A 57,671-nucleotide genomic window follows, 5' to 3' on the forward strand; every position below is an offset into this window, starting at 1 on the left:
CCTGGGATTAGGATTGGGCTCGCCTCCAAGGAGCATGAAGACGATCAGCAGGGCAGTAGCAAAGCCCGCTCCCTGCAGCATGCGGGAACGCAGCGGTCTGGGATGAACGGGCGTGTCGGCGGTGGAGCTTCTGGTTGTCATAGTCGTTCCCGGTTTATGTAAATATGATAAAGTTTAAAAGTACTTTGAATTTCAAAGTAAGTGGGTAAAAAAATAGACTACGGATTACGGTTGTCCAGAATCAGGCGCTCGAGTGCATCCAGATGATTCCTGAAAGCTTCCTTACCGGCGGGAGTAGCCTGGTAACGGGTGTTAGGCTTGCGCCCGACAAACTGTTTTTCTACCCGCAGGTAGGCTGCCTCTTCGAGTGCACGCAGGTGACTGGCCAGATTACCATCCGTCAGCTGCAGGGTCTCTTTCAGAAAATTAAAATCTACACTTTCCTCTACCATTAGTACCGACATGATACCGAGCCGTGCCCGGCTCTCAAAATCCTTGTTGATATCTTTCAGGTATTCCTTCACATTCTCCATATAGGGCATCCGTTGGGCTTACTCTCTACTTAATGTATTCAAAGTACTCAATTAAGTACCTGCTGGGGTGACCGTTCGTACTTGTAGTACATGACTGCTCCGTACACCAGATGAAGTACGCCAAAACCCAGTGCCCAGGCCAGAAAACCATAATCAACAATGAAGCAGGCTAGCAGGCCCAGTGCCAGTTCACAAAAGCCCAGAGACCGTATGTCGCGGTAGGTATACTTGCCGCAGTTGATGAGGCCCAGGCCGTAGAACACCAGCATGGATGGCGCGATCAGGGAGTAGTACTGGTGGTACAGTAGCACCAGACAGAACACACCGCCCGCCGCCAGCGGGATGCTTAAATTCACGACTACGCGCTGAGCTTGACTGTTCCAGACCGACTGCTTTACCTTGTGGGCATTCCGGGTGGTAAAGTAAACGGCCGTACTGATAGCCAGTATCAGCACCACCACAGCCACCGCCGCCAGAAACAAGCCCGTCTCCTGCTTGACCGGATCGTTGTACAAGTTCTGGTACGTTAAGCCCCGGCTACTCAGGTGCCACTGGATGGCAGCGACTCCCACCAGTGCTGACAGACCGGCACCTATACCGGATAGTCCGCTCAGGGAGATAAAGCGGGAGGAACGATCCATTATAGTACGGATCTCACGTAGGGCGGCGAGTTGTTCGTGTTGCTCTGTCATATCAAAGTACTTTGCGATACAAAGTTAAATTAATTTTTGAAATGTCAATAGCAGCGGACGGAAAAAATTACAGTTGCTCGTCTCCCATCTCACGCAGGATCTGGATGGTACGGCCGTCTTTCTCGCCGTTGAAGTAGCAGTCCAGTACCTGCTCAAATACCCGGTTGTCGTTGCTCACCTGCCCAAACAAGGTCATAGAGGATCGTAGCTTGAGGTCGTCCGGAGTACCCATAATGTCAAGGGCCGACTTGTTCCGGACCGACAGCAGGGCCTCGGATATCTCCCGGAGGCGACTGCCCAGTACGGGGTGGGAGAGGTAGGCAGCGGCCTCTCCCGATGATTTGATGGCGTAGTATCGGGATGTTTCGGTTTGTCCTAATCCAAGGATCTGCGGAAATATAAACCACATCCAGTGGCTCTGCTTCCGGCCATTGCGTATTTCCCGCAGGGCATCGTGATATACATTCTCCTGCGCTTCCAGAAAACGATTTAGGTCATACGTATCAGTCATGGTGTAGTAGGTTGGATATACGTATCCGGATGTAAATAAGTGTTCCTGACTGTAGATCCCAAAGGTACGGTTGAGACTCTTAGCGTAAGGCTACTTCCTTCTGATGCCAGGGCCTTTCCAGTACCAGCACCAGGGCGGTACCCAGGGTATAGGCCAGCATATCCAGCCACTCAAACTGGTGCCCCAGTACCAGTAGAGCCAGCCGATGGTGCTGTATCCCCAGCAGCTCTACCAGGTTGCCATATTGCAGGGACTCTACCAGGTACGCGAATACTAAAGACCCAACGGCCGCTGGCAGCACCGGTACATTGATTAAGCCCCTGACCACACAATACACCAGGATCACCACCAGGAAGTCTCCCCCGTAGGGCCGGATGATCGGGTCCTGCAGGTACCTGGCAATTAGGACTTCAATAATAAAAAGGGCAATGGCCCATAGGACATACGTCTTCCTGAACGTAAACATACAAGGACTCTCTAAAACTGGGAGGGTGGTACTATTTCAATACAGGGAGCCCAAGTAAATATAATTTCTTTGCTTTTCCGACTATGCGGCCCTTTTCCCAATGGTAGTCGTCGGAGTACAATCCGTCGAGCAGCGTGTCCAGATCTTCCAGCGTGTAGGTGCGGGCGTTGGATACCGCACCGTCCCAGGCAAAGAAGAGAGGGATAATGGGAATCAGGTACGTAAATACAATCTGCTGCCAGGTCAGAGGCCGGACCAGCGGCGTGATGAAGAAGGGGATCAGGAAGTTGAGCGGAAGCGCGATCCACCACAGCCAGATGGGAAAGCTGTTGTCGCTGATCTCGAATATACAGATCGGCTGCTTCTGCTCTTTGGCATCCCGCAGTATGCCCCTTGCTACTTCGGGCCGCATGTGGTGCATACTACCGACCATGGTACGTACCCCTTTCATAGCCGGATTGACGTCCGTGGCATCCACGGGCGTAGTCAGATACCTGATGGGCTGGTCTGGTTTGTTATTGATCTGTTGGGCCAGTTCGAGGTTGGGGTACAGGTCGCTGAGTGTCAGGGTTAGATTCTGTATCCGGTGTTTCTGTCGGATGGTATTCACTACCTCTATCATCGGTCCGCCACTACCCGAACAAAGGTCAACAATGGCCGGTGTAGGAGTATGCTTAAGCGCCCGGTAGATCAGTCCCGCCAGTTCGTCGCCCGATCCAAGCAGCCGGTGCATGACTACGATCAGTCGCGTGAGGCTGGTCCGAAGCCAATGGGGGAACCAGGCAAAATCTTCAAATTCAAAGAGGTGAATGCGCTTCATGGAGAGCTAAGGTAGTTTGTGTTCGTACGGCAAAGCTATGTAAATAGTCACTCTACTTTAGCAGTCGGAGGCGCATGAGTATTAAATATTTGTTTAATACAAAAATAACTAATCAAAAGGTACCATTTCCCTTGTTAAGGGCGATCCAAACGCCCTGATCACCAAAGCCGATCACATCGGCGCAGCGGTCGCCGGTCAGGTCCGTTACGAAGCGGGGGTGTTTGTCTACGTGCCAGCTCCCGGCATTGATACCAAAGTTCTTGATGACCCTGCGTACAGGATGAAAGGTACCATCGCCCTTGCTCAAAGCTACGTAGACCCCATCATTGCCAAAACCCACAATGTCGGCCGTTCTATCTCCAGTCAGATCTGCCAGGAAGCGGGGATGCCGGTCCACCCGCCAGCCCTGATTATAGCCAAAGTCATTAAGTACTAAGCGGGGCGGCTGGAAGTTGCCCTGGCCGGTGTTAACACAGGTCCATACGCCGTCATTACCGAAGCCTACTATATCCGCCCGTCCTTCACCCGTCAGGTCTGCCAGAATACGGGGATGTTGATTTACCCGCCAGCCCTGATTGTAGCCGAAGTTGCCGATGACGCGGCGGGCAGGCTGGAAGCTGCCATTGCCGTTGCCCGTAGCCAGCCACACGCCATCATCAAAGAACCCTACAATATCAGCCGGAAAGTCACCGGTAACTCGGGCCACAAAACGCGGATGTTTATCTACCCGCCATCCCTGATTATAACCAAAGTTCTGAAGTACCAGGTGGTGAGGTTGGAAGGTACCATTTGGGTTGCTGATCGCAATCCAAACCCCGTGGTTGCCAAAGCCAACGAAGTCATCCCGGAAGTCGCCGTTCAGGTCCACCATCAGGCGCGGATGCTTGTCTACCCGCCACCCCTGGTTGTAGCCAAAGTCGTTAAGTACCCGTCGGGCCGGCTGAAAGGTACCATCTCCATTACCCAGAGCTGTCCAGACGCCGTCGTTGCCAAAGCCTACTAGGTCGGCTCTCAAGTCACGGGTCAGGTTAGCCAGGAGCCTGAGGTGATGGTCTACGCGCCACCCTCCGGCCTGGTACCCAAAGTTAGCCAGTACGAACCGGGGCGGCTGAAAGCTGCCATCTCCATTATTCAGGGCTGTCCATACTCCGGCATTACCAAAGCCTACTATATCGGCACGTCGGTCGCCGGTCAGATCAACCAGGAATCGCGGGTGCTGGTCTACCCGCCAGCCCTGCTCATAGCCGAAATTATTAATGATAAACCGGGACGGATCGGTTTCCGATTCCTGCGTTACAGCGCACTGGCTGTTGCCGGATAGTGCGGCTACGCCGTTGAGGTAGCTACCCGCGTAGAACTCCTGCTCGGGCGTAAGTACCAACGGGGGCGGCGTGAGGCTGTCGGGTATATGGTCGGGGAGATGCGGGGCCAGTTCCGGGGGCAGGTATTTCGCCAGAAACATCGTCACGAAGTCGGCCGTAGCTTCATCCACCAGCTTACAGGTCCCGCGTGACGGATGGCAGGGCGTAGTACCTTCGCGCAGGTAGTCCCAGTGCATCCCGTTCTCAAAAATAATTCGGTGTTTGGGCGTGCGCAGCTTCTCCCACTGGCCATGGCCGAACATAGTGGTCAGGAAATCAGAGCCACCGTGGATAAACAGCATCGGGATGTTCAGGGCCTCAATGGGCTTGGTGCCACCCGCCTGGCTATCCCAGGAGCCCCACACCCCACTCAGCGACACGTAGGCGGTTAGGTTGTTCCGTAGGGCAAAGCGCCCGGAAAGGAGGGCGCCGTAGGAGTGGCCGATGATTCCCGTAGCCGGAGGGGCCATCAGTACCTCACGGAACTCCCAGGTCTGACGCATCCAGCTGAGGGTACTTACCAGGGCTGGTAGGGCCGGATGACTGGGCGTAGCCGGATCTGTATCGCTAGAGGGTACATCCAGCACAGCTACCACATAGCCAGCCCGGGCCAGCTGAGCCGGCAGGGTCAGCCATGCCTTATACTGCTCTACCGCGCCGGGACAACTACCGTGTACGAACAGGATCAGAGGATAGCGGCCACAGCCGGCAAGTACCTGCGCTGAGAATACCGAACCATCCAGACTCGGAAAAAAGACCCGTAGGTTGACAGGCGCTCCCTGAGCAGGGGTATAGTCGCGTATGCCGTAGAAAACCGGAGTGAGGGCATTGGGTTGCCACCCGATCGGGCAGCTCGGCGGTGGAGGAATGGGCCCCTTTCTTTTACGTGGGAGGTCCTTGATGGCCGAGTGATGATCTTTGTGGGACCTGTCTTCGGGATGGAGTGATTGATCAGTCATAGCTTTCCCCTGAGTAAGTGAATACAACGATCGAATGCATGATCCAACCAGGCCCTGAGCCAATCCTGCTGCTGAATAAGGAGGTCCGCTGTTAATATGGCTGCTAGTACTAATCTGCTTTATGTCAGTGGCCTGGGCGGTTGTGATTGTCTAATAAAGATACGGAGGTTTTGGATACGGAACCTAAGATTTTAGTGACCGGTACAGGGGGATTGGCTGATGGTAAGTTGCTGTTTTTCATAACTATTTTGCCTTTTCCGGCTTTACATGTATGTAGCCAGGTATGGCTACCAGGACAACCAACCATTTTAGAGATGATGCGGAAAAGAATTATAGATCAGGACCCGGGAAAAGCATCTGCTGCGGAGGGGAAGTGGCTGGATGTAAAAGACCTGGCTCAGGTAGAAGTGACTTCGGAGGATGAAGCCTTTCCTATCGAGGATGCATTTGAGACGTACGATGGTTCATCGGGCTGGCGGGCATCCGAGCCGGGCAAGCAGACCATCCGGGTTATCTTTGATGAACCACAGCGAATACATACGATACACCTCTACTTCCAGGAGGAGCAACACGCCCGGACTCAGGAGTTTCTGCTACGGTGGTCACCGGATGAGGGGCAATCCCTGCGGGAGATTGTACGGCAGCAGTACAACTTCAGTCCTGACTCCTCCACCGAGGAGCAGGAAACCTATACCGTCAACCTGGAAGAAGTAAAAGTAGTGGAGCTAACGATAAAACCTGATGTGGGTGGAGGAAGCGCCTGTGCGTCGGTTTTGAGATTTTGTATGGCTTAAAGTAGCTGGTACTTATTTGAAAATAATAGGTTTGAAGTTATTGTCTTGAGCATAAACGGCCTGTGTCCCCACAGGCCGTGGTAAGAAGCATTGAATCTATAAACTCATGTATCTTTCCCTAAGTCTACAAGCATTATTAAGGTCAAAATGAAGATCTAGTGCTAGTTTGAAAACCTCATCAGCAGTTGTACGCTTATCTAGTACTAATTTGGGTGATATAGATGAAGTTTTTAAGAAATCGAATAACTCTTCAGCAGCATCGTTCTTATAAGTATTAGAATCAACTATTTCCTTAGATTTAACTTTAACTTCGTATGGCAGTTTTGGACCATTGATGAAATAATCTAGATATTTGAAGAAGTTAGGATCTTCAAATATTGCTTCACCCTTTTTGCCATTCCGCTCGAAGCCTTGTTGTATTGACTTTTTAATTGCACCAACTGCGCCAACGTTGTACTCGGGATCAGTAAAAAACTTTACCCGATGGTCAGGTATTGCTTTTCGAAGAAGCAAGCTTTTCATCATTTGTTTTGATGCTTGTGCAGCTTTTTTATATTCTTCATTATTATTTGGAGGAGTAAAGTTATTGAGGTCGTCTAGCAATAATTCTTCCTCGTGTGTAAGAGTGATTGGCAGCATAAAATTCAATAGTATATTCAGTATAGTGTCAAATTTGAAACTGTGAGATTAACTTTTTAACAAAACTTTACAACGTAGTTGTATCCTTCACCTTCGCATCAAACACACCTGTAATCACCTGACCATTTCGCTTGATCTGTAAGAAGATGCGGTATTGGCCATCTTTGGGGAAGGAGTAGGGGAAGGTAATGCGGTTGGTGTGTGCTTCGCCGTTGTGGGTACTGCCTTTCATCTCCATACCCATTTCCTTCATCAGGTAGGCTTCGCGCTCGGCGGAGGGTAGGGTCTTGAGGCGGGACAGGTATCGGTCTATGCTGTCACGGAATACCTTCGGGTCGGGGCGTTTGTAGATGCGGGTGGTATCGGCTATGCGTCCTTTGAGCGACTGCTCGGCGGCCATGGCGTAGGTACCTACCGGATGCAGGTGAATGTACACCGAACCGTCGGAGCGGACTATGGCCGCGTGCCCAGGCATACCCAGGTACGGTTCCAGCTGGGCCGGTGTACCATCCGGATTGAATACCTCAAAGGCAAGCTGGTAGGGCTTACCGGCTTCGTAGGTGTTACCGGCCTTGCCTTCCCACACCACATAGGAGCCATCTTTCAACCTGGTGCGGGTACCTGGTGCACCACATACCACTACATTTTCGTCCAGCGGTACCTGCTTCGGATTATTCAGCGGATCGGTCACGACGTAGGTATCTTCTTCGTCGGTCTGTTTGAGCGTGGTGACGGTGGGGGATAGGGCGGGTATCTCTACCGTATCCACGATGGTTTCGGCAAAGCCCGAATTACGCACAATATCGGCGTAGACCAAGTACTTACCCGCCGGCAGCCTGGGTACATAGGCCTGGAAGGTAGTACTGTCGCGGCGCTCGGGGTGGAGGTGCGCGAAGGCATCCAGTCCGGGTGTACGTACCAGAAAGAGGTGCATCAGCTTGCCGTGGTCAGGTACGAGGGTACTCAGCATACTCCCCCGGCGCTTGGTGGCCCAGCCGGTAGTGTCGATCTGCAGGCTGAACAGCCGCTGGCCGTCTTCGTTGATAATGGTAGAGTGGCCCTGCAGGGGCTTGTAGATCCACTGCCGGTAGTCGGCCGCCCAGCTATCCCACCAACTGCTGCCTCCGTACAGGACCAGCGCACATACCGCCGTAGCAATACCCATATTCATCCAGCGCTTGCGTTTCTGCCGGGCCGTCAGTACCTGGCCGGGCTTCATGATGCCGTCGCTGACACTGGCCCCGATGGCGGTTACCATCAGCAGCACCAGGAAAAGCCCCAGCCCCGTCAGGAGCCAGCCCAGTCCAGCGGGCATATCACGCTCGGCGGTCGAGACGGCTACGATAGGTACCACCAGGTGGCCCTTCCCCTGCTTGCCATCCAGCTCGATCTGCACGCTGGATGAGCCCCATTCCATCAGCCATACAATACCCTGGTACTGCCCCGGCTGACCGGCTACGGGTACTATGTCATCGGGGGAGGGAGCGCCTTCGTCACCCGAGTGGAAGTAGATGGGGCGCGCCTGTACCGAAGTGATGCCTTCGCTTTCGGAAAATACAGTGATCTGAGCGGTACCGGGTATCACATCGGGCGGCTGCACATTGACCATGACTTTATAAGGGCCAGCCTGCCCCTGAAACAAGACTCCCGGACTACCTACGTGGGCCTGTGCGGCTACCGCACTTAGTACCCAAACTACTATGAAGAGGAGCTTTTTCATCGTTGTATCTTGTTCATCCAGTTGCCCCAGGCCAGTCCGATCCGGGATGATACGATACTAAGTACCAGTGCTATGCCGAGGCCCTGGAGCAGGTCCGGGGTAGACTGCAGCGACCACGGCCCAAACTTGTAGCGGTACTCCCAGTTGGGATCGTTGCCAAAGTACCAGTAGTGGCTGCCAAAGAACCAGTTGCGCGCATAGGGTGACTCCATCTGGAAGGCACCAAAGTACCATTGTACCACAAAGAAGATCGCAAAGAACGTGACTCCCATAACCAGGGCCAGCAGCCAGTCATTCATCTTTGGGTAGCGCATGAGCAGCCAGTCCATCGCCAGAGCAGGTACGATCAGCAGCAACGGAAACGCGAAGCCCTGGTAGTGATCAATGTGGTACAGGATAGGGCCCAGCTTGGGCTCCGCCGGGAACAGCGGGATGATCCATAGCGTGATGCACAGCATAGCCATGTACACTCCTGTGGAGGCCGTGATGGTCCAGCGGTTAGGGATGGCCCGTCCGAAGGCCAGCAGGAAGATCGGAAAGGCCGCGCAGGCAAACTGGTAGTAGCTGGAGTGATGGGAGTTCCATTTATCCATTTGCTCGGAGAGCAGCGTAAACCACATCGACAGCAGGAAACCCGCCGACAGCGCAAACATCCAGTAGATGCGTGTATCGCGATTGGCGCGTTCGTTGGCAGTAAAATGGGTGTAAAGCTTGGTCTGGTTGCGCAGGGCGAGTACCGTTACCATGGCCCCAAACTGTACGCCAATAATACCCAGCGCCAGTACGGTATGCGGGGGCGACAGGATGGTTACGTCGAGTCCGTAGGTATTGTGCCACCAGTCGTCAAAGGGGGCGGAGGTGAGCATGGCTATGGCTCCCCAGATACAGAATATAGCGCCGAGCGAACTGTAAAAGAAGCCCCAGATCCTGACGCTCTGGGATTTCTGAGTATCGCTGCCCGCGAAGGTAGTACGCAGTACCTGAAAACCCGAAAACAGTCCGGCTACCACGGCACCCACGTACACCAGGATGTGCGGAGGCGAAAACAGCCCGTCGCGCCCGATGCTCTGGTGCCAGCAGATATCCCAGATAATGCCCGTCATGACACAGAAAGAAGAGAAGACGACGGCATATACGTACGATGGAATCCCCAGGCGGCGCGTGGTGTCGGAGGCCACGGGCTGGGCAGGCACCCAGGCAGGGTTTAGTGATTGTTCCATGAAAATAAGGTGGCGTTTAGTGGAAGTGCATATAATCCTGCTAAGGACAACCCAAACTGAGTTATCCCCTATGGATTTTTGTAAAGATAGTATGAAAAGTAGAACTTTAGAAGGGGGAGGCGGAGCTATATGTTGATGTATTACATGTGCATTTTGTAATCTATAAACGCAACATATACCAAGAAGTACCTGATCTCCTAGGTACCTCTTGGTATGTATATCTATAAGTCCAATTTTAGATAAAGTAATCTACTACTTGATTACAGCAGCCTACAGTACTTTGTCTAAAACGGCCGCATGGCCTTGACAAAGCGATTTTTGAAGTAGTTGGAGTAGAGGTTGTCTTCGCGGACACCACGCGAGGTGGAGGCATGGATAAATATCACCTCCTGCCGTCCCCTGACCTCCGTAACGATACCTGCGTGTGATACGTAGCCTTCCTTACCAGCATCGGGTACAAAAAACAGCCAGTCGCCGGGGCGGATATCTTCTACGCGTACGATCTCTTTGCCAAACTCTGACTGCTGCCACGAAACACGGGGTACCTTAAAGCCCACCTGCGAATACACCGAGCAGATCAGGCCGGAGCAGTCGATGCCCCGCTTGTCGTTGCCGCCGGAGCGGTAGGGAGTACCGGTGTAGGTACGGGCTACCTTTACTACTTCGTGGACACGCTTGTCATACGGGCCGGCGGGGCGGCTGTAAGGTGGCGTTGTGGTAGTCGGTCTGGCTGGTCTGGCGGGGGCAGGCTTACGGGCCGTTGAGGCAGTAGCCGGACGTCGGGTGGTACTCGAAGTCGGAGTTTTGCGAAGGGTTTCGCAGGAGAAAAAAAGGAAAGATGCTAGCAGAACCGAAGGTACAGCAGTAAATCTTATCATTGGCGGCTAGGGTGGTTTGTTTCAAAAATAACGAACCCGGCGCCAAAAATTGTAACCTTTTATACATAAAAAAGGCTGCTCCGCTGAGCAGCCTCCTCTATTCAGGCTAATAAAACAAACGAAAAACTGGCTTTTATCGACGGCCTCCCTGACCGGGGTAGTACTCCATGGCTTTGGGGATCAGTCGGTTCAGGTTGCGGATACGGGTGGTTTCAGCCGGGTGAGTCGACAGGAACTCCGGTGGTCGCTGACCACTGGATGCCTGCGCCATTCGTTGCCAAAAAGCCACTGACTCACGCGGATCATACCCTGCTTTGGCCATAAAAATAAGTCCCAGGTGGTCTGCCTCCGACTCCTGATTACGGCTGTTGGGTAGTATATAGCCTATGGTAGCAGCCGCCGGGGCGGCCAGTCCGAACAGATTATTATAAATCTGCTGGGTCTGCTGTGGCTTATTGGACATGGCTACGCCCAGTCCTATCTGTCCGGCGGTGAGTACCCCCTGCGACAGGAGCCCCTGGCTCATACGCTCGGCACCGTGATTGGCAATCGCGTGGGCGATTTCGTGGCCCATTACCACGGCGATCCCTTCATCATTCTGGCAAATGGGTAGTATACCGGTATAGAACGCTACCTTTCCCCCGGGCATACAGAAAGCGTTGATTTGCGGGCTGTTAATTACGTTGTATTCCCACTGAAATCCCTCCACCAGTGATAACTGATTGTTGTCTCTCAGGTAGTCTTCCACGGCCCGCTGTATTTTTTGGCCGACCCGACGTACCGACTCTACATTGGGTCCTGTTCCTACTACCTGGCTTGTATCCAGTAGTTGGCGGTAGCTCTGAAAGCTCATGGGTAATAGCTCCTTACTACCGACTAGCATGAGTTGATTACGTCCGGTCAGTGGTACACGCTGGCAGCCTACAACAAACAGCAGGGAAGCCAAAGCAGCAAAAAAGATTCTTTTCATGTTTTTGAGTGATTATCTAAAAAAATTGGAATGATAATGGCCTAAGTAATCACAGATGGCAATTCTTTGTCAAGAAATGCAAAAATAATTATGCCACTCTAATCAATCGTAAGTAGCTTTGCCCATAGGTTTGATCTGGTAATTCTTACTCCGTTTAATCTAAAATCACTGCAATGAAAATTATTTGTGTAGGACGTAACTACGCTGAGCATATACAGGAACTGAACAACGAGCAACCCGATGCTCCCGTTATATTCATGAAGCCCGATACGGCACTTCTGCGACCCGGTGAAACATTTTACTACCCGGAGTTTTCGGAGGATGTGCACCATGAGGTGGAGGTGGTCGTGAAGATTAGCAAAATGGGCAAGTTCATTGAGGAGAAATTTGCTCATAAGTACTACGACGAGATTGGCGTAGGCATTGACTTTACCGCCCGCGACGTACAGTCGAAGCTTAAGGCCAAGGGACTGCCCTGGGAGCTGGCCAAAGCCTTCAATGGCTCCGCTCCGGTATCGGATTTTGTGTCCAAGTCTGACTATGCCGACCTGCAGGACCTCAACTTTAAGCTGGAAGTAAACGGAGAGACGCGTCAGCAGGGCAATACCTCCATGATGCTATACCGGATCGACTACCTGATCTCGTTTGTGTCGCAGTACTTTACCCTCAAGACCGGCGACCTCATCTTTACGGGTACTCCCAAGGGCGTAGCTGCCGTAAAGCCCGGTGACCGTCTGGTGGCTTCGATTGAAGGTAAGACCATGCTGGAGCTGGATGTAAAGTAGCTCCCGGCGTTATGAGTACGTATAGATCAATGATGTAAATAGTAGTCAGGAAAATATAACAGACTGGTTCGTGAGGAGAATTGCTTTTTTAGTTGCGTTAGTAAGTTTAGTGCCTTTGTCGTTGTTCGCTCAGAGTCCGAAGCAGTCCTACGCTAAGGATTATTTCATTTTTCCGATCATGCCCGGACAAGCCAATAGCCTGGCGGGGGTACTCGGTGACCTGCGAACCAACCACTACCACGGCGGGCTGGACATCCGTACCCAGCAGCGGGAGGGCCTGGCCGTTCATGCGGCGGCCGAAGGGTACGTGTACCGCGTAGCGGTGCAGGGTACCGGCTACGGCAATGTCATCTACCTGCGCCACCCCAATGGCCTCACCACCGTATACGGCCACCTGCAGAAGTTCGGCGGCAAACTCGGCGACTACGTACGGCAGGAGCAGTACAAAAAGCAAAGCTTTACGATTGATCTCTATCCCGAACCGGGACAGTTTACCTATAAGAAGGGGGAAGTGATGGCGCTGTCCGGCAATACCGGCGGCTCGGGTGGCCCGCACCTGCATTTCGAAATCCGGGATTCACAGAACAACTACCTCAATCCGCTGTTCTTCGGCTTCCGCGAGATTCGCGACAATACCCCGCCTACCTTCCTGAACCTGGCTTTACGCCCCATGACCATCGAGTCCCGGGTGAACGGCCGTTTTAACCGCCAGGCCTACAAACCCGTGAGGCAGAGCAACGGCAGCTACCGCATCCCCCAGACCATCCGGGCTACGGGCCAGGTCGGGCTGGAGCTGCACGCTTACGACCTGATGTCGGGTACGGGCTTCCGGTACGGGTTGCACTGCATTGAAGTAAAGCTGGACGGCAGGGAGGTATTTGTGTACAACATGGAGAAGTTCCCGAGCCTGTCTACCCGCGACTACAACAACCTCATCGACTACCGTACCGAACAGGAAACCGGAACCCGCTTCTATAAGCTCTACAACCCCGACGGCAATATATTCGATATCTTCAAGACTGATAACTACCAGGGCAAGCTCCAGATAAACGATACCCTGACGCATGAGGTAAGTATCAAGATATTTGACTCTTTCGAGAACTGGTCCCAGCTGTCGTTTTCCATCCGGGGTGAATCTACCGGGGAGGCCGTGCAGCCCGCCACCACCGAAACCAGCCCCCAGTACATACAGGCCGATGCTCAGGACAATATCCTGAAGGTAACGGCCCAGGGGTACCGCAGCCCGGAGCCTTTTGCCAACTACTATACCGAGCGTCGTCGGGTGCAGGAAGAGCCCGCCTACTTTGACAACGGTTCGGCCGTTTTCCTGACTGACCTGCGCAACTACCTGCCCGATTCGGTACAGGTTGGCGGGCGCATAACGCCCTTGTCGTACAAGGCCAGCATCGCCCCCGGTAAGGCGGCTACCTATGACTCGGACCGCTGGACCATCAAGTTTGACACGACCAGTCTGTTCGATACGCTGCACCTGGCCATCCGTCAGAACCTCAACACCCTTACAATCAACGAGCCGGTGATCCCCCTCCGCCACTACATACAGGTAACCTACCGCCCCGACGGGCCCGTCATCAATAAGGAGCGGACGCAGGTATACCGGTACAACCGGGGCGGCTACAGCTTTCTGGGAGGTACCTGGCAGGACGACCGCGTTACTTTCAGCACCCGCGAGCTGGGTACCTTTATCCTGCAGACGGATACTACTCCTCCCAGCGTAAATCTGGTAGAGCATAGCAGGAGACAGATCCGGGCCTACATCAGTGACGGCATGTCGGGCATCGATTCGTTCCGGGCGCTGGTCAACGGGGAATGGGTACTGATGAACTACGAGTACAAGACCCGCTATATCTGGTCCGAAAAACTGGACGAGAGCCAGCCGTTTGAAGGAGAGTTGGTATTGGAAGTGAAGGACAAAGCAGGAAATAGTACTATCTTGCGCACCGAAATCGCTGAACCAGTGGTAAGAAAAGCTCCAACCCGTAAAAGAAGAAGATAGCTATGGCACTTCAACAAGGTAGTCCGGCCCCGGCTTTCGAAGCCAAAGACCAGAATGGCAACACGGTCAAACTCTCTGACTTTGCCGGCAAAAAAATAGTCCTGTATTTCTATCCCAAAGACGACACCCCCGGCTGTACGGCCCAGGCCTGCAGCCTGCGTGATAACTACGAGGCCATGCTGTCGCGTGGATACGTAGTGCTGGGTGTAAGCGTAGACGACGAGAAGTCGCACCGTAAGTTTGCCGACAAGTATGAGCTGCCTTTTCCGCTGCTGGCCGATACCGAGCACCGGATGGTGGAAGACTACGGCGTGTGGGTAGAGAAAAGCAACTACGGCCGTACCTACATGGGGATAGCCCGTACCACCTTCGTCATTGATGAAAACGGTACCATTCAAGAGATCATCCAGAAGGTAGATACCAAGAACCACGCGACCCAGATCCTGGGAGAGTAATCATACGAGAACCATTACCTACCGCACACTCATACTAATTCCTATTTATTAACTTTCTTTTTTTGACGAAATGGAAATTGAACAATTAGAAAAAATAGCCTCACAGGTTCGTCGTGACATCGTCCGGATGGTTCACGGTTGTCAGTCAGGCCATCCCGGCGGATCGCTGGGTTGTACCGATCTACTGGTAGCCCTTTATTTTGAACGCATGCAACTCAAAGAAGAAGACGGTAAGGGAGTCTTCGATATGGATGGCACGGGCGAAGACCTTTTCTTCCTTTCTAATGGACATATCTCTCCGGTATGGTATAGTGTGCTGGCGCGTAAAGGATACTTCCCCGTTGAAGAACTGGCTACCTTCCGTAAGCTGGACTCCCGCCTGCAGGGACACCCCACTACGCACGAAGACCTCCCCGGTATCCGGATAGCTTCCGGTTCATTAGGACAGGGATTGTCCGTAGCCATCGGAGCGGCCATGGCTAAGAAACTCAACGGCGAAGACCGGTTTGTATACTGTCTGATGGGTGATGGTGAGCAACAGGAAGGTCAGGTATGGGAAGCGGCTACATTTGCCCCCCACCACATGGTTGATAACCTCATTGCCTTCATTGACCTGAATGGTCAGCAAATTGACGGTCCTACCGTGAAAGTAATGAACAACCGTGACCTGGGCGCCAAGTACGAGGCCTTCGGCTGGGAAGTACTGGAAATCACAGAAGGTAACGACATGGCGTCAATCATAAAAGGATTGACTGAAGCCAAAGGTAAAGCTGGTCAGGGCAAACCCGTGATGGTACTGCTGCATACAGGTATGGGATACGGCGTAGACTTCATGATGGGAAGCCACAAGTGGCACGGGGTAGCTCCTAACGACGAGCAACTGGCGGCGGCACTGGCCCAGCTGGAAGAGACCCTGGGTGACTATTAATCTATAATCAAACAGCTACCGGGGTACCTGGCCCCGTGGTAGTTGACTATACCTTACTATCCAATAGACTGTCTGTAATGAAAAAATATACATTTACCGAAAAGAAAGATACCCGTTCGGGATTCGGAGCCGGCATGCAGGTGCTGGGTCAGCAAAACCCCAATGTAGTAGCCCTCTGTGCCGACCTCGTAGGCTCCCTGAAACTGGATGCGTTCATCAAAGAAAACCCCGAGCGCTTTATCCAGTGTGGTATTTCCGAAGCTAACATGATCGGCGTGTCGGCGGGTCTGACCATCGGCGGCAAGATTCCCTTCGCTACTACCTTCGCTAACTTCGCGACGGGCCGCGTATACGACCAGATTCGTCAGAGCGTAGCTTACTCGGGCAAGAACGTAAAGATCTGCGCTTCGCACGCGGGTCTGACCCTGGGTGAAGACGGAGCTACCCATCAGATCCTGGAAGACCTGGGAATGATGAAGATGCTGCCCGGCATGACCGTGATCAACCCTTGTGACTATAACCAGACCAAAGCCGCTACCATCGCCATTGCCGAGCACGATGGTCCGGTATACCTGCGTTTTGGACGTCCGGTAGTACCTATCTTCACCGATCCAGACCAGAAGTTCGAAATCGGGAAGGCCTGGATGGTAAGCGAAGGTACCGACGTAAGTATCTTTGCCACCGGCCACCTGGTATGGGAAGCCATACAGGCGGGTGAGCAGCTGGAAGCCGAAGGCATCAGCGCCGAGATCATTAATATACATACGATTAAACCTTTGGACGAGGAAGCGATCCTACAGTCAGTAGCCAAGACCGGTTGTGCTGTGACAGCTGAGGAGCATAACCGTATTGGTGGGTTGGGTGACAGCGTAGCGCAGGTACTTATTAAAAACCAGCTGGTACCTCAGGAGTACGTAGCCGTTGACGATAGCTTCGGTGAGAGTGGTACCCCCGCCCAACTGATGAAGAAGTACGGTCTGTCGGCAGAAGACATCGTAGCGGCCGCCAAGCGGGCTATCGCACGTAAGTAGAAAGCAATGGTAGGTGGTGCATGCGAGTAGCGCGGCAGAGACCCGTCTTTTAAACAAGAGGTATGAAAACCGAGTTGGTATAATTTATATCCGGCGGTACCTGTGTCCAGTCCCGATCAGGATTGGACACAGGTACCGGCCCGTTATAGGTACCCGTTCCGATTCACCACCTACTAGTTACTTTCAACCAGATAGCTCAGCTTGCTGATAGAATGTCCGACGAAGAGTTATTAGAATTATATAGTAATCCGGAAACGCGCCGAAACGCGTTTAACCAGCTGGTGCGGAAGTACCAGCAAAAAGTATATTGGCTGGTACGGAAGATGGTCGTAGACCACGACGACGCCAACGACATTACCCAGGAAGTATTCATCAAAGCCTGGACGGCCCTCGAAAATTTCCGGGGCGATGCCAAACTCTACACCTGGCTGTATCGCATAGCCAGTAACGAAGCCATCAACTTTCTGAATAAAAAGCGCCGCCGCTTCTTTGTACCGATCCATGACGTAGAAGGCGAGCTGACCGAAAAGCTGGAGTCCGATCCGGTGGTGAGCGGCGACGAAGTGCAGTTGAAACTGCAGAAAGCTATTCTTAAACTTCCCGAAAAGCAGCGCCTGGTATTTAACCTTAAGTACTACGAAGACCTGCCCTACGAAGAGATTTCCGAGATCACGGGTACTTCAGTAGGGGCCCTTAAAGCCTCCTACCACTGGGCCGTGAAAAAAATAGAAGACTTTTTGAACGGTACCGATTAAACTTTTGGATACCTTATACTGTCTTACCTATACAGAAAGCAATTAAAGTAAAGTCATGAATAACAATCGGATACGACTGGAAGATCTGGAACGTAAAGTACCTTTCGAAGTACCGGAAGGCTACTTCGACCGACTGCCCTCAGAAATACAGGCCCGTATACCTGTACAACGGGAGCGCGCCAAGCCCTTAATCAGCTGGTCGTGGCAGCGTTCGGTGGGACTGGCAGCCGCGCTGAGTCTGCTTTTGGTACTTGTGTGGGTAACGTACCCGGAAACACAGGGACCTCTGGGACAGGAGCCGCTCAGCCAGGTAAGTGATGAAGCCATCATTCAGTACCTTGAAGAGCAGGATATCAGCTATTATGACCTGAGCGAGCACCAGGTAGTGCAGGGAGCCTTCGCGTCGGACTCTACCATTATGAACTACCTCGACGGAGTAGATGAAGAGGTGATCCGTCAGCAACTACTAGATAACGCACCCGTATTAGAGACCATTTAACCCACAACAACTAAATCGAAACAATGAAATCATCAAGCCTAAATACGATTTGGGGTCGATTCTTTCTGATAGGATTTGTACTGCTTGCTACTGCAACGGCTTCCTGGGCACAGCGCCATGACCGGGAGGAGATGCAGCGTATTCAGGATGCCAAGATAGCCATCATTACGAATCGTCTGAATCTGACGCCCGATCAGGCCACCGGATTCTGGCCTGTTTATAACGAGTACTCCCAGAAGCGCCGCGAGGTACACCGCCAGCAGCGGAAGATTATCGTGGAGAAACGGCAGTCCGGTACTACCGATGAGGCTGTACTGGCCAACCTCAAGGAAGTACAGGACCTGAAGCAGAGAGAACTGGATCTGGAAAAAGAGTACCAGTCCCGGTTTCTGAAAGTCATATCGGCTAATCAACTGGCCGAGCTATACAAGGCGGAGCGTACGTTCAATGACATGCTGCTCCAGCGCCTTAAAAAGAACGGTGAGGACTAACCGGCAGTACGTATAGATAATCCTACCACTTTACCCGGGTAGGAGCCGTCGGGGTCCGCTGCTGCAGATTACGCATCAGCTCCGGATAGCGGTAGTTTAACTTAAAGAATTCAAGGGAATCAACGACAACACGCTGCGGCAGTGTTGTCGTTTCCTGCTTTAGGACGGGTACCAGTATCTCGTGGTGTACAGAGGCCTGGTTGTCGGCGTTGGTAGACAGGCACAGGGCATGCATGCACTCAATATCCTCCTTCTCATTGCGCCCCACAAACATCATCATATTCATAGCAATGGGGGTTTCTTCGTTCAGCATGTTTATGCTGATCTGCAGGGTAGTGTTGAGTATATAGCTCGCCATGCCCGCATAGATGTTCTTGACAGATCGGATGGTTACCTTACCATCGGGTTGAATATTGAGTACATCTTTATAAACTACATTCCGGCTGCTGTCGAGCCAGAAGCGCTCGTACTTGCCTTTGAGGTGCCGGATATCCCTTTTTTCTTCAACGGAGTAGTCAATGGCTTCACCTTCAATCAGGTCATGAATATCGACAAAGGTAGGTAGTTCGTTTTCAAATGTTTCGAGCAGACTTCTTTTACGGGCTTTTTTCTTGAGCTGTTTTATCTTGGGGTTAAAGTCGATCTTGTTCATACGCTTTCTTACAGATAGAGGGAGTAAATAGTGAGTGTAAAGAATAGAAAGCAAAAAGCGTGCATATTTCGTTTACTGATTACTATTCTATAAATAAACATCCGTTAAGATTCCTTACAAGTTAAAGAATCTTTTTATTTGGAAAAAGCATCTAATCTAATCTTGAATTATTACTACTACTGACTATGACCTCCACCCAAACCATACCCTATACACCTACCTATCCCATTCGTGTGGTTACGGCTGGTAGCCTGTTTGACGGGCACGATGCCGCTATCAACATCATGCGTCGCCTGATGCAGGCCTCGGGGGTAGAGGTGATCCACCTGGGCCATAACCGATCGGTTCAGGAGATCGTGGAGACGGCTATTCAGGAAGATGCGCAGGGGATAGCTGTGACGAGCTACCAGGGCGGCCATATGGAGTTTTTTAAGTATATGTACGACTTGCTACGGGAGCGTGGTGCCGGCCACATCCGGCTCTTTGGTGGGGGAGGAGGCACCATACTACCATCCGAAATTGATGAGTTGCATGACTACGGCATCACGCGGATCTACTCACCCGACGATGGGCGCAGCATGGGCCTGCAGGGGATGATCAATGATCTGGTGCAGCAGTGCGACTTCCCGACCCGGCTGTGGGAGCTGAACGGTCAGCTCAAGAAGTTACCCGAGACCAAAGATACAAAGCTCATCGCCCGGCTGATTTCCGAAGCCGAAAATGGTACGCCGGAGTTCAAGGCGGTCAGTGCCAGCCTGCAGGCTATCGGGCAGCTACAGGCTCCCGTTATTGGTATCACCGGTACCGGTGGAGCCGGCAAATCGTCGCTGGTGGATGAGCTGATCCGTCGTTTTTTGTTAGATCACATTGACAAAACCGTAGCTATTATTTCCGTTGATCCGACCAAGCGCCGTTCGGGCGGTGCCCTGCTGGGGGATCGCATCCGGATGAACTCGCTGAATCCGGAGTTTCACGGAGGGAGGGTGTACATGCGTTCGCTGGCAACGCGCGGGGGCAACCGGAGCCTGAGCCGGCACGTACGCGATGCGATTGACGTATGCAGGCTGGCTCACTTTGACCTGATCCTGCTCGAGTCGTCGGGTATTGGTCAGTCGGATACCGAAATCACCGAGTACGCCGATATCTGCCTGTACGTGATGACGGCCGAATACGGAGCCGCTACGCAGCTGGAGAAGATCGATATGCTGGACTTTGCGGACCTGATCGCCATCAACAAATTTGACAAGCGGGGCTCGCTCGATGCGCTCCGTGACGTACGCAAGCAGTACCGCCGCAATCATAACCTCTGGGAGGCGGACGAAGAAAGTCTGCCTGTGTACGGTACCATAGCGGCCCAGTTCAACGACAGCGGCATGAATGCCCTCTACTATAAGCTGATGGAACTGGTAGCCCGGAAGACCGGGCAGACAGGCTGGCAGGAGGGAAATCTGGCGGCCACGGCTCCCTTGCCGCTGTCTACCTATTCCCGGAGCCAGGCTTCGATCATCTCTCCGGACCGCGTCAGGTACCTGGCCGAGATCGTAGAGAACGCCCGCCATTACCAGCAGTTTGTGGAGGAACAGACTACCCTGGCCCGGCAGCTGTATCAGCTGGACGGTACCCTGAAAATCCTGGAAGCAGCGGGTAAATCAAGTATACATGAGGAGTTGAGACAGATGCGTCAGGAGCTGGAAGGTCGACTGCACCACGAATGCCGCCGGCTGCTCCACGAGTGGCCCGCTATGGTTGATAAATACAAGCAGGATACCTACCAGTACCACGTGCGGGATAAGGTAATCGAGCAGGACCTGTACGTACAGACGCTCTCGAAGCTACGGGTACCTAAGGTAGCACTGCCCCGCTACAACGACTGGGGCGACCTGCTGCGCTGGCTACTTACCGAAAACGTACCGGGCGAATTCCCCTACACGGCCGGAGTATTTCCCCTGAAGCGGGCCAGCGAAGATCCTACCCGTATGTTTGCGGGTGAGGGCGGTCCGGAGCGTACCAACCGACGCTTCCATTACGTATCTAAAGAAATGCCCGCCAAGCGCCTGTCCACGGCCTTTGATTCGGTCACGCTCTATGGCGAAGATCCCGATCACCGCCCTGATATATACGGCAAGGTAGGTAACTCGGGTGTCAGTATATGTACTCTGGATGATGCCAAGAAACTATACAGCGGATTCAACCTGTGTGATCCGGCTACGTCGGTATCCATGACCATCAACGGACCTGCCCCCATGCTGCTGGGCTTCTTCCTGAATGCCGCCATTGATCAGCAGTGTGAGCTGTATATCAACGAGCGGGGAGGGAAGGAACAGGGCATTCAGGAAGGATGGCTCCGGCCCTTTGAAGTACCTGCATCGGCGCAGTACCGGGGAAGTATACCCGAAGGAAACAACGGGCTGGGACTGATGCTGCTGGGTACTACCGGCGACAAGGTACTACCGGTTGAGGTATATCAGAAGATTAAGGCCCATACGCTCCGGCAGGTACGGGGTACGGTACAGGCCGATATCCTCAAGGAAGACCAGGCTCAGAATACCTGCATATTCTCTACCGAATTTGCCCTGCGTATGATGGGCGACATCCAGGAGTACTTTATCCAGCAGCAGGTTCGCAATTTCTACTCGGTATCTATATCGGGTTACCACATAGCCGAGGCAGGAGCCAATCCTATTTCGCAGCTCGCCTTTACCCTATCCAACGGCTTTACCTTTGTGGAGTACTACTTGTCGCGGGGCATGCACATCGACGATTTTGCGCCTAATCTTTCCTTCTTCTTCTCCAATGGCATGGACCCCGAGTACACCGTACTGGGACGCGTAGCGCGGCGTATCTGGGCCAAAGCCATGAAGCACAAGTACAAGGGCAACGACCGCAGCCAGAAGCTCAAGTACCATATCCAGACCTCCGGGCGCAGTCTGCACGCGCAGGAGATTGCCTTTAATGATATACGTACTACCCTGCAGGCCCTGCTGGCTATCTATGACAACTGCAATTCCCTGCACACCAACGCCTACGACGAAGCCATCACTACACCTACGGAGGAGAGTGTGCGCCGGGCCATGGCCATTCAACTTATCATCAACAAGGAGTTTGGGCTAACTAAAAACGAGAATCCCCTGCAGGGCTCCTTCATCGTAGAGGAACTGACCGATCTGGTAGAGGAGGCTGTCTATCAGGAGTTCCTGAGCCTCAACGAGCGGGGAGGGGTACTGGGAGCCATGGAGCGGATGTACCAGCGCGGCAAGATCCAGGACGAATCCATGTACTACGAGATGCAGAAGCATACGGGCGCTCTCCCGATCATTGGAGTCAATACCTTCCTGGATCCGGCGGGATCGCCTACCATTATCCCACGTGAAGTGATACGGGCGTCGGAGGAAGAAAAACAGTATGCCGTGTCGTCGCGTAAGGCTTTTCAGGAGCGGAATAAGGAGGAGGCAGACGCGAAGCTGAAAGAGTTGCAACGCGTAGCTCTGGCTAACGGCAATGTGTTTGAAGGGCTGATGGAGGCTACCAAGGTATCTAGCCTGGGACAACTGTCTTCGGCCCTGTACCAGGTAGGAGGCCAATACCGGCGCAATATGTAATGGAGTTGTAGGAGGGTATAAAAAAGGGGGAGCCACAGCTACTAGCTGTGGCTCCCCCTTTTTTATACTCAAACTATTAATGAGCTCCTACCTTCGTAACCTCAGGTATGGCTATGGTCTTCACCGTAATGTTCTTGAGGGGCGCGGTGTGCTTCTTGAAGTTCTCAATAATCTCAAGTACATCGTAGTCGATCGCTACCGATTTGGAACCATCGATGATAATGGTTGAGTTCTCGGAAAGATCCTCCAGCGTATGGTTGATACTACCTTTGTTCAGGAAGGTTACTTCTTCCGAAAGAATCAGCTTAACCACATTGCCGTTGGATTGCTCCTCTTTAACGTAGTGGTGCGAATGCTCGTAGTTCTTACGGAGAATGAAGTAGATGGCCACTGCCATACCAATCGCGATTCCCTTGAGCAGGTCCGTACTGAGGATAGCAATCACTGTCACGATAAAAGGAACAAACTGGTTCCAGCCTAGCTTGTACATACCCTGGTACAGACTGAACTTGGATAGTTTGTAACCTACCACCAGCAGAATTGCCGCCAGCGAAGCCAACGGAATGTAGTTTAGGAGCGAAGGGATAAACATGGCCGAAAGTAACAGGATACAGCCATGGATAATCGTAGAGGCTTTTGTTCTACCCCCCGAGCCGATATTGGCTGAGCTCCGTACAATTACCTGTGTAATAGGCAGACCACCAATCAGACCTGACACCAGATTACCGATACCCTGGGCTTTCAGCTCACGGTTGGTAGGCGTAGTACGCTTGAAGGGGTCAAGCTTATCCGTAGCTTCCACGCACAGCAGGGTCTCGATACTGGCTACTATAGCCAGCGTAAAGGCTACTGTATATACCTGTGGATTAGTAAGTGCTGAGAAATCAGGGAACTTGAAGAAGCTCAGGAACTCGCTGGGACTGCTCGCTACCGGTAGCTGTACCAGGTGCTTTCCTTTAAGCGCCCACTCAGGCATGGAAGTCATGAAAAACAGGTTGATCAGGATACCAAGAATTACCACAAACAGGGCACCCGGTACAAACTTGAACAACTGGATACGTCTCATAAATGGCTGCTCAAACAGGATCAGAAGACCCAGTGAGATAGCCGAGATGATAATAGCCCCCATGCTGTTGTATCTGAGGGCATAGTAGATCTGGGTGAAGGTATTATGACCATCCATCTGGGCAAATGCTTCGTCCCCGATGAAGTCTTCGTCATAACCTAGTGCATGCGGGATTTCTTTCAGGATCAGCGTAATACCAATAGCCGCCAGCATACCTTTGATGACAGACGAAGGGAAGTAGTACCCAAATACACCCGCTTTCAGAAATCCGGCTATTAATTGAATAATACCGGCCAGACATACTGCTGTCAGGAAGGCCTCGAAACTACCCAGGGTACTGATCGCGTTCACAACGATTACAACCAGACCGGCAGCCGGACCCGAAACTCCCAGTGGAGATCCACTCAGTGAGCCCACTACTATACCCCCGATTATACCGGCAATAACCCCGGAAAACAATAGATCAGGGCGTCCGGTTGAGGCAAGTGCAATACCCAGACACAGGGGTAACGCAACAAGATAAACTACCAGACCGGCGGGTAAATCTGATTTGATGTTGGCAAAAAAGCCCTTATTATTATCTAACATATCGCTAGTCTTTTGAAAAAATAGTCTTGATTAATTTAGTTTAACACGCCAGTGTCAAACTTATACACGTTATCAATTTCACTGTTATCCCTGACGGTCACGTCCAGGTCTTTCAGATAGCCGTTGGCGATGTCATAGACCAGCCCGTGCAGGTGCAGGAACTGCCCACGGGCCCAGGCATTTTGTACGATGGATGTTTTGGACAGGTCATATACCTGCTCCTGTACGTTCAGTTCTACCAGGCGGTCGGTTTTGGCCTTCTGGTCGTCGATGGCATCCAGTTCTTCTTTGTGCAGGCGGTACACGTCCTTGATATTGCGCAGCCAGTTGTCAATAAGACCCACCTGCTTGTTACCAAGGGCTGCGGCTACTCCACCGCAACCATAGTGTCCGCATACAATGATATGTCTTACGCCCAGTACATTTACTGAGTAGTCAAGTACGCTCAGCATGTTCATATCCGTATGTACGACCATGTTGGCGATGTTACGGTGTACAAATATATCACCGGGCATGGTACCGGTTATTTCATTGGCAGGTACCCGACTATCCGAGCAACCAATCCATAGAAACTGGGGGCTTTGACCTTTGGCCAGCGTGCTGAAGAACTCAGGATTCTGACGGTTCATTTCTTCAACCCACTGCTTGTTTTGCTCAAAAAGTTTTTCGTATGCTAAAGCCATTGCTATTTCAATTACAGAGTGAATAACGAGTGTAGTTTATGATATAAGGAGGCAGGAGCCCTCATGGGAGGACACTGCTGTTGGAAACAATAAATTAGGGTAATGAAGCATTGGCAATAACTACCAGGAGCTACTTACGGTTTTAGTGGCGCAGGCAAAAATGAGAGCTCATGCTCTTGTTTATCAGCGCACTAGGTAATAATGAAGGGAATCTACACCAGTTCAGGTGGAGGGGAAAACTGATTGGAATGGATAGAGGCAATCAGTTTGGACTTAAAGTAGTAGGCAATCTGAATGAGGGCAGGTATAGAACTCTTATGAAAAACCATTTCAAAATTACTGAAATGCTTATCGAAGTAGTTATTACCCTTGACCTCCTCTTGTCCGTTTTCACATTCACCTGTGCATTCAATGGCGGTCTCTTCACCGACAAAAAAAGTATCTATCACATTGGTAGCCTTACCAATGAAGTAGATAGTTGCCAGTATGAAGAACAGTCGCTTAAGCAAGGGTGCGTGTGTTAGGGTTGATGGTTTTTCCTTAGTGTAACGTTTATAAACCTTTTAGTGGTTCATTCCTAAGCATAACCTTAGCTGTCTGGATGTGGCAATTCCCACAATCCTTAAATCGGGCATTTGCCAAAAATACTCAAAAGTATAGTGAAAAAGTAGTATTAATGTACATATTTCCCCTAAAAAATCAAAATTAGCCAACGATAAAAGGAAAAACCGGAGCGGCTGGTGCCTAAAAAAAGGGACAATTTATTGTCCCTTTTTTTCTGAAATCTTATCGCTTGTAGCCTCTTTCGTGGTTTTCGAGCCAGCGCCCAACTATAAATGCTGCCGCTAGCAGAACAACGAAGAATAATATGGTGAGTATGTCCGTCAACATATGTCTGAATAATTTAGATTTCCGGTAAGACTGCTGCAAAAATAAAGAGGGAAATGGATCTTCCCGAATCTTATTATAAAAAATTACAAAACTCCCTTGGTAGATGGTAGTACATCCAGTGCTTTCATGTCACGGCGTACGGCCATCTTGATGGCCTTGGCAAAGGCCTTAAAGATGGATTCGATCTTGTGGTGCTCGTTCTGGCCCTCCACCTTGATGTTCAGGTTGGACAGCGACGTATCCGTAAAGCTCTTGAAGAAGTGGTGGAACATTTCGGTAGGCATGTCGCCAATCTTCTCCCGCTTGAACTCCGCTTCCCACACCAGCCAGGGGCGGCCCGAGAAGTCGATAGCCACCTGAGCCAGGGCCTCATCCATCGGCAACAGGAAGCCATAGCGGTAGATACCCCGCTTATCGCCCAGGGCCTGGCGGTACGCCTCACCCAGAGCCAGTCCGGTATCTTCGATGGTATGGTGCTCGTCGATGTGCAGGTCTCCATCCACCCTGATCGTCAGGTCCGCGCCCGAGTGACGCGCCAGTTGGTCGAGCATGTGGTCAAAGAAGCCCAGTCCGGTATGGATGTCGGAGCGGCCGCTGCCGTCCAGGTTCAGCTCCACCTTTATTTTGGTCTCTTTGGTATTGCGCTCTACCGAAGCGGTACGGGCAGGTAGCTTCAGGTGTTCAAAGATCAGGTCCCAGTCGTCCGTTACGAGCGCAGTAGCCTGCTTCTGCTCGTCGGTCAGGCCTTCGGTAGGTACCTTGGGCGCGATCAGGATCGCTTTGGCCCCCAGGTTCACCGCCAGTTGCACATCCGTAAAGCGGTCGCCAATGACGTAGCTGTTGGCCAAGTCGTACTCTTCGCTAAAGTACTGCGTCAGCAGTCCGGTAGCGGGCTTGCGGGTAGGCGCGTTTTCGTGGGGGAACGAGCGGTCGATATGAACGGCTTCAAAATGGATATTTTCCCCTTCGAGCGTCCGCATCATCTTGTTGTGAGCGGGCCAGAAGGTATCTTCAGGGAATGAATCCGTACCCAATCCGTCCTGGTTGGTTACCATTACGAGCTCGAAGTCGGTTTCTTCGGCGATGCGACGCAGGTTGGACAGCGCTTTGGGCAGGTACTCGAGTTTTTCGAGGGAGTCAACCTGAAAATCGGTAGGAGGTTCGACGATGATCGTACCGTCGCGGTCAATGAATAATACTTTTTTCATGTAGGGGAACCGGTCAATGGCAGACGCCTCTGCATCTGTACGGCAAAGTTGGGGAATCGGGAGCGAAAAGCGAAAAGTGGGGAGGTAAAAGTGACGAGTTAATAGCGAAAAGTAGTGTATACTACCCCAGAGGGAACAGAATTTTGTAAGCCCCCGGGGTAGTATACTGGATAGTATAGTACGCTGCGGTTGGCTGGTGTAGTCAGGTACCTGGCCGGCGTCAGAAGCGGAAGTAAGCTACCGTAGCCGATAGGACAAATACCACCACCAGCATGGGCAGTACCTTGTATTCTTTTTTGTTGAGGTGTACAAAGAAGGCCCCCACCATAACCAGACTAAAACCAACCGCTGCCAGGGGTGTCAGGACAGGAAAGATGCCGGTTAGCTGCGGAAGGATAATGCCGATGATTCCCAGCAGTTCCAGTACCCCTATTACCCGTATAGGTACTACGGAGTCGCCGGGTTTTAGCTGTTGCTTCTCGATGAGCTGATTTTTGGTCGAAGTAAGTTTCATCACTACGGGCATGACGAAAAATGCCGCCAGTAGTCCCTGAAGTACCCAAAGTGTCGTTTCCATATCATTACTTTTTTAGGTATAAAAAAATTGTTTTGATGATGGGACAAACTTATTTACATTAGCTATACAAAATATAGTACTATCCTTGCGGATAGCACTATACATCAGGATAGTAAAAGGAAACAGCGATGGAAACAACAATAGACGTAGAGCATACCGTGGAGGCATGTACGCAGATGATAGTCCCCGTCAGAGATGCGCTTGATGTATTGAACGGACGGTGGAAGCTGCCCATACTGGTCTCACTGACCTTTGGGAAGAAGCGTTTCAAGCAGATAGCCCGGGAGGTACACGGCATTACCGATAAGATGCTGTCCAAAGAATTAAAAGACCTGGAGGTGAACCAGCTGGTCCGGAGGGATGTCTATGATACCTTTCCTCCAACGGTGGAGTACTCCATTACAGAGCACGGGCAGACCCTGGAAAGAGTAATCAATGAACTACGTATCTGGGGGATGGAACACCGGAGAAAGATAATCGGGAAGTAGGTAGTCCGGGAAAAGTTATAGGTACCTGCTGAGGCCATAAGGGAGGAGGCAGGGGAGTATCGTCATAGGGGTACAGCGACCGTTACGCCGCTGTCGCTAATCAGTACTTACCTGTCTCACCTATGCACATACACCCCCGCGCCATCATTCTGCTGCTAACCTTTGGGATATTTCTTGGTTCTATTGGTTGTACCCGAGTCTCCAATTCTACCATGACTACCCAAGCCGATGATCCCTGGCAGGAGTTTCCGGCCCTGCTGGCCCAGATAAAGAAACCTGAATTTCGTAAAAAAGACTACCCCATTACCCAGTTCGGCGCCGTAGGCGATGGAGCTACCGATTGTACCGACGCCTTCCGAAAAGCCATCGAAGCCTGCCACCGCGAAGGCGGAGGCCGGGTAGTGGTACCCGCCGGAAACTTCTACACCGGCCCTATTCACCTGAAGAGCAACGTAAACCTGCACGTGGTCAAAGAGGCTACAATTTCTTTCTCAACCCGCCCCGAAGACTATCTGCCGCTGGTATTTACCCGGTGGGAAGGGGTGGAGATGATGGGCTACTCGCCGCTGATTTATGCCTTCGAGCAAACCAATATAGCCATTACCGGCGAAGGTACCCTCGATGGCCGTGCCGATGCGACCAACTGGTGGCCCTGGAAAGGCAATGAGCGCTACGGGTTTAAGAAAGGACAGCCCAGTCAGGTAGATCCTGACAAGCGGGCGGCCCTTTTCGGAATGGCCGAGCGCGGGGTACCCGTTAAGGACCGGAAGTTTGGCACCGGGTCGTACCTGCGTCCACAGTTTGTACAGCCCTACCGCTGCCAGAACGTCCTGATCGAGGGCGTTACCTTTATCAACTCGCCCATGTGGATCCTGAACCCGGTGCTGTGTACCAACGTGACCATCGAGCGCGTAACCGTAACCAGCGACGGCCCCAACAACGACGGCTGCGACCCGGAGTCTTGCAAGAATGTACTGATCAAAGACTGCTACTTTAACACCGGCGATGACTGCATCGCCATCAAGTCAGGGCGCAACGCCGATGGTCGTCGTATCTATGTACCCAGCGAAAATATCATTGTTCAAAATTGCACCATGGCCAGTGGCCACGGTGGTGTGGTGATCGGCAGTGAAATATCAGGTGGTGTCCGCAACGTGTACGCCGAAGGTTGTAAGATGAACAGCCCCGAACTGGACCGGGTGCTCCGGATCAAGACCAACACAGCCCGCGGAGGCATCATTGAGAACATCTATATGCGTAATATTGAAGTAGGTCAGGTGAAGGAGCAGACCATCATTGCCACCATGTACTACGAGGATACCGGCAACCACATGCCTACTATCCGAAACATTGACGTACGCAATATGACCGTCAAAAAGGGAGGGAAGACGGGAGTTCGGCTGGAAGGGTACCCGGAGTCACCCATTCAGAATGTCCGCCTCACCAACGTAACCATCGAAGGCGTCGAACAGCCTTACCTGATTAACCACGCCACCGGCCTCCACACCACTAACGTCACCATCAACGGTGAGAAAGTGCAGCTGGCTGAGCAAGAAAAAAAGGTAGGTGAGTTGAACTAATTTTATACATATATCCTAACCAAAGCCTGTGTCTCCACAGGCCTTTTGCTTTGTATGTTGGCCTGATCAGGTCTGTGGAGACACAGACCAAGGGGGAGGAGGAAGGCGTCGAGCAGCTATACTATTTCAATTGCCCCTTCTATACCTCCTGGTTTTCAATAAAGTTAGATAGCTGCTTAGCATGAGCGAACACCATCCTCACCAAGCCCCTGAGGGGATATGTCTATTGAATATAGCCCTCAACTAGTACACTTGCTTATTACGTTATTTAATCAAGGGCGCGAATTTCTCCTTGTTTTAGCACAAACCTCTCCTTCTCTATTTCAGAAAGGTTATAGCTGATATAGATGACAACATCATCAGTGAATTGGTACTTGCCGTCAGGCCAAACTTTTTTTCTACTTATTGCTAACTGTACATCCTTGTTAACTTGCATGATCCTTAATGTGGAATCTGGCTCGTAGTATTCATATTTGCCTAAATGTTTTGGTTCTTTTAATGGTTCAAAGGATAAATGATATTTGTTTTCGATAAAAGTACGTATTGAGTCAATTTTATCAGCTTTATTTTTTAAGGTAATAAGTACCCCATATGGTTGGCTTCTCGGATCATTAACAGAAAACTTAAAGCGCCATGTAACTTCCGACTCAGGACTGGTTTTTGTTAAAAAAGCAGAAAGTGATTCTTTGAGATCTGTATGACTCGCTCGCAAATCACTTACGGTAATTGGAAATTGAATGTCATACCCAGCTAACGCTATCTGAAAGGGTTGTGGTTGATGGACACAGCCCCCAATAAGAGTCAGGATAAAAAAACAATAACTAATTCTTGAAGCCATACTTAAAATGTGGGCACTAAGGTATTGTTAAACATATAACGCATATGTCCATTTTTAACTTTGCTGAATACAGTAGAATCAAAGTTATCAATAAAACTATTGGAATTTGCCTTAACCAAGGCCTGTGTCTCCACAGGCCTTTAATATGGTATGTTAGTCATGTTTAGGTCTGTGCGGACACAGACCATGGTGGAAGGATATCTTCTTCTGAGTCAGTATCTCCGTTTTTGTACTTCTCTCCCAGTACTTCGAAATGGGGGCGGTGGTCTAGCTGGTACTTAGAGGCTGGCAGCCAGGTGGTGTAGATATACTGATAAATGCGGGTGTTGGTACTCAACCCTTTGTAATGAAACACATCATAAAGGCCGACGGGAAGCGTAAAGGTATCCATATCATCAGGCACGGCAGCAAAATCTGTTACCTCTACGGCCGTCCACTTATCAAACTCCTTAGCAGGACTGAAAGTCTTGAAGTAGTCGGGTCCATACACCTGCATAGAGTATAGCTCCGAACTTACCTGGCTTCGAACTTCCTTTCGCCGGGGCAGAAAGCTCCTCCAGAGTTCACCGGTGCGGTTATCGATCAGGGACATCCGTACTCTTTTACCTACTAATTTCTTCTCGGCTAAGGTTTCGATACGGGGTTCCATGCATGTGGTGGTCTGGGGAGTGGTCACGTACTGGTAATGAGTTTGGAATATCAGCTTGAGCCATATCTGATGCATACCTAAAAGATACAACACCTGGGCTAGGTACTATTTCTGGCGATTCGGAAACCCAGGTCGTCGATCCGGAACGAAATGGGGTGGCTTCGCCTTCTGGTGGTGGCCATTACACTGCGTTCTTCGTCATACCAGCCGCCGCCTCTGAATACCCGGTACGAGCCATAGACCTCTTCGTCATATATATCCGAGCACCACTCCCATACATTGCCCAGCATGTCATAGAGGCCCCAGGCGTTGGGTTGTTTCTGGCCTACATCCTGGGTTTGCTGACGGGAGTTGGCTTTGTACCAGGCAATCTGGTCCAGTTCACCGTAAGTAATGGCTCGGGTACCTGCCTGGCACGCATACTGCCATTCGGCTTCGGTGGGAAGCCGGAATCCGTTCGCGGTTGGGTCAAAGGTGATTTTGTCCTCGTTGGGCAGTGGAGTGTAGCAGGGGCTGAGTTCGGTGAGTTTAGATATTGTATTACAAAACACCACGGCATCCATCCAGCTGACCGTCTCTACAGGGCGCTGACCGCCTTTAAAACTACTGGGATTACCGTGGGTAATCTCCTGATACAGTTCCTGAGTAACCGGATACTTCGCCAGCAAAAAAGCATCTACCTGAGCCGTCCACTTCTTTTTGGTCCGGTCGTCTCTCATTTCTACGTTTCCCCCGGGTACCTCCACCATCAGATCTCTGATGGCCTGCCAATCCTTGGGGGGTAGATTCCTGGTTTTCAATAATATCGTCTTGATTTATTGGTGGTTGCGAGCAAGTTGGTCTGTCTCTGGCCGACAGGGATAGGTTGGATGTATACCAGTAGCCTGATCTATCCCGTAGCTACTTCTGGAGAGGTACCGATGCTTTATGCAGGATAACACATCTAAAAGTTGTGGCGTCTGAGAATATATTAATTGTCAAAAACTTACCCTTACATTCTCAAATATAGGCGGTCGAAATAATACAAGGGGATAGTACCGGAGTAACGGTGACGGTGCTCCATGAGTGGTGGAACAAGGGGATTTGCGATTGTTTTATTCCATTGCATTTTCAAAGAAAATGGAACAATCTGTTCCATTGATATTTACAGTATGGTTGTCGATCCATTGTAGGGCTGGTTCGTCACTCCACCTGCCTAAATAGAGGCGCCTTTTCCACTGGACTTGCCCGCCAAAGGTACGCATAACACTTACTTCGGTACTTCCTCCGGTTGCCCCTGCGTCATGTTTTTCAATTACCAGCAGAAACTTCCCATCAGGCGAAGGTAGGTTATGAGTTATGCTGGTTGCTCCGAAGCCTGTAAAGATCAGGGTAAGCAATAGAAATAAGATGCAAGGGGCTAATGATAGAATTGAAAAGAAGCGGACAGCCACCCTTGTGTATTTATTGTCTCGGTACTTTGAAACGGCAGGGATAATAAAAAGGAGTAATACCGTTAGTAGTATCAGACTAATCGTATCCCACAGCAGAAACAGGGAGGAGAAGGCGATACCCAGGATGCTAAGAACGTCGGATTTAGTGATGGTTTTGCTTTTAGAATAGTAGTGTCCGGCCAGGAGCGAGAACAGGAGTAGGATAATAGTATGGAGCCCGATAGCTACATCGGATAGCAGCGAAAAGCCCAATTGTCGGAATAGGATAGTAACCATCAGGATGGTGAGCAACCAAAGCGGCGCCTTTTTACTATTGATATTTAACATAATGAAAAAGTATCAGCTCGGAAACTACAAGAGCATAGTGGCTTCTGAAGGAAGTTAAGGCTTGCAGCGAGGAATAGTAGGGTACTGTATGATAGTTAAATACCTTATTGTAATGAGAAATTAACCGGAAGATTAAACTTTACCTGTACAGCTTTTTGGTCCCTTGCTCCGGGTTTCCATTGGGGCATAGACTTAACTACTCTCAAGGCTTCCTTTGAAAAAGCATCATGTGGAGATTCACGTATAGCTATATCCTGTAGGGAGCCATCGGTTTCGACAACAAAGGTTACTACGACTCTGCCCATGATATTTTTCTTTCCAAGCGATTTCGGGTACTTGATATTTGCCGATAAGTAGTTGTACATTGCGGAAATACCTCCGGGAAATTCCGGCTTTTCTACAATACTCTCACTGCCGTCCTCCTTGTAGTACCTTTCTTCTAGCAGGCTACCCATATTGTTGTACTTTCTGTAAATATCGATCTGACCATTTTCGTAGTAAACAATCGCTTCATTAATCGGTCGGCCAGCCATAAATGTCATTTTAGACTCCAATCGTCCGCTCGGATAGTACTCTTCAAAAATACCATGTGGTTTCTTAAGACCTTCTTCAAGAAATCGGCCTTCCTTGTAGACCTGCCCATTTTTGTAGTAGTCAATGACATGCCAGTATTCATTACCGTAGTTGTAAACTACTCTTTTGTACTCGGCCCTCGAACTGTCTGTTATTTGCGTCCAGTCACCGTCATAAAAGCAATAAAGAGTATCGGTTTGGCAGAGACCTTTGAATGAAATGCAAAGAAGGCAACAAAAGCATAGGGTAATGATTTGATTCATGCTACTGATCTAAGAAGGGGAGGGGTAGAAATAGAAAATTAATGTTTTTTTCTTCTCGTAAGAGGACTTCTACTCCCTGTCAGAGCAATGACTGTGCCAATAGGACTTCCGTTAGCGAATGGATAACGTAGTGGTAGTGCTATCTCTTTTTATTAGAGACTAGGGCTTTGCTGTTGTAGTCCAGCGCCAGGTTAACCCAGTATTCAAATTCCAATCTTGATCGGATGGCCTCCTCATCCACCAGGACCCACCCCTTCATAGGTCGGCCGGTAAGATCCATAGGTCGGCAGCCATTCCTTTCCAAGGCCTCTTCGTACAAGGCAGGGTCAATCCGGCACAGCAGACTATCCTGGATCACGCCGACACACATTTTCTGCTGGTACATGAAGGCAATTCCACCCATCATTTCCTTTTCCTCCAAACCTGCCAGATCGACTAGCTGTTCACGTATTCTATCGGCAATGATCTCATTGTAGGGCATGGGAGGCTAGTATAAGTATATTTAGATTTTATTTGTTGCGTCGCAGAGGCTAGTTGATTACGTCCTCGCCGGGCCGCGCCTAATTACAAATCAGGGCGAGCGGGGCTAAACTTGATTATTTTCACTAGTTTGCTGTACTTCTTTTGCTAAACCAGTTTTAACTCTTCTATTTTCAATGATATCTAATGTAAGCATAGGAGCATCCAGAACGCTTTTAATAATACTCCCACGAATATTATCTTTTTTTATAGTGCATGTAATATTTTCGCATAAAGTATTTGCTAATAAAAAACGGTTAGTTCTTTCAAGACATATATGGAAGGCAGAAAACTGACGTGCTGTTTTGTTATATAAATAGAAATTGATTGCTGAAATTACCTGTATTAGGCTACCTGATATATAGCCAAGTCTAGAGTAATTTGAAGTTGATTCTGACCTTATATCAATAAATGCTGCACAACTCCATAATATAGTTCCTACAATTGCTGCTCCCATAGCACAATAAAAGCTTTGCTGCGCTTGCTTGCGAACATCTTGATAATAATTCAGTATCATTTGTTGGAGCTTTGCACCCATCTCGTTAATACTTCCAGGTTGAATGTGAGCTACTTCCTCACAGTTCTTCTTTGCTTCCTCAAGAGGCTTTTTAGGAGTACTATCAGAAGCTTCTAAGGAACTCATTTGAGCATTTGAGTTTTGATAACCATTGATTGGCATAGATGGAGATTCCAGAGCATTCATATCAGTATTAATTAAAAGTATAAGATTTTAATAAGCCATTCTATCGTTTCTTTCATCTTTGATAACTACAATCTAGTAAAATGTAGCCATAGTAGTATGTGATTTCTATTAATTTTATCTAACGGTTACATATGAATTTCTATAATAAAGTTAAGAGTACTATTACCTTTTATCAGAGTTTGAATTGATATACAAAAAGGGTCAGCCTCACGGCTAGCCCTTCCTTCAAAATTATATAGATTAATTTACCGCAGACCCGGTACATTCCCCGGCTGCTTGGCTTTCCACTCGGTGTTGTCGAGGGCTTGCTTGCGGGGGTAGATTTCGTTGAGCGAATCTCCTTCGTAGAGGCGGCCATCCTTCATGACGTACCTGATGCTGTTGGTGTTCCGGATGTTTTCCAGTGGGTTCTTGTCCAGGATCACCAGGTCGGCCAGTTTACCACCTTCGATCGAGCCCAGGTCTTTGTCCAGGCCGAGGGCGGTGGCGCCGGTCAGGGTAGCTATCCGCAGGGCATCGTGCGCTTTCATACCACCCGATTGGATCGACCACAGCTCCCAGTGGTAGCCCAGTCCCTGTAGCTGTCCGTGGCTACCTACACCGGAGAGTCCACCGGCTTCAACGATTTTCTTCATCGACTCGGCGTGCTTCTTAAATACGTGCTCCTCATCCATAAACCAGGCGCCCCGGCGACGCGCTTTCTCGGCCAGTTCTTCGTAAGGCGTAAAGCGCTGCAGCTTGGGGTCGTTGTAGGGCTTCTCGGTAGCGTAGTAGTAGTTCTCGGCCCACGGTCCGCCGTACGATACCAGCAGGGTAGGGGTCAGCGCCATTTTGGAATCAGCAATGGACTTCACCACGTCGCTGTACAGCGGGTAGATGGGGATAGAGTGCTCGTGGCCGGGGTAGCCGTCGATGAGCTGCGTCATGTTCAGTTTGAAGTCCAGACCACCCTCGGTAGTAGGCATCAGCTTCTGCTCCTTAGCCGCCATGATGATCCACTGGCGGTGCTGACGGTTACCCACGAGGTACATCTTGATGGTCTTGGTGTTGTAGTACTTGCTGTACTGCTGCAGTACCTTGCGGGTATGGTCGAGGTCTTTGAGGTTATAGGTCCAGAAGCCTACACCCGGTCCGGTGGAGTACACGCGGGGACCTACGATCTGGCCCGACTCTACCAGGTCGCTGTACGTCAATACATCCGTGGTGGCGGTCTGCGGGTCGCGGGTGGTGGTGACGCCATAGGCCAGGTTAGCGGCATAGATCCAAACCTGGTTTTTGTGCAGACCCCAGTTGGGCCACATGTGGGCGTGGGTATCTACGAAGCCCGGCACGATGGTCTTACCGGCTACGTCTACTACCTGCGCTCCCTTAGGTACTGCCAGGCTACCGCTGGCTCCAACGGCCTTGATGCGGTTGTTCTCGATCAGGATATCGCCGTTCTCAATCACTTCATCACCCTTCATGGTAATGATGCGGGCCCCTTTGAGCAGAGCCGTTCCGGTCGGCTGGTCCTTGGGGAACTTCACCGTTACCTCAAACTCCTGCGCTACGTAATGCGGATCTTTTTCTTCCTCCTTGGTTTTTTCGGCCTTGGCGGTAGAGTCCTTGGGAGCTTTGGCTTTCTCACGCAGGGCTACCTTTAGGCTATCATCGTAGGCATCAGCCTTGGTCAGGTCGTAGATGAAGTAGTTACGGCCCAGCGAGTAGTATACCTGCTTACCATCCGCCGACCAAGCCGGGAACTCACCACCCAGCTCGGTGATCTTGCGAGCCGGAAACGACGAGTTCTTCGGATCGGATACCGATATGGTAGGTGTCTTACCGGCCTTAGGTACATTGACTACGTACACCTCGTTGGTGATCTTGGCTACTACCTTGTTGCCTTCCGGAGCCATCAGGATCACGGACGGTGTGCTGGGTTTGGTAGTCTCGGCGGCATCGTTCAGGTGGTCAGGCAACATACAGTGGGTACCTTCCTGGAACGACGTACCAAACGTAGTTATACCGGTCAGTTTGAGGTGGGCCTTCTTGTCGGTACCATCCCAGCGGATGGATATCAGTCCCTCGTCGCTGTTGAGGTAGATGCGGTCTTCGGCCTTCGTAAAGTGGGGACGGCTACGGCCGTAAGCTTTTTCAATCACAGTCACATCACCGCCGGTGGCCGGTATCCAGGCTATATCCTCGGTATCGCCGGCTGCTCCCGCTGATACGGAGTTCTTGTAGTTGTCGCTGCTGCCGCGCATGAACACGATGCGGTCCTGCTTGTACGACCAGGCCGGATGGGTATAGACGGCCGGTACTTTGGTCAGGCGCTGGGGCTGGGTGTTTTTGCCACCCACGGCTACCTTGTACAGGTGTCCGCCGTCATCGCTTTTCCAGGTGGTAAATACTATAGCGCTACCATCGGGCGACCAGGCGGGCTGCGCTTCGGTAAATGTAAAGTTAGTCAGGCGTCGGGGCGTACCTTTGGGCAGATCCATCACGTACAGGCGGTTCAGGACCGTAAAAGCCAGCTTCTTGCCATCGGGTGAAGGTACAGCGTCGCGTATCTGGGTAGCTACCAGTTCTTTTACATCTTCGATGGGGTACTTAAAGGATAGCTGTGGCCCCAGTTCCAGCTTTACATCGGCCTGGAAAGGAATCTCGGTGGCATTGCCACCATCTACCGGGATTCGGTAAATCTTACCACCGTAGGAGGCTACTACTGCTTTGCTGTCGGGCGTGAAGCACATGGCCGGGAGTACCCCCATGGGGGCGATAGACTCCTGCTCGTCGCGCTGTACGGGGTAGGCCAGCCAGCGCTCGTCGCCCGTCTGCAGGTCGCGGATCAGGAGGCCGGTTTTGTCTTCAAAGCGGGTACCGTATACCATCCACTTACCATCTTTGGAAAGGGTAGGCGTAAAGGCCGAGCCGTAGCGGGAGGTAATGGTGCGCATCTTGCCATTCTCGCGGTCGTACACACCTATCTGGTACTGAGGAAGCTGGGCGTTGTAGTTCCAGCCACCGGTCCGCTCCGAGTAGTAGATGTAGCGTCCGTCGGCACTCACTACCGGGTCAATGGTCTTAAGCTTTTCGGGTTTCTCGATCATCTCGATACCCGCGCCGCCGTTGCGGTGGTAGAGGTACAGCTTGATATTACGACGGCCGCGTGCACCTACGATGTACTCCCCGTCGGGTGTCCAGGTAGCGGCAAAGAAGTTCTGATCCTTGTCCTTGGTCACCTGTACGGTATCCTGCTTTTCGCGGTCGATCCACCAGATGTTTTCGGCGCCGCTCTTGTCTGAGGTGAACAGAATCTTCTTGCCATCGGGGCTGAAACGGGGGTGCGTATCAAAGGCCATACCCGAAGTTACTTTGGTCGCCTTTCCACCGGTGATAGGCATGGAGTAGATATCCCCCAGCAGGTCAAATACGATAGTCTTGCCGTCCGGACTCACGTCCAGCGACATCCAGGTACCTTCGCGGGCGGTAAACTCAATGGTACGTTCGGCTTTGAGGGGAAGGGGTGCTTCTTTGCCCTTCGGCTTAGCCACCGAATCGGCCTTAGCGGTATCCGCTTTGGCGGGCATAGTAAGAGGAGGTGATGTATGGCCAAAGGCCGGCGCAACCGCCAGCAGGCTATACATCAGTACGCTTCTGAACATGTTAGATTTGTTAATGAATTGAAAAGAAAGAGGTTCCGGATTATTTGCTTCATCTAGTCCTGAAGTAAAAAGCAAATATACTCCGGCGACCTGGAATAATGCAAAAGGAGAGGCTGACTTTCAGCCTGTTTTTAAGAGTGGATGTAGCTATTTTACAACATATCGACACACGGTAGTGCGGCGGGTGCCGGTAGGTCGGATGAGTGGGTCATCGAAGGTAGCTACTTCTTCAAAGCCCGTCTTCTCGAGGAGCCGCTTTGAGAAAGGATTTTCCTCGTGCCGCTTGGCGTAGATGTGCCGGATACCCTCTCCGGCCAGAATCCTGATTACTTCTTCCATAAGTTGTACGCCTATGCCACGTCCTACCAGGTCACGATGTACCACTCCTTCGGCTACGTAGCCGTGTATCGTATCGGGTGAAGGCTCGTACTCAGGATAAAAGATACCCATTTCGTACGTCATGACACCCACAACCTCTCCTGCCTCCTGCGCCACTACGCCCCGAACCGAGCTATCCGCGATAGCGGCCAGGTGGGCCTTTACTTCCTCTTCGGGCAGGTGGTTCCACTCGTTGGCACCATGGTCCAGGATCAAGCTTTGCAGTGCGGGTATATCGTCGGGAACGGCTGGCCTTAGCTGGAGCATGTACAGGTACTTACTTACGTAGGGTAGTTTTGATGACAATATTGTTGTGCAGGGTCTTATGTACCGGACACTTGTTGGCGATCTCGAGCAGGCGGGCCCGCTGCGTGTCGTCCAGATTACCTACCAGCTCTATATTTCTCGTAAACTGATCGATCTTCTGCGTCTGGTTCACTTCGGTGTGGGCCGAGTCTTCGGCGTGTACCTTTCCGTGGTCCAGATGTACCAATACTTCCTGTAGGTCCCACTTCTTGCGGTTGGCGTACATTTTCAAAGTGATGGCTGTACAGGCACCCAGTCCGGCCGAGAGCAGTTCGTAGGGGCTGGGGCCCAGGTCATTTCCGCCCAGGCTGACGGGTTCGTCGGCAATGAGGGTATGCTGCCGGGTCTGGATCTGGGTGGTGTAGTCGTCACCGGCTATCTGGGCTACTACCTGCGAATCCGAATCCGCCCGTTCAACGGGTTTGAAGTCAATGTACCGTTTGGCCCAGCTACTTAGTACATCCCCTACGTAGTGAGAGTCTTCCTCGTCGGAGAGCAGATGATCCGCCCGGTCCAGCGACAGGAAGCTCTTGGGGTGCCTGGCCGCTTTGTAGAGCTCGCCCGCGTTGCGGATGTCGACGATCCGGTCCTGTGGTGAGTGGGCGATCAGCAGCGGCTTCCTCATGTTTTTTACAATTGAAGAAAGATCCTTCAGTTCAAGCGAATCTATAAAGTGCTTCCTGATGGTAAAGGGACGCCCCCCGATGGATACCTCAGCGTAGCCTTCGGCCTCGATGGTACTCAGGTCCTCTTTGAAGAGGTGCGTCACGTGCGAAATCGTAGAAGGAGCTCCGATGGTAGCCACGGCCCGAATGGATGCCATCTTAGAGCCCGCTACGATAGCCGCCGCTCCGCCCAGCGAGTGACCGATCAGCAGGGTAGGTGCCTTGTAGTTTTTCTCAAGGTACTCTCCGACGATCATCAGGTCATCTATGTTGTGCGAAAAGTTGGTGTCTGAGAAGTCACCGCCGCTCTCGCCCAGTCCCGTGAAGTCAAACCGCACCACGGCGAAGTCCCGGTTGGTCAGAGCCAGGCAGATGTTCCGTACGGCATTGAGGTCCTTACTGCAGGTGAAGCAGTGGGCAAATATGGCGTAGCTGTGGGGGCGGCGGGAGGCAGGTAGTTCGAGCCGTGCTGATAGGGGTTCGCCCGCTTTATTCTTTATTGAGAGCTTGACTGACTTCATGACCAGATGAGTGGAGTGAAACTTTTTAGTATCAACCCTTCAGTACATGCATAGGTTATAAAATAAGCATTATTTATGGGTGGAGAGGTACGCTATGGTTAGCTGATAGTAACCGGGCAAAAGATAGCTTCAGGAGTAGCAGGAGCCTGTTTTTGAAGAAAAAACTCTAATCGTATTCTAATGCAACGGAGACTACGATTGGCACAGGTAGGCACAGACTTCTTTTGGGGAAATTTTTTCTCTAAAAAGGATAAAATTTCCTAATGGGTAATAGTACAAACGTATATAGGTCAGGCAGAGTAGCAGGTCCCGATACGTGAGTCATCCAGTACAACAGAATACAGAAGTAGGCCCGTCTTAGGGGGTGCCTGCAAGCCTCTTAGGCGCGGATTACGCTACTTTGTCTACTTCCAGTTTTTCTCTCTTCCCTCCATTAAACTTCTGTGCCTTCGGGTTAGTAGCGCTGCCTGCTGATCGGGTAGGGCAAAAAATTTTAGGGTATTCAACTGCTTCTTATCAACATAATCCAAATAATCCTACATCTATACCTTTAAGACAATGGAAGAAAACAAAAAACTCGATGCCCAGTCAGACTTCAAGGTAAACGAAAACAGCAAGAATGAGCAGCTGGAGCAATTCAGAGAAAACCCCAAAGACCAGTACCTGACCACCGACCAGGGGGTACGAATCAGCCATACCGACGATTCACTGAAGGCTGGCTCACGTGGACCTACCATCATGGAAGACTTCCATTTTCGTGAAAAAATGACTCACCTGGACCACGAGTCCATTCCGGAGCGGGTAGTACACGCCCGGGGTTCAGGGGCGCACGGGTACTTCCAGCCGTATGATGACTCGCTCAAGCAGTATACCAAAGCCAAGTTCCTGACCGATCCTAACACCAAAACACCCGTGTTCGTACGCTTTTCGACCGTAGTGGGTTCGAGGGGCTCGGCGGATACCGTACGTGACGTGCGGGGCTTCGCTACCAAGTTCTATACCGAAGAGGGCAACTACGACCTGGTGGGTAACAACATTCCGGTATTCTTTATCCAGGATGCCATCAAGTTTCCGGATCTGGTGCATGCTGTCAAGCCTGAGCCTGATAGCGAAATGCCCCAGGCCTCGGCCGCACACGATACTTTCTGGGACTTTATATCCCTGATGCCCGAAAGTATGCATATGATCATGTGGGTACTTTCGGACCGGGCCATTCCCCGTAGCTTCCGCATGATGGATGGCTTTGGCGTCCATACCTTCCGCTTTATCAATGAAGCCGGCAAGGCCAGCTTTGTCAAGTTCCACTGGCGCTCTACGTTGGGAGCCCATTCGATGGTATGGGACGAAGCCCAGAAGCTGGCCGGAAAGGACGCTGACTGGCTGCGGCGCGACCTGTGGCAGGCCATCGAAATGGGGCAGTACCCCGAGTTTGAACTGGCTGTACAGATTGTGGATGAAGAAGATGAATTCAAGTTTGACTTCGACCTGCTGGATGCGACCAAGATCATCCCCGAAGAGCTGGTACCGCTACGGCCGGTAGGAAAGATGGTACTCAACCGCAACCCGGACAACTTCTTTGCCGAGACCGAGCAGGTAGCCTTCCACCCCGGCAACCTGGTGCCCGGTATTGATGTAACCAACGACCCGCTGCTGCAGGGGCGCCTGTTCTCCTACCTGGATACCCAGCTCAACCGCTTCAATAGCTCCAACTTTACCGAAGTACCTATCAACCGTCCCGTGTGCCCCGTACACAACCACAACGGAGCGGGTTTTATGCGGCAGACCATCAATAAGGGCAAGGTCAACTACTGGCCTAACTCGCTCGGAGGGGGATGTCCGATGATGGCACCGGAGAGCGCAGGTGGTTACGTACACCATATGGAGAAAGTAGAAGGTCATAAGATCAGGGCCCGCAGCCAGAGTTTCAGCGACCACTACAGCCAGGCTACCTTGTTCTGGAATTCGATGACCGAGCCCGAGAAGAAACACATCGTGTCAGCGGCGCATTTTGAATTAGGCAAGGTAGAAACCAAGGCCATACGGGAGCGTATGCTCGGGCATTTTGCCAAAATCTCCATGGAATTTGCCGAACGGGTAGCCGAAGGAATAGGAGTAGAGATACCCAAAGGATTTGAATCCACATCTACCGGCAACTATGAGAACAACGATGCCTCCAAGCAGATGAAAAAAGGAAAGTCGGTGAAAACATCGGACTTCCTGAGCATGGAGAAAAATAAAATAGAGTCGGTGAAGTCGCGCCAGGTGGCCATACTGATCGAGGATGGCTTCAAATACGATGAGGTGATGCAGATCAAGAAGGCGCTGACGGATGCCGGAGCTATGACAAAGTTTGTGTCGAAGTTCCAGGGCAAGCGCAAGGCTACCAACGGCGAGGAGCTCGAGACGGACAAGAGCCACGTTACTACCGCATCTATTATGTTCGATGCCATCTATATACCCGATGGAAAGCAAAGCGTAGAGACCATGCTGACCCAGGGTGATTCTATCCACTTCATCAACGAGGCCTTTAAGCACGGCAAGCCCATTGCTACTTCCGGAAATGGAATTTACCTCCTTCAGAAGGCGGTGGTACTGGGGGTGGACTTTGCTGATAAGGAAGGTGACATGGTAGTGTCCAGCAAGGGAGTTGTAACCGCAGGGAGTGAGGCCCGCGCCGCAGAGTTTGCCGAAGCATTCATGGAAGCCATAAAAAAGCACCGCCACTGGGACCGCGAAGAGAAGACCATGGTACCCGCCTAAGGTACTTATATAGTTAGGAGTTCATGAACCCTCAGGAGCCTTGCCAGGTACCTGAGGGTTCTTTTTGGGCTATGAATGAGTCGATGTGCTTACATTGCAGAAAAGGTGACATAATGGTGTCAATTTGACAGGTTTTTTCTGACGTTCTAACTGATAAAGCAGAGCTGGTATTTCATTTGCTTTTAGGGGTAAATGAATAGTTAAACATGTCAAACCTTTAAAATTGGAGGTAGCTATGTCACTCACAAAGTTCAATGGAAATGGAAACCTTCCAAGTCTGCTGGACGAATTCGTTGGCAAGGACATGGAAGATATGTACAGCTGGAGCTGGCCCATGTTGAGCCGCTCGCGGGTAGGTAGTGTAGTACCCTCAGTGAATATCCGGGAGGATAACGACAACTTCTACCTGGAAGTAGCCGCACCCGGTATGAAGAAGAAAGACTTCAACGTAGTACTCGACAACGGCCGGTTGACCATCTCAACTGAGAAACGGGATCAGCACGAGGAAAAGGACGAGCAGAAGCGCTTCATGAAGCGGGAGTTCAGCTATCAGTCGTTCTCGCGTTCGTTCTGGTTGCCGGATACCTGTGAGCAGGACCGCATCGAGGCCCGCTACACCGACGGCGTACTGCACCTGACAGTACCTAAAAAAGAGGAAGCCAAACCCAAGGCTCCCAAACAGATCAAAATATCATAACCTTAGCTAAATAGAAAGAGGTGGGTCCACTAGATCCACCTCTTTCTATTTAGTACCCTTGTAGTAATCAGGGTTTCAGGTCATCCTGCTGTTGCAGGAACACCGGTATATTCTTCTCCTTTCCATATAGCTTTATCTCGCGGATATCGGCTGGCAGGCTGTAGCCATTCTGTTCGAGTGCTACCTTTACATTCCTGATTACTTCTCCTTTGGTGATCAGCGCCGCCCTTCTGAAATCAAGAGTTTCAACCCAAAAGTACACTCTTATATTGACGGTGCTGGCGGCCAGTTCGTCTTCGGCTACGAAGTTTTCGTGCACGTCGTCATGAACCACATGTTCATGCGTATCCAGTATATGCTGTATGATTTCCTTGGCACCGTTGATATCATCTTCGTAGGCGATACCCACTACAAAGTCCCAGCGAAAAAAGCCATCTTCGGTGTAGTTGGTTACCGGGTCGGTGAGTACATCTGAGTTAGGAATATATACATCCTGACCATTGAAGGTTTTGATGTGCGTGTACCTGAACTGCAGGCTTTTTACCTTACCCAGCACATCACCCACCCGGATCGTGTCATTGACATTGAAAGGGCGATTGAAGGCCAGGATAATACCGGCAATGAAGTTTTCGCCAATGTCCTTGAAGGCAAAGCCCAGTACTACGGCGGAGGCTCCGGCCGTAGCCAGAATACCACCGGCTATTCCGCTCAGACCCGCGGTCTGGAGGGCCAGCATGATGGCCGTTACAACAAGAATGGTTTTGATGGTATTGCCCACGAAGGTACTCATGAGCGGGTCCTCGGTGCGTATCTCCATGCGGCTGCGGGTAAAGCGTCCGATAACGCCGGCGATCAAAAACCCCAGCACAATGATCAGGATGGCTAGTCCGATGCGCGGAATGGCGGCAATGAATGCATCCCAGTACCCATCCAGTGCCGCATATAACTTATCCCAGTTGGTTTCAATAGCTTCTTCCATCGTCAACGCTGCTTAGTGTGTTTACACCTTTTTAAAGCAGGAGTAGTAGCAAAAGGTTTTATTTATATCCTTTTGCCACTATTCCTGCTTTCTCGCCTTTTGATATCGATAGATCAGAATCTACCCTAAGACTACCAGTAGATCAGAGTATCTAGGGGTGCAGCCGGGCCAGTTCGGTGGCCGGTACAATAAAGTTCTCCACGATCTTCTTGCTGTACCCCTTCCAGCCCCCGCGGAAGTCGCGTCCGGCTATGGTCATGTAGTCGGCCATCAGGGGGGAGTTCAGGATCCGGGCCAGCGTGGCCCCATCTCCTTCAAATTTGATATAGTAACCCGAGTACACCGTACAGTCCGGATTAGGGTACCACACGAAGTTGGGCTCCCGGTTCATGGGGGAGAAGATAATCTTGGGACCAAAGGAATGGTCCAGGCTCTGCGAACGACCAAAGGCATACCAGGCTATGGTGTTAGGCTTGCCGTTGTCGCGGCGGTCCAGGATAGGGCGGTTGCGGAGCAGGTACTGGTAGGCGTGGGGGTAGTACGCCTGTAGCTCAGCCTCGGGAATGATCTCATGCTTTCCGGAGGTATCCGCCCGGTACGGAAACAGGATGTACTCCCGGATGGGATCATCCGTACTTTTCAGGCGCGACGCCTTCACGATGGGCTTCAGAATCGCCTTCTCTACCCAAAACTGCTCACCGCTCTTGCTGGTCACTACTACCAGTTCTTCTGACTCTCTTTCCACCTTCATTAGATAGATACTATCGCAGAGGGTAGTCAGCCCCACCGAAACCCGGCACAGATCACCTAGTCGCGTACCCCTGATGTGTTTTTGGGGCACTATAGATAGTTGCCACAGATCGCGTGGCTTCAGTTCATCAAACGGAATGGACCGGCCCCGGTACTCAAAGCGTTCGTTGCTCAGTTCAAACCGGAACTGCTCCCTCTTCTGGGTGCCGAACACAGTAATGGCGGCGTAGGTACCGGCGCCTTCAAATACCCTCACGGAGCCGAAGTTGGTAATGAGGTGGAGGTTTTGGTGCTCGGCGAAGTACTGCCGGAGGGGCCGGGCTGTTTCGGAGGTAAAGTACGAGTTGGGACTAATGTAGCCACAGATGCCCTCCCGGGCCAGCAGACGCGACGCCAGCTCAAAAAAAGCCACGTAGGCATCGGTAGAGCCCGACCGGCAAAAGCTGTAGTGCTGCTGCAGCCAGGCCCGCTGCTGAGCGGGCAGGTGCTGGATACGGATGTACGGCGGATTGCCCACAATAATGTCAAAGCGCTGCCGAATGTGCAATTGGTCGAAGGCGTTGAGCTGATACAGTTTCCACTGGATGCAGAGTCCCAGTGGAGCTACCAGTTCGTCGAGGGCCTCCCGGCAGAGCGACAGAGCTTCGGCGTCAATATCCCAGCCGTATACTTTGTGGAGGTTGTCCTGTAAGGAGTGGGCGGGGGAGTACTTGATAATTCGTTGGACCACAGCTACCAGAAATCGCCCGTCGCCACAGGCCGGGTCCAGGATAGTTTTGCCGACTACGGCTTCATTTCTGAAATTGACCTCATCCAGGATTTTCTCAACAATGTGCGCAGGGGTATATATTTGACCAAGTAGTTTTTTCTTCTGGTAAGTGCGCACTAAGGATGCCATGTGGTCGGTAACTGGTAGTTAATTGGGGTAAATAAAAAATAGTCAATCTGGTTCTTTTGTTTTCAACAACATGCATTTTCGGTAGCCCGGCCACCGCCTGATCCGCTCGGTGAGCAGAGGTGAGCTTATGTCTCCGAACAGGATCTCGTAGGTATCTTCCTCAAACCGGAAGGTGGTGCCGTCGGCGCGGCGGCGCTCAGTACCAGCCGGGTACAGGGTACCTAGTTCTTTGTTCTCTACGGCTCCTTTATCTATAAATCCCAGCAGGGAGGCTACGGTGCCACGTCGTTCGGACTGATGAAACGATAAGCAAAAATAGTGCGAAGTACGCGAACCTGGCTTATGAAGCTGCGAAGAGGGGATATTTAGTACGTAATCAGCCCCCAGTCGCCCCGACCGCCGCTTCATGGATTTCACGTCCAGGCTGAAGATACTATTTTCTGTCTGAAGAACAAAATCCTGCCCCCAGTCCTGCCCGTTGACCGCGCCAAAGGCCTTCCGCGGCCGGGCTAGCTGGTAGATATCCGCAAACACTACTTCACCCAGGCTGCCGGTGTACCTCAGCAGACGGGTGTGGAGGGGCCTGTTCGAATGGGCATCCCAGATGTTGGCGACCTGGTGGTGGCGGAGCGAGTGTTCTACCAGCCTGCGGGCGTACGCCTTCTGCTCATCCGTGACCTGAATCTGTATGTAGTACTCGTTTTTCAACGGCAAAGGTAGGTGCGGTTGGTGACACGTAGTACTAACCAGCACAAGAAAGGTTAAGTTTAGGGCATGAAATCCGGCGCCGGATCTTCTTTTAGAAATAGATGTCAACTTTGAACTGGTTTATTAACTCGTAACTCACATGCTTAAATTAGGATTTGTAAGTGCTATTCTGGCTGATTTTGGTTTTGAACATGTCATTAGTTTTGCCGCCAACCACGGATTTTCGTGCGTGGAAGTAATGTGCTGGCCCAGTGGCAATGCCGACAACCGCCGCTACGCCGGAGTAACCCATATCGACGTGGAAGGTCTCACAGATCAGAAAGTCTCTGATATCCGCTACACCCTCAAAGAAGCCGGTGTGACCATATCGGGCCTGGGGTACTACCCCAATCCGCTCGACCCGGACCAGGCCAAGGCCGAGTTCTACGTGGAGCACATCAAGCAGGTAATACGGGGAGCGGCCCGTCTGGGTGTACCGGTAGTGAATACCTTCATCGGACGTAATCCTGCCCAGAACATACAGGACAACCTCAAACAGTTTGCCGATGTATGGCCGGGCATCGTAAAGGTAGCTGAGGAGAATAATATCAAGATCGGGATTGAAAACTGCCCCATGTTCTTTACCAACGACGAGTGGCCCGGTGGCAAGAACCTCGCCATCAGCCCGGCGGTATGGGATCGGATGTTCGAGATTATACCCAGTCCGGCCTTCGGCCTCAACTACGATCCTTCGCACATGATCTGGCAGATGATGGATGAGATCAAGCCCATCTATCAGTACAAGGATCGCCTGCACCACATTCACCTCAAAGACGTAAAGCTGTACCGCGACAAGCTAGATCGGGTAGGTATCATGGCTAATCCGCTGGAGTACCATTCGCCCAAGCTGCCCGGATTGGGCGATGTCAACTGGCGGGGCTTCTTTGCGGCTCTGACCGATGTGCGTTACCGTGGCCCGGTGGTCATCGAAGTGGAAGACAAAGCCTACGAGGGCCATATAGAGGATGTCAAGAGCGCGATCCTGACCAGTCGCAACTACCTGCGGCAGTTTCTGGGAGAGTAAACAAAAGCGGGAAGCCACTGGCTTCCCGCTTTTGGTAGTTATTGGTTAGGATGTGCTAGTTGCCGGTCTGGCTCTGTTTGCCAGCTTTGGGCAGATCCGCTACACTCGTATTCGAATTGGAAGGTTTGGAAGCAGGCTTGGTTTTGTAGTTGCGTGGTGAGTTCAACGGATTGATAGTCGATCCTTCTTTTTCACCACCAACGGGTACTGCCAGCGCCGCAGGGCGGTTGGCGTACTTAGGCGTATGACGTACTTTTCCGCGCTCCCTGGCTGTAGTCACCCGCTCCACCAGCCCAATGCTCGGTACTTCTACAGTATTCCGGTCGTCGTTGAGTTGTTTGGCTTTCTGGGCCTTGTTAGGATGCTTATAGTTATGCACTGAAACACCCGGATCTACCTGTACCTTGCTCTGAGCAGAGGCACTAGTAGCAATCAAGGCAAAAATTGCGGCAATGGCTACTATGAATGATGTGCTTTTCATATATTTTTATAAATATTTCGTTAAAAAATAGGCATATTTCTGCCCGTTTATATGATAAGCATAAAAGTAAAAAATTTGTTCCAACTGGTATTTCTGCAATTTTTAGCTGGATTAGTTTAATTTTTATAGTACTATCTTACAAGTATAGCCCATATTGTTGTTTTGATAATTGATTTTACGACCCTTTTTGAGAAATTCCTGCCATATAGCTAAATCTCACTATGATTTTGAACGAAAAGGCCTCTACAAACTTTTTTTTTCGCAGGTATACCCTGCGGCATAGTGGTATATGGCTACTGCTGCTGCTGTTCCTGCCGGGTATATTCAGTGGATGCAGTACCTACACGACCGGGGCTTCGTACCAGTATGGGGGGGAGAAGATTAAGGGGGTATCGCTGGTAGCTCCCCGGGAGCCGGTGACGGATAGTGTGTTTGTACCCGTGCGCCAGGTACATGCTGAGTGGGTGTCGGTGATGCCATATGGATTTGTGGAGGAAGGAAAGCCAGGGTTTCACTACGCGGGTAAGAGCGGGGAGTGGAAATGGTGGGGCGAAACACCCCAGGGAACGGCCGAAACCATCCGGATGGCGCACCGGCAGGGGCTCAAAGTCATGCTGAAGCCGCACGTCTGGATAGGCCGGGGCGGGTTTACGGGCCACCTCAACTTCACGACCGAGGCTGACTGGGCCACCTTTGAAAAAGGGTACGGCGAGTACCTGCTGGAGTTTGCCCGGGTAGCCGACTCCACCGACGCGGAGATCTACTGCATAGCTACCGAGATGCAGAACTTTGTAGCCAAGCGGCCGCAGTTCTGGCACCGGATCATCAGGGAGATCAAAGGGATCTATAAAGGCCAGCTCACCTACGCCGAAAACTGGGATACCTACCAGAACGTGCCATTCTGGGACCAGCTGGACTACATCGGGGTCGATGCGTACTTTCCGTTATCAGAAAAGCAGCACCCCTCGGTAGCCGAACTACGAAAGGGCTGGCAAACCCACCTCAAAGCTATGGGAGCTTACGCCGGCAAGCACCAGAAGCCGGTACTATTTACCGAGTATGGCTACCGCAGTGCCGACTATGCCGCCCGCAAACCCTGGGAAACCGATCAGTCGCAGCCCGAAAATGAGCAGCTACAGGTAGCTGCCTACCAAGCCCTTTTTGAGGAGGTATGGGGCCGGGAGTGGATGGCGGGGGGATTTGTGTGGAAGTGGTTTCCGGGACTGGAAAAAGGCCGAAAGGCACGGGACTGGTATTCGCCCCAGCACCGGCCCGCCGAACAGACCCTGGCTGATTTCTACGCTCAATAACGGATAGCGGGGCTACCCTTACCGCAAGTATCTAGACCGGATAGGCTACTTCGGTATTGAAAATATCTTTGACCGCTTTACGGATGTTGATACAGATCGTATCGGTAGGCAGGTCATTGGCATCCTCACCGAAAGGGTCTTCAATCTCTTCGGCAATGACTTCGAGGCTTCCCAGTATGTAGAATACGAATATCACAAAAGGTACAACCAGGTAATTCAGGTTAAAGACGTACCCCAGAGGCAGGGTGATGCAGTAGGTAAAGATGAACTTCTTCAGAAAGGAACTGTACGAAAAGGGGATGGGAGTATTTTTGATCCGCTCACAGGCCCCGCTGATGTTGGTCAGTGATTGCAGCTCATCGTTTAGGAATAGCATGTGCTCGGGGAGCAGGATGCCCCGGCGCTGCATCTCAAGTACTTTCGATATGATGAGTCCTGCTACCTGATTCGGTACGTGTTCATTCGGGCGCAGGTCGTCAATCGAAAAAAGTTGAGCTGATTCCAGCTCCTCGCCCAGGTATTTGCCCCGCAGATGATTTTTGAGAGAGAATGCAAAGTTGGGGATCATAGTCCGGAAGAACTCCCGGTACTCGGTATGTTCAGGACCAAGCAGTCCGTTGATCTTAAGGGCCAGATTCCGGCTGCTGTTGACCAGACTGCCCCACTGCTTGCGCCCTTCCCACCAGCGGTCGTAAGCGGTATTGGTGCGGAATACCAGCAGCATGGATATTACAAATCCGAGCAGAGAATGCATCAGGGAGATATTCTTCAGGTCAGAGGTGGACTCCAGCTCCCAGTAGTCTACTATCAGGTAGGCGATCAGAGTAGAGTAAGCTGCTATGGCTACCAGTAGGGGAGCCAGCTTACGAACAGTATCCGCCTTATGAAAGCCAAATATAAATCCCCACCATTCCTTCGGATTGTAGTTGATCATACCAGTTTTACTTTGTCTACCAGTTTAAAGAACTCCTTAAAGCAGCGGGCCGTTAGCTGGGCATCTTCCAGAGCGTTGTGCGTTTGGTCTTCCCGTTCAAATCCGAAGTACTTCGCTACGGCTCCCAGGCTCAGCGTACGGGGCACCGACTGTCCGTTCTTCTCCAGGATCATAAAAAACAGGTAGGACACCGTATGCAGGTCAACCATCTTGTTGGAGAAGGGCCATTTCAGTTTTTCCTGCCGATAGGCGTAGCGCAGGAAGTTGATATCATAGATGACACTCTGCCCGCAAATTACTACGTCAAACAGGCTTGGTGGATTCTGGGCGGTTCCCTTCTTCCGTCCCAGACGGGTCTGTACCCACTCCTCAAACTCGGGCAGAACATCATAGATCATGGGCGCGTCTTCGAGGTCATCGAGCGAAAGTCCGTGTACTTCTTCCGACTTGGCCGTAAAGGCTTCTTCGTTCTCCGGGTATACATTTTGCAGGTAGGTACCCAGCGAGTTCCAGTGGTCGTCGAAGAGTTCGGCACCGATTTGTATGATCTCGTTCCAGCCGGGCTCGGGGCCGGTCATTTCAATGTCAAGTACCAGGAAAGGCATGGAGGGTTGAATTTGTTGTGTGACTATTGCGTTACTTTGCAGACAAATCTAAGACATCCGATTACACATTTCTATAAATAAAGATAAAAATGCCCATTGACTATACCAAGGTACCTTCACCTTGCTACGTGCTGGATGAGCAACTCCTGCGCAACAATCTTGAACTTATTGACAGCGTGCAGAAAGCCGCAGGATGTAAGATCATCCTGGCGCTGAAAGGCTTCTCCATGTTCAGCGCATTCCCGATCGTGAAGGAGTACCTGAGCGGGGCTACGGCCAGCTCACTGAATGAAATAAAACTGATCAATGACTACTTTGGGTACCGGTCACATACCTACGCGCCGGCCTACCTGGATCATGAGTTTGAGGAGGTAATGGAGCGGAGCAGCCACATTACCTTTAACTCCATGGGGCAGTGGGAGCGGTTCCGGGAGAGGGTGGAAGCTTTTAACCAGCAGAACCCCGACCGCCGGATCTCCTGCGGCATCCGGGTCAACCCGCAGTACTCCGAAGTAGCTACCGATATGTACAACCCCTGCGTACCGGGCTCACGCCTGGGCGTCACCCGTAACCAGCTGCCCGATCAGCTACCGGAGGGAATTGAAGGGATTCACTTCCATACCCTGTGTGAGAATGATTCCACCACCTTGGAGCGTACCCTTGAGGCCCTGGAAGCACGCTTTGGCGACCTGCTCCACCAGGCTAAATGGCTCAACATGGGCGGTGGACACCTGATGACCCGCGAGGGCTACAACATCGAGCTGCTGATCGAACTGGTGAAGCGCATCCGGGGGAAGTATGACCTTGACGTAATCCTGGAACCGGGCTCCGCCATTGCCTGGCGTACCGGAGTACTGGTGAGCAATGTGCTGGATGTGCTCGATAGCCAGGGGGTGCAGGTAGCCATACTGGATACCTCCTTTGCGGCCCACATGCCCGATACGCTGGAGATGCCCTACAAGCCCTACATCCAGGGAGCGTACCACGAGCCTCAGGAAGGTAAGCCTACCTACCGACTGGGTGGTATGACCTGCCTGGCCGGTGACTTCATGGGCGACTACTCCTTCGACCAGCCGCTGCAGATCGGCGACCTGATCGTATTTGAAGATATGATCCACTATACGATGGTTAAGACCACTACCTTCAATGGGGTTAATCTGCCCTCAATTGGTATCTGGAAGAAGGACCAGAGCTTCCAGCTGGTGCGTTCGTACGGCTACGAAAGCTTCAAGGACAGATTGTCCTGACAGAGAAAAAGTTCCGCGTACAGGGACTATTTAAAATAATTTATTTTTAGGCAGAAGGGCAGGAACTCTTCTGCCTTTTCTGTACCTTTGTATCCCGTAATCATAGTAAAATAGCATAGTCTTATGGCTTCTACAGGGCAAAAGACCGCTAAGTACATTTTTGTTACGGGCGGCGTTACTTCATCACTTGGCAAAGGCATTATAGCCTCCTCACTGGCCAAGCTTTTACAATCCAGAGGACTATCAGTCACTATTCAGAAATTTGATCCATATATCAATGTGGATCCCGGTACGCTCAACCCTTACGAGCACGGCGAGTGCTACGTAACGGACGATGGTGCCGAGACCGACCTTGACCTGGGGCACTACGAGCGTTTTCTGAACGTACGTACCTCGCAGGCCAATAACATTACTACCGGACGTATCTATTACAACGTTATCATGCGGGAGCGCCGGGGCGACTTCCTGGGCAAGACCGTACAGGTAGTACCTCATATCACGGATGAGATCAAAAACAACATGCTGCTGCTGGGGCAGACGGGCGAGTACGACGTGGTGATCACCGAGATCGGTGGTTGTGTGGGTGATATTGAGTCGCTTCCCTTCATTGAAGCTGTACGTCAGATCAAATTTGAACTAGGCGAAAACGATACACTGGTCATTCACCTGACCCTGATCCCTTACCTCACCTCCGCCGGTGAGCTTAAGACCAAGCCTACCCAGCACTCGGTAAAGGAGCTGCAGGAGTCGGGCGTGCAGCCGGATATACTCGTATGCCGGACCGAACACCCGCTTCCCACTGATCTCCGTAAGAAAATCGCCCTGTTCTGTAACGTACAGACCAGCTCGGTGATCGAAGCGATGGATGCCGAAACCATCTACGATGTACCCATCTTGATGCGTAAGGAGCGGCTGGATCAGCGGGCTCTGTACATGCTGGATATCTACAACGACCAGGATGCCGACCTCGACGCCTGGAAAGGGTTCGTGTCCCGTCTGAAAAACCCATCTGATTCCGTACGTATTGGTCTGGTGGGTAAGTACGTGGAGCTGCACGATGCCTATAAGTCCATTGTGGAGTCATTCATCCATGCCGGCGCTGAGAATGAGTGTAAGGTTAATATTGAGTGGATTCATTCGGAGTCGCTTACGCCTGAGAATGCCGAGGAGAAGCTACGCGACCTCGACGGTGTGCTGGTAGCACCGGGCTTCGGAGAGCGTGGTATTGAGGGTAAGATTTCAGCCATTCGCTACGTTCGCGAAAATGGCATCCCGTTCTTCGGTATCTGTCTGGGTATGCAGATGGCTGTGATCGAGTACGCCCGCAATGTACTTGGTCTGGAAGGAGCTCACTCGGTAGAGATGAATCCTGACACGCCGCATCCGGTAATTAACCTGATGGCCGATCAGAAGGATATCACCAATAAGGGAGGTACCATGCGACTGGGCGCGTATGCCTGCCGCATCAAGAAGGATACACTGGCGCACAGGATATACGGTCGTCTGAACATCAGCGAGCGCCACCGCCACCGCTACGAGTTTAATAATGATTATCTACAGCAGTTTGAGAAGGGGGGGATGCTGGCAACCGGTATCAACCCCGAGAACAATCTGGTAGAGATGGTAGAGATACCGGGACATCCTTACTTCATGGGGGTACAGTTCCACCCCGAGTTGAAGAGTACGGTGATGAATCCGCATCCGCTTTTTGTTAATTTTGTGAAGTCAGCTCTGGCTTACTCACTCCAAAAGCGGGCGGTTATGCATTGATTTAACCATTCCTCACCTGTAAGGAACCCAATCCCGAAAATCTTCATTACCTTTGCAGTCCCGTATCGTAAACCTGATACGGGACTTACTTTTACTACTTTTTTAAGTTACGAATGGAAAGAAATCAGGTAATTGGCTTAGTACTTATCCTACTAATGCTGGTTGGCTACCAACTACTGGTTCCCAAGCCCGTTGAACCAGAGCCGGTAACCCAACAACAAACTACAAACCCCTCCACTACAGCTCCGGCAGCCACAGCTACTCAGCCCGACTCTAATCAGATCAAAGCCCAGTACGGCGACTTTGCGGTGGCAGCCCAGGGACAGGCCCAGGATGTAGTGATTGAGACTAACGACGTACGTGTGACCTTCTCCAGTCAGGGAGGTATAATAAAGGAGTTGCTACTGAAAAAGTACAAAACGTACGATCAGAAGCCGCTCTATCTTATTTCCGGCAACCATAATTCGTTCAGCCTGGAGCTGCCTACCCAGCGTGGTAATATAGACCTCACGGATCTGTATTTTACGACCAGCGCTACCAACCGTACCCTGGCCGAAAACGACTCGGCAGTAGTCTCCTACCGGATGGCTCTGGCGGGTAACCAGTTTGTGGAGCAGACCTACGTGGTACACGGTACCGGCTATGTGATTGACTACGGTATCCGCGCCAACGGTGTAGGTACTGCCGGCAAGGCCCTGCAGTTTGGCTGGCGCAATGATATGCTCCAGCTCGAAAACAACATGGAGGAAAACCGCAAAGCAGTAACGATCAACTACTATACCGACGAACTGAACAGCCTGAGCCAGGATCCCGCAGGTAATACGGAGGCCACGGCCGAGCAGCCAGTACAGTGGTTTACGCTGAAGCACAAGTACTTCCTGACGGGCCTGATCGCCAATCAGCAGCCTCTGCAGAATGTAACGATGAAAGCACTGGTCAACACGGCTGATTCCAGCGTGGTCAAGACCATGGAAGTACAGGCCAACATACCCGTAGCAGCTCTGCAGCAGGGGGCCAGCTTCAAGTACTTTATGGGACCTAACGATTATCACATCGTAAGTGATGTGGCCGCTGAGAACTTCGACGAAAACGTGTACCTGGGGTATGCTTTCCTGAAGCCTATCAACAAGTACTTCCTGGTGCCCTTGTTCAACTTCCTCGAGATGTTCATTTCCAACTACGGAATCCTGATCATCTGCCTGGTATTGATCGTGAAGCTGATCCTGACGCCACTTACCTATAAATCGTATGTAAGTATGGCCAAGATGCGGGTGCTGGCGCCGGATCTGGAAGAGATCCGCAAGCAGAACCCCGACGACATGGCCAAGCAGCAGCAGGAGCAGATGAAGCTGTACCAGCAGGTAGGTGTAAGCCCGCTGAGTGGATGTATACCCGTACTGGCTACCATGCCAATCCTGTTCTCGCTGTTCTTCCTGTTCCCCAACCTGATTGAGCTACGTCAGGAGTCATTCCTGTGGGCCAGAGACCTTTCGACCTACGACTCAGTACTGAACCTGCCGTTCCGACTGCCTTTCTACGGGGACCACGTGAGCTTGTTCACCATCCTGATGACCGGATCGAGTATCGCCTACGCCTACTACAACAACCAGATGACCCCTACTCAGCCAGGACCCGTCAACATGAAGGCGTTGAGCTACATCATGCCTCTGATGTTCATGTTTGTGCTGAATTCATTCCCCGCTGGTCTGACGTTCTACTACTTTGTATCCAACGTAGTGACAATCGGGCAGCAGCTGATCATCCGGAAATTTGTGGACGAAGCCAAGATCAAGCGGATCTTGGATGAGAACCGGATCAAGAACGCCGATAAGCCCAAGAAGCAGTCTAAGTTCCAGCAATACCTCGAAAAGTCGCTGCAACAAGCCGAGGAGGCCAAAAAGAAACAAGCCGAACTGGAGAAGCGTACAGGAAAGCGTAAGTAAAATGCTTGTTACGCCAGAATAAAAGTGTAACGTAAGGGTAGCGTTTCCTGTACTGGAGCGTTACCCTTATTTGTTGATAAGCATGATTTTTGTAATTATTGAATAGTCTCACTAATCCACAATCTTATGAAAAAAATACTCCTACTACTGATCCTGTGGGGCCTGTACGGAACGAGTATTTCCAATGCACAAATCTTTGAGCAGAGTGAAAAGAAATACAAGGAAGCAGTTGGCTACTTCAGGCAGGGAAAGTATGAGCAGGCCATGAGCCGTCTGGCTCCGCTGACCAGTCAGACCAGCTCAGCCTACGGACCGTACAGTCATTACTACTACGCGCTATCTGCCTACCGTCTGAAAAAATACAACGATGGCTACCTGATGCTGCGCCAGTTGCTCAGCCGCTACCCCAACTGGGAAAAAATGGACGAGGCCTACTACCTGATGGGAGCCCTCAACATGGCGATGGGCAACTACGACAAAGGCCTGGAGAACCTGCAGCTTATCAACGATCCGGTATTGACGAAGGATGTGCAGGGACTTAAGCAGCAGTACCTGTCGCAGATCAAAGACCTGAACCTGCTGAAAAACCTCCAGAAGCGGTACCCAACGGACAAAGAGGTGGCCGGAGTACTGGTACGGCTAATTCAGAGTACTTCTACCGACCGGGCTGATCTGGAACTGTCGGACCGGCTGACCAACCGCTTCGGCGGAGATGTGGCCAACGCGGGCACTACCCCCCGTCCCCGGACTACCGGACCCAAAGCCACCCGCAACTGGGACAAGGGCTTCTACAATGTAGCCGTAATGCTTCCCTTCCGCCTGGATGAGTTCCAGTCGTCTCGCCGGTCGCGCTC

54 protein-coding genes (2 of these 54 cut by a window edge) are annotated in these 57,671 nt (G+C 51.4%); 20 read left to right on the forward strand and 34 right to left on the reverse strand.

All coding sequences use genetic code 11. The features are described from left to right. From JTN23_RS02650 to JTN23_RS02680, 7 genes are all read right to left on the reverse strand, one after another. Positions 1-141 carry the 5' end (the start) of a potassium transporter KefB gene (locus JTN23_RS02650; protein ID WP_247232173.1) on the reverse strand. 189 nt of this gene lie to the left of the window's left edge, so only the first 141 of its 330 coding nucleotides appear in the window; its start codon is at positions 139-141; the stop codon falls past the left edge of the window. Positions 142-218: 77 nt separating this feature from the next. Continuing rightward, the gene (locus JTN23_RS02655) at positions 219-524 is read right to left on the reverse strand and encodes a winged helix-turn-helix domain-containing protein (RefSeq protein WP_409049424.1); all 306 of its coding nucleotides are present in this window, start codon (positions 522-524) and stop codon (positions 219-221) included. A 56-nt stretch (positions 525-580) separates the two neighbouring features. Then, positions 581-1,225: a hypothetical protein gene (locus JTN23_RS02660; RefSeq protein ID WP_247232177.1), complete on the reverse strand. Its 645-nt coding sequence runs from the start codon at positions 1,223-1,225 to the stop codon at positions 581-583. Positions 1,226-1,292: 67 nt separating this feature from the next. Next, positions 1,293-1,736, reverse strand: a complete 444-nt coding sequence (locus JTN23_RS02665) for a DUF1810 domain-containing protein (protein WP_247232179.1) — start codon at positions 1,734-1,736, stop codon at positions 1,293-1,295. A gap of 79 nt (positions 1,737-1,815) precedes the next feature. Further along, a complete protein-coding gene (locus tag JTN23_RS02670) occupies positions 1,816-2,202 on the reverse strand; it encodes a ribosomal maturation YjgA family protein (protein ID WP_247232181.1) in 387 nt (128 codons plus the stop codon). 31 nt (positions 2,203-2,233) lie between these two features. Continuing rightward, complete coding sequence (locus tag JTN23_RS02675) at positions 2,234-3,022, reverse strand: hypothetical protein (protein WP_247232183.1); 789 nt, start codon at positions 3,020-3,022, stop codon at positions 2,234-2,236. Positions 3,023-3,134: 112 nt separating this feature from the next. Further along, positions 3,135-5,342, reverse strand: coding sequence for an FG-GAP repeat domain-containing protein (locus tag JTN23_RS02680; protein ID WP_247232185.1), 2,208 nt, complete (start codon positions 5,340-5,342; stop codon positions 3,135-3,137). Positions 5,343-5,656: 314 nt separating this feature from the next. Here JTN23_RS02680 and JTN23_RS02685 point away from each other — a divergent pair, with 314 nt between their 5' ends. Next, complete coding sequence (locus tag JTN23_RS02685; RefSeq protein WP_247232186.1) at positions 5,657-6,136, forward strand: hypothetical protein; 480 nt, start codon at positions 5,657-5,659, stop codon at positions 6,134-6,136. Positions 6,137-6,232: 96 nt separating this feature from the next. Here JTN23_RS02685 and JTN23_RS02690 read toward each other — a convergent pair whose 3' ends face one another. The 5 genes from JTN23_RS02690 to JTN23_RS02710 all read right to left on the reverse strand — a co-directional run bounded on the left by JTN23_RS02690 (position 6,233) and on the right by JTN23_RS02710 (position 11,563). After that, the gene (locus JTN23_RS02690) at positions 6,233-6,775 is read right to left on the reverse strand and encodes a hypothetical protein (RefSeq protein WP_247232188.1); all 543 of its coding nucleotides are present in this window, start codon (positions 6,773-6,775) and stop codon (positions 6,233-6,235) included. A 67-nt stretch (positions 6,776-6,842) separates the two neighbouring features. Beyond that, on the reverse strand, positions 6,843-8,495 hold the full coding sequence (locus JTN23_RS02695; RefSeq protein ID WP_247232189.1) for a DUF8832 domain-containing protein: 1,653 nt from the start codon (positions 8,493-8,495) through the stop codon (positions 6,843-6,845). After that, on the reverse strand, positions 8,492-9,715 hold the full coding sequence (locus JTN23_RS02700) for a hypothetical protein (RefSeq protein ID WP_247232191.1): 1,224 nt from the start codon (positions 9,713-9,715) through the stop codon (positions 8,492-8,494). The genes JTN23_RS02695 and JTN23_RS02700 overlap by 4 nt, the downstream gene beginning before the upstream one ends. 284 nt (positions 9,716-9,999) lie before the next feature. Then, positions 10,000-10,593 (reverse strand): C40 family peptidase, encoded by a 594-nt coding sequence (locus JTN23_RS02705; protein ID WP_247232193.1) that lies wholly within the window; start codon positions 10,591-10,593, stop codon positions 10,000-10,002. 133 nt (positions 10,594-10,726) lie between these two features. Next, positions 10,727-11,563: a M48 family metallopeptidase gene (locus JTN23_RS02710; protein WP_247232194.1), complete on the reverse strand. Its 837-nt coding sequence runs from the start codon at positions 11,561-11,563 to the stop codon at positions 10,727-10,729. A 173-nt stretch (positions 11,564-11,736) separates the two neighbouring features. Here JTN23_RS02710 and JTN23_RS02715 point away from each other — a divergent pair, with 173 nt between their 5' ends. From JTN23_RS02715 to JTN23_RS02750, 8 genes are all read left to right on the forward strand, one after another. Then, positions 11,737-12,348 (forward strand): fumarylacetoacetate hydrolase family protein, encoded by a 612-nt coding sequence (locus JTN23_RS02715; RefSeq protein WP_247232195.1) that lies wholly within the window; start codon positions 11,737-11,739, stop codon positions 12,346-12,348. A gap of 109 nt (positions 12,349-12,457) precedes the next feature. Continuing rightward, complete coding sequence (locus tag JTN23_RS02720) at positions 12,458-14,362, forward strand: M23 family metallopeptidase (RefSeq protein ID WP_247232196.1); 1,905 nt, start codon at positions 12,458-12,460, stop codon at positions 14,360-14,362. Between the two features lie 2 nt (positions 14,363-14,364). After that, positions 14,365-14,817, forward strand: a complete 453-nt coding sequence (bcp, locus tag JTN23_RS02725; protein WP_247232197.1) for a thioredoxin-dependent thiol peroxidase — start codon at positions 14,365-14,367, stop codon at positions 14,815-14,817. A gap of 70 nt (positions 14,818-14,887) precedes the next feature. After that, positions 14,888-15,745 (forward strand): transketolase, encoded by an 858-nt coding sequence (locus tag JTN23_RS02730; RefSeq protein WP_247232198.1) that lies wholly within the window; start codon positions 14,888-14,890, stop codon positions 15,743-15,745. A gap of 77 nt (positions 15,746-15,822) precedes the next feature. Continuing rightward, positions 15,823-16,776 carry a transketolase family protein gene (locus tag JTN23_RS02735; protein ID WP_247232199.1) on the forward strand — a complete coding sequence of 318 codons (954 nt, stop codon included), beginning with the start codon at positions 15,823-15,825 and terminating at the stop codon, positions 16,774-16,776. Positions 16,777-16,988: 212 nt separating this feature from the next. Beyond that, the gene (locus JTN23_RS02740; RefSeq protein WP_247232200.1) at positions 16,989-17,531 is read left to right on the forward strand and encodes an RNA polymerase sigma factor; all 543 of its coding nucleotides are present in this window, start codon (positions 16,989-16,991) and stop codon (positions 17,529-17,531) included. Positions 17,532-17,586: 55 nt separating this feature from the next. Continuing rightward, positions 17,587-18,030 (forward strand): hypothetical protein, encoded by a 444-nt coding sequence (locus JTN23_RS02745; RefSeq protein ID WP_247232201.1) that lies wholly within the window; start codon positions 17,587-17,589, stop codon positions 18,028-18,030. A 23-nt stretch (positions 18,031-18,053) separates the two neighbouring features. Next, positions 18,054-18,521 (forward strand): hypothetical protein, encoded by a 468-nt coding sequence (locus JTN23_RS02750; protein ID WP_247232202.1) that lies wholly within the window; start codon positions 18,054-18,056, stop codon positions 18,519-18,521. A gap of 22 nt (positions 18,522-18,543) precedes the next feature. Here JTN23_RS02750 and JTN23_RS02755 read toward each other — a convergent pair whose 3' ends face one another. Beyond that, on the reverse strand, positions 18,544-19,173 hold the full coding sequence (locus JTN23_RS02755; protein ID WP_247232203.1) for a hypothetical protein: 630 nt from the start codon (positions 19,171-19,173) through the stop codon (positions 18,544-18,546). A gap of 185 nt (positions 19,174-19,358) precedes the next feature. On the opposite strand from JTN23_RS02755, the gene JTN23_RS02760 reads away from it, so the two are divergent. Continuing rightward, entirely contained in the window at positions 19,359-22,772 is a 3,414-nt protein-coding gene (locus JTN23_RS02760) for a methylmalonyl-CoA mutase family protein (RefSeq protein WP_247232205.1), read from the forward strand. A gap of 76 nt (positions 22,773-22,848) precedes the next feature. Here the strand turns inward: JTN23_RS02760 and JTN23_RS02765 are convergent, their stop codons facing one another. The 5 genes from JTN23_RS02765 to JTN23_RS02785 form a co-directional block, all read right to left on the reverse strand. After that, complete coding sequence (locus JTN23_RS02765; RefSeq protein ID WP_247232208.1) at positions 22,849-24,426, reverse strand: SulP family inorganic anion transporter; 1,578 nt, start codon at positions 24,424-24,426, stop codon at positions 22,849-22,851. A 35-nt stretch (positions 24,427-24,461) separates the two neighbouring features. Continuing rightward, a complete protein-coding gene (gene can / locus JTN23_RS02770; protein WP_247232209.1) occupies positions 24,462-25,109 on the reverse strand; it encodes a carbonate dehydratase in 648 nt (215 codons plus the stop codon). A gap of 212 nt (positions 25,110-25,321) precedes the next feature. Continuing rightward, on the reverse strand, positions 25,322-25,618 hold the full coding sequence (locus JTN23_RS02775) for a hypothetical protein (protein ID WP_247232210.1): 297 nt from the start codon (positions 25,616-25,618) through the stop codon (positions 25,322-25,324). 465 nt (positions 25,619-26,083) lie between these two features. Continuing rightward, complete coding sequence (hisB, locus tag JTN23_RS02780) at positions 26,084-27,208, reverse strand: bifunctional histidinol-phosphatase/imidazoleglycerol-phosphate dehydratase HisB (RefSeq protein WP_247232211.1); 1,125 nt, start codon at positions 27,206-27,208, stop codon at positions 26,084-26,086. A gap of 220 nt (positions 27,209-27,428) precedes the next feature. Continuing rightward, positions 27,429-27,785 carry a DoxX family protein gene (locus JTN23_RS02785; RefSeq protein WP_247232212.1) on the reverse strand — a complete coding sequence of 119 codons (357 nt, stop codon included), beginning with the start codon at positions 27,783-27,785 and terminating at the stop codon, positions 27,429-27,431. Between the two features lie 128 nt (positions 27,786-27,913). On the opposite strand from JTN23_RS02785, the gene JTN23_RS02790 reads away from it, so the two are divergent. Both JTN23_RS02790 and JTN23_RS02795 read left to right on the forward strand, forming a co-directional pair. Then, positions 27,914-28,273 (forward strand): winged helix-turn-helix transcriptional regulator, encoded by a 360-nt coding sequence (locus tag JTN23_RS02790; RefSeq protein ID WP_247232213.1) that lies wholly within the window; start codon positions 27,914-27,916, stop codon positions 28,271-28,273. Positions 28,274-28,395: 122 nt separating this feature from the next. Beyond that, a complete protein-coding gene (locus tag JTN23_RS02795; RefSeq protein WP_310586696.1) occupies positions 28,396-29,853 on the forward strand; it encodes a glycoside hydrolase family 28 protein in 1,458 nt (485 codons plus the stop codon). A 268-nt stretch (positions 29,854-30,121) separates the two neighbouring features. On the opposite strand, the gene JTN23_RS02800 is transcribed toward JTN23_RS02795, so the two are convergent. The 10 genes from JTN23_RS02800 to JTN23_RS02845 form a co-directional block, all read right to left on the reverse strand. Then, on the reverse strand, positions 30,122-30,691 hold the full coding sequence (locus tag JTN23_RS02800; protein ID WP_247232214.1) for a hypothetical protein: 570 nt from the start codon (positions 30,689-30,691) through the stop codon (positions 30,122-30,124). Positions 30,692-30,854: 163 nt separating this feature from the next. Further along, a complete protein-coding gene (locus JTN23_RS02805; RefSeq protein ID WP_247232215.1) occupies positions 30,855-31,415 on the reverse strand; it encodes a GyrI-like domain-containing protein in 561 nt (186 codons plus the stop codon). A gap of 23 nt (positions 31,416-31,438) precedes the next feature. Continuing rightward, the gene (locus JTN23_RS02810; protein WP_247232217.1) at positions 31,439-32,140 is read right to left on the reverse strand and encodes a formylglycine-generating enzyme family protein; all 702 of its coding nucleotides are present in this window, start codon (positions 32,138-32,140) and stop codon (positions 31,439-31,441) included. Positions 32,141-32,434: 294 nt separating this feature from the next. Continuing rightward, the gene (locus JTN23_RS02815; RefSeq protein WP_247232219.1) at positions 32,435-33,100 is read right to left on the reverse strand and encodes a DUF5412 family protein; all 666 of its coding nucleotides are present in this window, start codon (positions 33,098-33,100) and stop codon (positions 32,435-32,437) included. Positions 33,101-33,204: 104 nt separating this feature from the next. Next, a complete protein-coding gene (locus JTN23_RS02820) occupies positions 33,205-33,936 on the reverse strand; it encodes an energy transducer TonB (RefSeq protein WP_247232222.1) in 732 nt (243 codons plus the stop codon). Positions 33,937-34,075: 139 nt separating this feature from the next. Next, on the reverse strand, positions 34,076-34,417 hold the full coding sequence (locus JTN23_RS02825) for a TfoX/Sxy family protein (RefSeq protein WP_247232224.1): 342 nt from the start codon (positions 34,415-34,417) through the stop codon (positions 34,076-34,078). A gap of 105 nt (positions 34,418-34,522) precedes the next feature. After that, positions 34,523-35,158 (reverse strand): TRADD-N-associated membrane domain-containing protein, encoded by a 636-nt coding sequence (locus tag JTN23_RS02830; RefSeq protein ID WP_247232225.1) that lies wholly within the window; start codon positions 35,156-35,158, stop codon positions 34,523-34,525. A gap of 245 nt (positions 35,159-35,403) precedes the next feature. Next, positions 35,404-38,802, reverse strand: a complete 3,399-nt coding sequence (locus JTN23_RS02835; protein WP_247232226.1) for an amidohydrolase family protein — start codon at positions 38,800-38,802, stop codon at positions 35,404-35,406. A gap of 147 nt (positions 38,803-38,949) precedes the next feature. Then, positions 38,950-39,486, reverse strand: coding sequence for a GNAT family N-acetyltransferase (locus JTN23_RS02840; RefSeq protein ID WP_247232227.1), 537 nt, complete (start codon positions 39,484-39,486; stop codon positions 38,950-38,952). Further along, positions 39,458-40,672, reverse strand: coding sequence for a bifunctional alpha/beta hydrolase/OsmC family protein (locus tag JTN23_RS02845; RefSeq protein ID WP_247232228.1), 1,215 nt, complete (start codon positions 40,670-40,672; stop codon positions 39,458-39,460). The genes JTN23_RS02840 and JTN23_RS02845 overlap by 29 nt, the downstream gene beginning before the upstream one ends. A gap of 558 nt (positions 40,673-41,230) precedes the next feature. Here JTN23_RS02845 and JTN23_RS02850 point away from each other — a divergent pair. Together JTN23_RS02850 and JTN23_RS02855 are read left to right on the forward strand one after the other, a co-directional pair. Further along, positions 41,231-43,432, forward strand: a complete 2,202-nt coding sequence (locus tag JTN23_RS02850) for a catalase (RefSeq protein WP_247232229.1) — start codon at positions 41,231-41,233, stop codon at positions 43,430-43,432. A gap of 235 nt (positions 43,433-43,667) precedes the next feature. Further along, positions 43,668-44,129, forward strand: a complete 462-nt coding sequence (locus JTN23_RS02855; protein ID WP_247232230.1) for an Hsp20/alpha crystallin family protein — start codon at positions 43,668-43,670, stop codon at positions 44,127-44,129. A 67-nt stretch (positions 44,130-44,196) separates the two neighbouring features. Here the strand turns inward: JTN23_RS02855 and JTN23_RS02860 are convergent, their stop codons facing one another. The 3 genes from JTN23_RS02860 to JTN23_RS02870 form a co-directional block, all read right to left on the reverse strand. Further along, positions 44,197-45,108 carry a mechanosensitive ion channel family protein gene (locus JTN23_RS02860; protein WP_247232232.1) on the reverse strand — a complete coding sequence of 304 codons (912 nt, stop codon included), beginning with the start codon at positions 45,106-45,108 and terminating at the stop codon, positions 44,197-44,199. Between the two features lie 151 nt (positions 45,109-45,259). Next, positions 45,260-46,756, reverse strand: a complete 1,497-nt coding sequence (locus JTN23_RS02865) for an Eco57I restriction-modification methylase domain-containing protein (RefSeq protein ID WP_247232234.1) — start codon at positions 46,754-46,756, stop codon at positions 45,260-45,262. Positions 46,757-46,798: 42 nt separating this feature from the next. Beyond that, entirely contained in the window at positions 46,799-47,470 is a 672-nt protein-coding gene (locus JTN23_RS02870; RefSeq protein ID WP_247232238.1) for a hypothetical protein, read from the reverse strand. Between the two features lie 133 nt (positions 47,471-47,603). On the opposite strand from JTN23_RS02870, the gene JTN23_RS02875 reads away from it, so the two are divergent. Further along, positions 47,604-48,527, forward strand: a complete 924-nt coding sequence (locus JTN23_RS02875; RefSeq protein WP_247232239.1) for a sugar phosphate isomerase/epimerase family protein — start codon at positions 47,604-47,606, stop codon at positions 48,525-48,527. A 55-nt stretch (positions 48,528-48,582) separates the two neighbouring features. On the opposite strand, the gene JTN23_RS02880 is transcribed toward JTN23_RS02875, so the two are convergent. Next, positions 48,583-49,008 (reverse strand): hypothetical protein, encoded by a 426-nt coding sequence (locus tag JTN23_RS02880; protein ID WP_247232241.1) that lies wholly within the window; start codon positions 49,006-49,008, stop codon positions 48,583-48,585. A gap of 221 nt (positions 49,009-49,229) precedes the next feature. Between JTN23_RS02880 and JTN23_RS02885 the strand changes: the two genes are divergently transcribed. Beyond that, on the forward strand, positions 49,230-50,318 hold the full coding sequence (locus tag JTN23_RS02885) for a glycoside hydrolase family 113 (protein ID WP_247232243.1): 1,089 nt from the start codon (positions 49,230-49,232) through the stop codon (positions 50,316-50,318). 31 nt (positions 50,319-50,349) lie between these two features. Here the strand turns inward: JTN23_RS02885 and JTN23_RS02890 are convergent, their stop codons facing one another. Together JTN23_RS02890 and JTN23_RS02895 are read right to left on the reverse strand one after the other, a co-directional pair. Then, on the reverse strand, positions 50,350-51,252 hold the full coding sequence (locus JTN23_RS02890) for a bestrophin family protein (protein WP_247232245.1): 903 nt from the start codon (positions 51,250-51,252) through the stop codon (positions 50,350-50,352). Then, complete coding sequence (locus tag JTN23_RS02895) at positions 51,249-51,857, reverse strand: 3'-5' exonuclease (RefSeq protein ID WP_247232246.1); 609 nt, start codon at positions 51,855-51,857, stop codon at positions 51,249-51,251. Before JTN23_RS02895 ends, JTN23_RS02890 begins: the two co-directional genes overlap by 4 nt. An 89-nt stretch (positions 51,858-51,946) precedes the next feature. Here JTN23_RS02895 and nspC point away from each other — a divergent pair, with 89 nt between their 5' ends. The 4 genes from nspC to JTN23_RS02915 all read left to right on the forward strand — a co-directional run. After that, a complete protein-coding gene (gene nspC / locus JTN23_RS02900; RefSeq protein WP_247232247.1) occupies positions 51,947-53,104 on the forward strand; it encodes a carboxynorspermidine decarboxylase in 1,158 nt (385 codons plus the stop codon). A 123-nt stretch (positions 53,105-53,227) separates the two neighbouring features. Continuing rightward, positions 53,228-54,874, forward strand: a complete 1,647-nt coding sequence (gene pyrG, locus JTN23_RS02905; RefSeq protein WP_247232248.1) for a CTP synthase — start codon at positions 53,228-53,230, stop codon at positions 54,872-54,874. Between the two features lie 113 nt (positions 54,875-54,987). Continuing rightward, positions 54,988-56,817, forward strand: a complete 1,830-nt coding sequence (gene yidC / locus JTN23_RS02910; RefSeq protein WP_247232250.1) for a membrane protein insertase YidC — start codon at positions 54,988-54,990, stop codon at positions 56,815-56,817. Between the two features lie 126 nt (positions 56,818-56,943). Beyond that, positions 56,944-57,671 carry the beginning of an ABC transporter substrate-binding protein gene (locus JTN23_RS02915; protein ID WP_247232252.1) on the forward strand. 976 nt of this gene lie beyond the right edge of the window, so only the first 728 of its 1,704 coding nucleotides appear in the window; it begins with the start codon at positions 56,944-56,946; the stop codon falls past the right edge of the window.

Source organism: Telluribacter roseus (genome assembly GCF_017355915.2).
Lineage (GTDB): Bacteria > Bacteroidota > Bacteroidia > Cytophagales > Spirosomataceae > Telluribacter.

What these genes read in the sequence shown, in the direction of transcription:
- JTN23_RS02660 (WP_247232177.1), bottom strand. Translation starts at nt 1,225, where the DNA reads ATGACAGAGCAACACGAACAACTCGCCGCCCTACGTGAGATCCGTACT.
- JTN23_RS02665 (WP_247232179.1), bottom strand. Translation starts at nt 1,736, where the DNA reads ATGACTGATACGTATGACCTAAATCGTTTTCTGGAAGCGCAGGAGAAT.
- JTN23_RS02670 (WP_247232181.1), bottom strand. Translation starts at nt 2,202, where the DNA reads ATGTTTACGTTCAGGAAGACGTATGTCCTATGGGCCATTGCCCTTTTT.
- JTN23_RS02675 (WP_247232183.1), bottom strand. Translation starts at nt 3,022, where the DNA reads ATGAAGCGCATTCACCTCTTTGAATTTGAAGATTTTGCCTGGTTCCCC.
- JTN23_RS02680 (WP_247232185.1), bottom strand. Translation starts at nt 5,342, where the DNA reads ATGACTGATCAATCACTCCATCCCGAAGACAGGTCCCACAAAGATCAT.
- JTN23_RS02685 (WP_247232186.1), top strand. Translation starts at nt 5,657, where the DNA reads ATGATGCGGAAAAGAATTATAGATCAGGACCCGGGAAAAGCATCTGCT.
- JTN23_RS02690 (WP_247232188.1), bottom strand. Translation starts at nt 6,775, where the DNA reads ATGCTGCCAATCACTCTTACACACGAGGAAGAATTATTGCTAGACGAC.
- JTN23_RS02695 (WP_247232189.1), bottom strand. Translation starts at nt 8,495, where the DNA reads ATGAAAAAGCTCCTCTTCATAGTAGTTTGGGTACTAAGTGCGGTAGCC.
- JTN23_RS02700 (WP_247232191.1), bottom strand. Translation starts at nt 9,715, where the DNA reads ATGGAACAATCACTAAACCCTGCCTGGGTGCCTGCCCAGCCCGTGGCC.
- JTN23_RS02705 (WP_247232193.1), bottom strand. Translation starts at nt 10,593, where the DNA reads ATGATAAGATTTACTGCTGTACCTTCGGTTCTGCTAGCATCTTTCCTT.
- JTN23_RS02710 (WP_247232194.1), bottom strand. Translation starts at nt 11,563, where the DNA reads ATGAAAAGAATCTTTTTTGCTGCTTTGGCTTCCCTGCTGTTTGTTGTA.
- JTN23_RS02715 (WP_247232195.1), top strand. Translation starts at nt 11,737, where the DNA reads ATGAAAATTATTTGTGTAGGACGTAACTACGCTGAGCATATACAGGAA.
- bcp (WP_247232197.1), top strand. Translation starts at nt 14,365, where the DNA reads ATGGCACTTCAACAAGGTAGTCCGGCCCCGGCTTTCGAAGCCAAAGAC.
- JTN23_RS02730 (WP_247232198.1), top strand. Translation starts at nt 14,888, where the DNA reads ATGGAAATTGAACAATTAGAAAAAATAGCCTCACAGGTTCGTCGTGAC.
- JTN23_RS02735 (WP_247232199.1), top strand. Translation starts at nt 15,823, where the DNA reads ATGAAAAAATATACATTTACCGAAAAGAAAGATACCCGTTCGGGATTC.
- JTN23_RS02740 (WP_247232200.1), top strand. Translation starts at nt 16,989, where the DNA reads ATGTCCGACGAAGAGTTATTAGAATTATATAGTAATCCGGAAACGCGC.
- JTN23_RS02745 (WP_247232201.1), top strand. Translation starts at nt 17,587, where the DNA reads ATGAATAACAATCGGATACGACTGGAAGATCTGGAACGTAAAGTACCT.
- JTN23_RS02750 (WP_247232202.1), top strand. Translation starts at nt 18,054, where the DNA reads ATGAAATCATCAAGCCTAAATACGATTTGGGGTCGATTCTTTCTGATA.
- JTN23_RS02755 (WP_247232203.1), bottom strand. Translation starts at nt 19,173, where the DNA reads ATGAACAAGATCGACTTTAACCCCAAGATAAAACAGCTCAAGAAAAAA.
- JTN23_RS02760 (WP_247232205.1), top strand. Translation starts at nt 19,359, where the DNA reads ATGACCTCCACCCAAACCATACCCTATACACCTACCTATCCCATTCGT.
- JTN23_RS02765 (WP_247232208.1), bottom strand. Translation starts at nt 24,426, where the DNA reads ATGTTAGATAATAATAAGGGCTTTTTTGCCAACATCAAATCAGATTTA.
- can (WP_247232209.1), bottom strand. Translation starts at nt 25,109, where the DNA reads ATGGCTTTAGCATACGAAAAACTTTTTGAGCAAAACAAGCAGTGGGTT.
- hisB (WP_247232211.1), bottom strand. Translation starts at nt 27,208, where the DNA reads ATGAAAAAAGTATTATTCATTGACCGCGACGGTACGATCATCGTCGAA.
- JTN23_RS02785 (WP_247232212.1), bottom strand. Translation starts at nt 27,785, where the DNA reads ATGGAAACGACACTTTGGGTACTTCAGGGACTACTGGCGGCATTTTTC.
- JTN23_RS02790 (WP_247232213.1), top strand. Translation starts at nt 27,914, where the DNA reads ATGGAAACAACAATAGACGTAGAGCATACCGTGGAGGCATGTACGCAG.
- JTN23_RS02795 (WP_310586696.1), top strand. Translation starts at nt 28,396, where the DNA reads ATGCACATACACCCCCGCGCCATCATTCTGCTGCTAACCTTTGGGATA.
- JTN23_RS02800 (WP_247232214.1), bottom strand. Translation starts at nt 30,691, where the DNA reads ATGGCTTCAAGAATTAGTTATTGTTTTTTTATCCTGACTCTTATTGGG.
- JTN23_RS02805 (WP_247232215.1), bottom strand. Translation starts at nt 31,415, where the DNA reads ATGCATCAGATATGGCTCAAGCTGATATTCCAAACTCATTACCAGTAC.
- JTN23_RS02815 (WP_247232219.1), bottom strand. Translation starts at nt 33,100, where the DNA reads ATGTTAAATATCAATAGTAAAAAGGCGCCGCTTTGGTTGCTCACCATC.
- JTN23_RS02820 (WP_247232222.1), bottom strand. Translation starts at nt 33,936, where the DNA reads ATGAATCAAATCATTACCCTATGCTTTTGTTGCCTTCTTTGCATTTCA.
- JTN23_RS02825 (WP_247232224.1), bottom strand. Translation starts at nt 34,417, where the DNA reads ATGCCCTACAATGAGATCATTGCCGATAGAATACGTGAACAGCTAGTC.
- JTN23_RS02830 (WP_247232225.1), bottom strand. Translation starts at nt 35,158, where the DNA reads ATGAATGCTCTGGAATCTCCATCTATGCCAATCAATGGTTATCAAAAC.
- JTN23_RS02835 (WP_247232226.1), bottom strand. Translation starts at nt 38,802, where the DNA reads ATGTTCAGAAGCGTACTGATGTATAGCCTGCTGGCGGTTGCGCCGGCC.
- JTN23_RS02845 (WP_247232228.1), bottom strand. Translation starts at nt 40,672, where the DNA reads ATGAAGTCAGTCAAGCTCTCAATAAAGAATAAAGCGGGCGAACCCCTA.
- JTN23_RS02850 (WP_247232229.1), top strand. Translation starts at nt 41,231, where the DNA reads ATGGAAGAAAACAAAAAACTCGATGCCCAGTCAGACTTCAAGGTAAAC.
- JTN23_RS02855 (WP_247232230.1), top strand. Translation starts at nt 43,668, where the DNA reads ATGTCACTCACAAAGTTCAATGGAAATGGAAACCTTCCAAGTCTGCTG.
- JTN23_RS02860 (WP_247232232.1), bottom strand. Translation starts at nt 45,108, where the DNA reads ATGGAAGAAGCTATTGAAACCAACTGGGATAAGTTATATGCGGCACTG.
- JTN23_RS02865 (WP_247232234.1), bottom strand. Translation starts at nt 46,756, where the DNA reads ATGGCATCCTTAGTGCGCACTTACCAGAAGAAAAAACTACTTGGTCAA.
- JTN23_RS02875 (WP_247232239.1), top strand. Translation starts at nt 47,604, where the DNA reads ATGCTTAAATTAGGATTTGTAAGTGCTATTCTGGCTGATTTTGGTTTT.
- JTN23_RS02880 (WP_247232241.1), bottom strand. Translation starts at nt 49,008, where the DNA reads ATGAAAAGCACATCATTCATAGTAGCCATTGCCGCAATTTTTGCCTTG.
- JTN23_RS02885 (WP_247232243.1), top strand. Translation starts at nt 49,230, where the DNA reads ATGATTTTGAACGAAAAGGCCTCTACAAACTTTTTTTTTCGCAGGTAT.
- JTN23_RS02890 (WP_247232245.1), bottom strand. Translation starts at nt 51,252, where the DNA reads ATGATCAACTACAATCCGAAGGAATGGTGGGGATTTATATTTGGCTTT.
- JTN23_RS02895 (WP_247232246.1), bottom strand. Translation starts at nt 51,857, where the DNA reads ATGCCTTTCCTGGTACTTGACATTGAAATGACCGGCCCCGAGCCCGGC.
- nspC (WP_247232247.1), top strand. Translation starts at nt 51,947, where the DNA reads ATGCCCATTGACTATACCAAGGTACCTTCACCTTGCTACGTGCTGGAT.
- pyrG (WP_247232248.1), top strand. Translation starts at nt 53,228, where the DNA reads ATGGCTTCTACAGGGCAAAAGACCGCTAAGTACATTTTTGTTACGGGC.
- yidC (WP_247232250.1), top strand. Translation starts at nt 54,988, where the DNA reads ATGGAAAGAAATCAGGTAATTGGCTTAGTACTTATCCTACTAATGCTG.